Annotated in this window: 49 protein-coding genes (1 of these 49 cut by a window edge); 24 read left to right on the forward strand and 25 right to left on the reverse strand. The window is 58.2% G+C overall.

From position 1 onward, the window contains the following. Together AACS24_RS22050 and icd are read left to right on the forward strand one after the other, a co-directional pair. On the forward strand, window positions 1-128 hold a 128-nt coding region (locus AACS24_RS22050), incomplete at its 5' end, for a helix-turn-helix domain-containing protein (protein WP_258223021.1). A 170-nt stretch (window positions 129-298) separates the two neighbouring features. Next, on the forward strand, window positions 299-1552 hold the full coding sequence (gene icd, locus AACS24_RS21125) for an NADP-dependent isocitrate dehydrogenase (protein ID WP_108571908.1): 1254 nt from the start codon (window positions 299-301) through the stop codon (window positions 1550-1552). A 75-nt stretch (window positions 1553-1627) separates the two neighbouring features. Here the strand turns inward: icd and AACS24_RS21130 are convergent, their stop codons facing one another. Together AACS24_RS21130 and dsdX are read right to left on the reverse strand one after the other, a co-directional pair. After that, window positions 1628-2959 (reverse strand): D-serine ammonia-lyase, encoded by a 1332-nt coding sequence (locus AACS24_RS21130; RefSeq protein WP_108571909.1) that lies wholly within the window; start codon window positions 2957-2959, stop codon window positions 1628-1630. Window positions 2960-2975: 16 nt separating this feature from the next. Beyond that, window positions 2976-4313, reverse strand: a complete 1338-nt coding sequence (gene dsdX, locus AACS24_RS21135) for a D-serine transporter DsdX (RefSeq protein WP_108571910.1) — start codon at window positions 4311-4313, stop codon at window positions 2976-2978. Window positions 4314-4535: 222 nt separating this feature from the next. Here dsdX and dsdC point away from each other — a divergent pair, with 222 nt between their 5' ends. Then, window positions 4536-5486, forward strand: coding sequence for a DNA-binding transcriptional regulator DsdC (gene dsdC, locus AACS24_RS21140; protein WP_108571911.1), 951 nt, complete (start codon window positions 4536-4538; stop codon window positions 5484-5486). 96 nt (window positions 5487-5582) lie between these two features. Here the strand turns inward: dsdC and AACS24_RS21145 are convergent, their stop codons facing one another. From AACS24_RS21145 to AACS24_RS21155, 3 genes are all read right to left on the reverse strand, one after another. Further along, complete coding sequence (locus AACS24_RS21145; protein WP_108571912.1) at window positions 5583-5759, reverse strand: hypothetical protein; 177 nt, start codon at window positions 5757-5759, stop codon at window positions 5583-5585. Between the two features lie 325 nt (window positions 5760-6084). Beyond that, on the reverse strand, window positions 6085-6534 hold the full coding sequence (locus AACS24_RS21150) for a C40 family peptidase (RefSeq protein WP_041208586.1): 450 nt from the start codon (window positions 6532-6534) through the stop codon (window positions 6085-6087). Between the two features lie 174 nt (window positions 6535-6708). Beyond that, window positions 6709-7623 (reverse strand): hydrogen peroxide-inducible genes activator, encoded by a 915-nt coding sequence (locus tag AACS24_RS21155; RefSeq protein ID WP_108571913.1) that lies wholly within the window; start codon window positions 7621-7623, stop codon window positions 6709-6711. 145 nt (window positions 7624-7768) lie between these two features. Between AACS24_RS21155 and AACS24_RS21160 the strand changes: the two genes are divergently transcribed. Continuing rightward, the gene (locus tag AACS24_RS21160) at window positions 7769-8371 is read left to right on the forward strand and encodes a peroxiredoxin C (protein ID WP_033114317.1); all 603 of its coding nucleotides are present in this window, start codon (window positions 7769-7771) and stop codon (window positions 8369-8371) included. 463 nt (window positions 8372-8834) lie between these two features. On the opposite strand, the gene AACS24_RS21165 is transcribed toward AACS24_RS21160, so the two are convergent. The 6 genes from AACS24_RS21165 to AACS24_RS21190 form a co-directional block, all read right to left on the reverse strand. After that, window positions 8835-9800, reverse strand: a complete 966-nt coding sequence (locus tag AACS24_RS21165) for an alpha-L-glutamate ligase-like protein (RefSeq protein ID WP_033114318.1) — start codon at window positions 9798-9800, stop codon at window positions 8835-8837. 3 nt (window positions 9801-9803) lie between these two features. After that, entirely contained in the window at window positions 9804-11342 is a 1539-nt protein-coding gene (locus tag AACS24_RS21170) for an inactive transglutaminase family protein (protein ID WP_033114319.1), read from the reverse strand. Between the two features lie 3 nt (window positions 11343-11345). Beyond that, window positions 11346-12134: an ATP-dependent zinc protease family protein gene (locus AACS24_RS21175; RefSeq protein WP_033114320.1), complete on the reverse strand. Its 789-nt coding sequence runs from the start codon at window positions 12132-12134 to the stop codon at window positions 11346-11348. A 52-nt stretch (window positions 12135-12186) separates the two neighbouring features. Next, window positions 12187-13164, reverse strand: a complete 978-nt coding sequence (gene cmoB / locus AACS24_RS21180; protein ID WP_181364258.1) for a tRNA 5-methoxyuridine(34)/uridine 5-oxyacetic acid(34) synthase CmoB — start codon at window positions 13162-13164, stop codon at window positions 12187-12189. After that, window positions 13161-13907: a carboxy-S-adenosyl-L-methionine synthase CmoA gene (cmoA, locus tag AACS24_RS21185; RefSeq protein ID WP_033114322.1), complete on the reverse strand. Its 747-nt coding sequence runs from the start codon at window positions 13905-13907 to the stop codon at window positions 13161-13163. The genes cmoB and cmoA overlap by 4 nt, the downstream gene beginning before the upstream one ends. A 344-nt stretch (window positions 13908-14251) precedes the next feature. Beyond that, window positions 14252-15100: a DUF72 domain-containing protein gene (locus tag AACS24_RS21190; RefSeq protein WP_108571915.1), complete on the reverse strand. Its 849-nt coding sequence runs from the start codon at window positions 15098-15100 to the stop codon at window positions 14252-14254. Window positions 15101-15262: 162 nt separating this feature from the next. On the opposite strand from AACS24_RS21190, the gene AACS24_RS21195 reads away from it, so the two are divergent. From AACS24_RS21195 to AACS24_RS21205, 3 genes are all read left to right on the forward strand, one after another. Further along, window positions 15263-15514: an FmdB family zinc ribbon protein gene (locus tag AACS24_RS21195; RefSeq protein WP_005337686.1), complete on the forward strand. Its 252-nt coding sequence runs from the start codon at window positions 15263-15265 to the stop codon at window positions 15512-15514. Between the two features lie 32 nt (window positions 15515-15546). Continuing rightward, window positions 15547-17313: an aspartate--tRNA ligase gene (gene aspS, locus AACS24_RS21200; RefSeq protein WP_005361614.1), complete on the forward strand. Its 1767-nt coding sequence runs from the start codon at window positions 15547-15549 to the stop codon at window positions 17311-17313. A 102-nt stretch (window positions 17314-17415) separates the two neighbouring features. Then, window positions 17416-18156, forward strand: a complete 741-nt coding sequence (locus AACS24_RS21205) for a YebC/PmpR family DNA-binding transcriptional regulator (RefSeq protein WP_005337681.1) — start codon at window positions 17416-17418, stop codon at window positions 18154-18156. A gap of 575 nt (window positions 18157-18731) precedes the next feature. Here the strand turns inward: AACS24_RS21205 and adhE are convergent. Next, a complete protein-coding gene (adhE, locus tag AACS24_RS21210; protein WP_005337680.1) occupies window positions 18732-21398 on the reverse strand; it encodes a bifunctional acetaldehyde-CoA/alcohol dehydrogenase in 2667 nt (888 codons plus the stop codon). A gap of 754 nt (window positions 21399-22152) precedes the next feature. On the opposite strand from adhE, the gene AACS24_RS21215 reads away from it, so the two are divergent. From AACS24_RS21215 to AACS24_RS21245, 7 genes are all read left to right on the forward strand, one after another. Continuing rightward, the gene (locus AACS24_RS21215; protein WP_033114327.1) at window positions 22153-22788 is read left to right on the forward strand and encodes a YchE family NAAT transporter; all 636 of its coding nucleotides are present in this window, start codon (window positions 22153-22155) and stop codon (window positions 22786-22788) included. 279 nt (window positions 22789-23067) lie between these two features. Continuing rightward, on the forward strand, window positions 23068-24687 hold the full coding sequence (locus tag AACS24_RS21220) for an ABC transporter substrate-binding protein (RefSeq protein ID WP_108571916.1): 1620 nt from the start codon (window positions 23068-23070) through the stop codon (window positions 24685-24687). Window positions 24688-24783: 96 nt separating this feature from the next. Further along, window positions 24784-25704 carry an oligopeptide ABC transporter permease OppB gene (oppB, locus tag AACS24_RS21225; protein WP_033114329.1) on the forward strand — a complete coding sequence of 307 codons (921 nt, stop codon included), beginning with the start codon at window positions 24784-24786 and terminating at the stop codon, window positions 25702-25704. A 14-nt stretch (window positions 25705-25718) separates the two neighbouring features. Further along, window positions 25719-26630: an oligopeptide ABC transporter permease OppC gene (oppC, locus tag AACS24_RS21230; RefSeq protein WP_041208573.1), complete on the forward strand. Its 912-nt coding sequence runs from the start codon at window positions 25719-25721 to the stop codon at window positions 26628-26630. 100 nt (window positions 26631-26730) lie between these two features. Beyond that, a complete protein-coding gene (locus tag AACS24_RS21235) occupies window positions 26731-27711 on the forward strand; it encodes an ABC transporter ATP-binding protein (RefSeq protein WP_041208572.1) in 981 nt (326 codons plus the stop codon). Beyond that, the gene (gene oppF, locus AACS24_RS21240) at window positions 27712-28707 is read left to right on the forward strand and encodes a murein tripeptide/oligopeptide ABC transporter ATP binding protein OppF (RefSeq protein WP_033114332.1); all 996 of its coding nucleotides are present in this window, start codon (window positions 27712-27714) and stop codon (window positions 28705-28707) included. It begins immediately after the preceding gene. Between the two features lie 298 nt (window positions 28708-29005). Further along, a complete protein-coding gene (locus AACS24_RS21245; protein WP_108571917.1) occupies window positions 29006-29950 on the forward strand; it encodes a TerC family protein in 945 nt (314 codons plus the stop codon). A 56-nt stretch (window positions 29951-30006) separates the two neighbouring features. Here AACS24_RS21245 and alr read toward each other — a convergent pair whose 3' ends face one another. Further along, complete coding sequence (gene alr / locus AACS24_RS21250; RefSeq protein WP_108571918.1) at window positions 30007-31233, reverse strand: alanine racemase; 1227 nt, start codon at window positions 31231-31233, stop codon at window positions 30007-30009. Window positions 31234-31408: 175 nt separating this feature from the next. On the opposite strand from alr, the gene AACS24_RS21255 reads away from it, so the two are divergent. Continuing rightward, window positions 31409-31858: a methyltransferase family protein gene (locus AACS24_RS21255; protein ID WP_108571919.1), complete on the forward strand. Its 450-nt coding sequence runs from the start codon at window positions 31409-31411 to the stop codon at window positions 31856-31858. Window positions 31859-31923: 65 nt separating this feature from the next. Here AACS24_RS21255 and tapW read toward each other — a convergent pair whose 3' ends face one another. Together tapW and AACS24_RS21265 are read right to left on the reverse strand one after the other, a co-directional pair. Continuing rightward, on the reverse strand, window positions 31924-33063 hold the full coding sequence (tapW, locus tag AACS24_RS21260; RefSeq protein WP_041208567.1) for a type IVa pilus ATPase TapW: 1140 nt from the start codon (window positions 33061-33063) through the stop codon (window positions 31924-31926). Window positions 33064-33122: 59 nt separating this feature from the next. Next, the gene (locus AACS24_RS21265) at window positions 33123-33479 is read right to left on the reverse strand and encodes a DMT family protein (RefSeq protein ID WP_005302630.1); all 357 of its coding nucleotides are present in this window, start codon (window positions 33477-33479) and stop codon (window positions 33123-33125) included. Window positions 33480-33591: 112 nt separating this feature from the next. On the opposite strand from AACS24_RS21265, the gene AACS24_RS21270 reads away from it, so the two are divergent. The 3 genes from AACS24_RS21270 to AACS24_RS21280 all read left to right on the forward strand — a co-directional run bounded on the left by AACS24_RS21270 (window position 33592) and on the right by AACS24_RS21280 (window position 36208). After that, window positions 33592-34326, forward strand: coding sequence for a substrate-binding periplasmic protein (locus AACS24_RS21270; RefSeq protein ID WP_108571920.1), 735 nt, complete (start codon window positions 33592-33594; stop codon window positions 34324-34326). Between the two features lie 102 nt (window positions 34327-34428). Then, window positions 34429-35436: a vitamin B12 ABC transporter permease BtuC gene (gene btuC / locus AACS24_RS21275; protein ID WP_108571921.1), complete on the forward strand. Its 1008-nt coding sequence runs from the start codon at window positions 34429-34431 to the stop codon at window positions 35434-35436. Then, window positions 35423-36208, forward strand: a complete 786-nt coding sequence (locus AACS24_RS21280; protein WP_181364259.1) for an ATP-binding cassette domain-containing protein — start codon at window positions 35423-35425, stop codon at window positions 36206-36208. The genes btuC and AACS24_RS21280 overlap by 14 nt, the downstream gene beginning before the upstream one ends. 392 nt (window positions 36209-36600) lie before the next feature. Here AACS24_RS21280 and AACS24_RS21285 read toward each other — a convergent pair whose 3' ends face one another. Then, window positions 36601-37665, reverse strand: a complete 1065-nt coding sequence (locus tag AACS24_RS21285) for a 3-deoxy-7-phosphoheptulonate synthase (protein WP_041208564.1) — start codon at window positions 37663-37665, stop codon at window positions 36601-36603. 144 nt (window positions 37666-37809) lie between these two features. Between AACS24_RS21285 and AACS24_RS21290 the strand changes: the two genes are divergently transcribed. Continuing rightward, a complete protein-coding gene (locus tag AACS24_RS21290; RefSeq protein ID WP_033114340.1) occupies window positions 37810-38190 on the forward strand; it encodes a diacylglycerol kinase in 381 nt (126 codons plus the stop codon). Window positions 38191-38309: 119 nt separating this feature from the next. On the opposite strand, the gene serA is transcribed toward AACS24_RS21290, so the two are convergent. The 4 genes from serA to AACS24_RS21310 all read right to left on the reverse strand — a co-directional run bounded on the left by serA (window position 38310) and on the right by AACS24_RS21310 (window position 42606). Beyond that, window positions 38310-39542 (reverse strand): phosphoglycerate dehydrogenase, encoded by a 1233-nt coding sequence (serA, locus tag AACS24_RS21295; RefSeq protein ID WP_181364260.1) that lies wholly within the window; start codon window positions 39540-39542, stop codon window positions 38310-38312. 208 nt (window positions 39543-39750) lie between these two features. Continuing rightward, window positions 39751-40404 (reverse strand): ribose-5-phosphate isomerase RpiA, encoded by a 654-nt coding sequence (gene rpiA / locus AACS24_RS21300; RefSeq protein WP_108571923.1) that lies wholly within the window; start codon window positions 40402-40404, stop codon window positions 39751-39753. Window positions 40405-40565: 161 nt separating this feature from the next. Beyond that, window positions 40566-41162 (reverse strand): 5-formyltetrahydrofolate cyclo-ligase, encoded by a 597-nt coding sequence (locus AACS24_RS21305; RefSeq protein ID WP_043849489.1) that lies wholly within the window; start codon window positions 41160-41162, stop codon window positions 40566-40568. A 118-nt stretch (window positions 41163-41280) separates the two neighbouring features. Beyond that, complete coding sequence (locus tag AACS24_RS21310; RefSeq protein WP_041208560.1) at window positions 41281-42606, reverse strand: Na+/H+ antiporter NhaC family protein; 1326 nt, start codon at window positions 42604-42606, stop codon at window positions 41281-41283. Window positions 42607-42936: 330 nt separating this feature from the next. Here AACS24_RS21310 and dapB point away from each other — a divergent pair, with 330 nt between their 5' ends. The 3 genes from dapB (at window position 42937) to carB (ending at window position 48798) form a co-directional block, all read left to right on the forward strand. Then, entirely contained in the window at window positions 42937-43749 is an 813-nt protein-coding gene (dapB, locus tag AACS24_RS21315; protein ID WP_041208985.1) for a 4-hydroxy-tetrahydrodipicolinate reductase, read from the forward strand. 667 nt (window positions 43750-44416) lie between these two features. Beyond that, window positions 44417-45553, forward strand: a complete 1137-nt coding sequence (gene carA, locus AACS24_RS21320) for a glutamine-hydrolyzing carbamoyl-phosphate synthase small subunit (RefSeq protein ID WP_108571924.1) — start codon at window positions 44417-44419, stop codon at window positions 45551-45553. 20 nt (window positions 45554-45573) lie between these two features. After that, window positions 45574-48798 (forward strand): carbamoyl-phosphate synthase large subunit, encoded by a 3225-nt coding sequence (carB, locus tag AACS24_RS21325; protein ID WP_108571925.1) that lies wholly within the window; start codon window positions 45574-45576, stop codon window positions 48796-48798. Between the two features lie 124 nt (window positions 48799-48922). Here carB and AACS24_RS21330 read toward each other — a convergent pair whose 3' ends face one another. Beyond that, window positions 48923-49957: a sterol desaturase family protein gene (locus AACS24_RS21330; RefSeq protein ID WP_108571943.1), complete on the reverse strand. Its 1035-nt coding sequence runs from the start codon at window positions 49955-49957 to the stop codon at window positions 48923-48925. Between the two features lie 257 nt (window positions 49958-50214). Here AACS24_RS21330 and AACS24_RS21335 point away from each other — a divergent pair, with 257 nt between their 5' ends. Beyond that, window positions 50215-51396, forward strand: coding sequence for a DUF1615 domain-containing protein (locus AACS24_RS21335; RefSeq protein WP_258223019.1), 1182 nt, complete (start codon window positions 50215-50217; stop codon window positions 51394-51396). Between the two features lie 94 nt (window positions 51397-51490). On the opposite strand, the gene AACS24_RS21340 is transcribed toward AACS24_RS21335, so the two are convergent. The 3 genes from AACS24_RS21340 to AACS24_RS21350 are packed head-to-tail and all read right to left on the reverse strand — an operon-like array spanning window position 51491 to window position 54077. After that, on the reverse strand, window positions 51491-52426 hold the full coding sequence (locus AACS24_RS21340; protein WP_375124404.1) for a P-loop ATPase, Sll1717 family: 936 nt from the start codon (window positions 52424-52426) through the stop codon (window positions 51491-51493). After that, on the reverse strand, window positions 52417-53169 hold the full coding sequence (locus AACS24_RS21345) for a hypothetical protein (protein WP_219927744.1): 753 nt from the start codon (window positions 53167-53169) through the stop codon (window positions 52417-52419). Before AACS24_RS21345 ends, AACS24_RS21340 begins: the two co-directional genes overlap by 10 nt. 44 nt (window positions 53170-53213) lie before the next feature. Beyond that, window positions 53214-54077 (reverse strand): nuclease-related domain-containing protein, encoded by an 864-nt coding sequence (locus AACS24_RS21350; RefSeq protein ID WP_108571926.1) that lies wholly within the window; start codon window positions 54075-54077, stop codon window positions 53214-53216. Between the two features lie 256 nt (window positions 54078-54333). Here AACS24_RS21350 and katG point away from each other — a divergent pair, with 256 nt between their 5' ends. After that, complete coding sequence (gene katG, locus AACS24_RS21355; protein WP_108571927.1) at window positions 54334-56520, forward strand: catalase/peroxidase HPI; 2187 nt, start codon at window positions 54334-54336, stop codon at window positions 56518-56520. A 340-nt stretch (window positions 56521-56860) separates the two neighbouring features. Here the strand turns inward: katG and AACS24_RS21360 are convergent, their stop codons facing one another. Beyond that, a protein-coding gene (locus AACS24_RS21360) for a hypothetical protein (RefSeq protein WP_258223022.1) crosses the window boundary here: on the reverse strand, window positions 56861-57444 show its 3' portion. It continues 337 nt past the right edge of the window; 584 of the gene's 921 nt are visible here — the last part of the coding sequence; its start codon lies beyond the right edge, outside the window; its stop codon occupies window positions 56861-56863.

A 57444-nucleotide genomic window follows, 5' to 3' on the forward strand; every position in this document is an offset into this window, starting at 1 on the left:
TGGCGAGCCGTTGCGGTTACAGCGACGTGAACTACTTCTGCCGGGTGTTCAAGCAGAAGACGGGATTGACCCCGACCCAGTACCGCTCCCTGAGCCAGCCCCAGAGCCTGAGTCATGAGTTGGCGTGATAATTTGGGAGGCGAAACAGGGTCGTTGCCGGGATGCAATCGCCACTGCCAACGGGGCTCTACCTCTTTGGTCTGACATGCGAGCTCGCCATTTTATTATGAAAATGAATGGGCTAAGATGGCCGCGCGCAACAAACAAGTTGATAACAAACGGAAGTTAGGAGATGCCGATGGAAAGCAAAGTAGTTATCCCGACCCAGGGCCAGAAAATCACAGTCGATGCCAGCGGCAAGCTGCAGGTTCCCAACCATCCGATCATTCCGTTTATCGAAGGGGATGGCATCGGCGTGGACGTAACCCCGGCCATGTTGAATGTGGTGAATGCTGCGGTCGAGAAAGCTTACAAGGGCGAACGCAAGATCGCCTGGATGGAGATCTACACCGGCGAGAAGTCGACTCATGTCTATGGCGAAGGTGCCTGGCTGCCGGCCGAAACCCTGGATTTCATTCGCGAATACTGCGTGGCCATCAAGGGCCCGCTGACTACTCCGGTCGGTGGCGGTATCCGCTCTCTCAACGTGGCCCTGCGTCAGGAGCTGGATCTCTATATCTGCCTGCGCCCGGTGCGTTACTACGATGGCACCCCGAGCCCGGTGAAACGTCCTGATCTGACCGACATGGTGATCTTCCGCGAAAACGCCGAAGACATCTACGCCGGTATCGAGTGGAAGGCCGACAGCGCCGAAGCGAACAAGGTGATCGCCTTCCTGCAAAACGAGATGGGCGTGAAGAAAATTCGCTTCCCCGAGTCCTGCGGGATCGGCATCAAGCCGATGTCCAAGGCCGGTACCGAGCGTCTGGTGCGTGCCGCCATCGAGTATGCCATCGACAACGATCGCGACTCCGTGACTCTGGTGCACAAGGGCAACATCATGAAGTTCACCGAAGGTGCCTTCAAGGATTGGGGTTATGCTCTGGCCCAAAGCGAGTACGGTGCCCAGCTGATCGACGGCGGCCCATGGTGCTCCTTCAAGAACCCGAAAACCGGCAAGACCATCGTCATCAAGGATGTCATCGCTGATGCCTTCCTGCAGCAGATCCTGCTGCGTCCGGCCGAGTACGATGTCATCGCCTGTATGAACCTCAACGGTGACTACATCTCCGATGCGCTGGCCGCGCAGGTTGGCGGTATCGGTATCGCACCGGGTGCCAACATTGGTGACGGTGTGGCTCTGTTCGAAGCGACCCACGGTACTGCGCCGAAATATGCCGGTCAGGACAAGGTCAACCCGGGCTCCCTGATCCTCTCCGCCGAGATGATGCTGCGTCACATGGGCTGGGTCGAAGCGGCTGATCTCATCATCAAGGGGATGGAAGCGGCGATCCGCAACAAGACCGTCACCTATGACTTCGAGCGTCTGATGGAAGGGGCGACTCTGCGCTCCTGTTCCCAGTTTGCTCAGGACATGATCGACCAGATGTAATGTCTTCTGCTTGCCAGAAAAGACAAAACCGGCGCCATGAGCGCCGGTTTTTTTATCTCGAATGAGTGGAGAGGATCAGATGTTGGCCGCAGCCAGATACTTGGCCATCTCCTCGGCCGGTACCATGCCGCCGCCGGTGGCCCACACCAGATGGGTGGCGCGGGCCATGGTTGCCGCGTCCAGTCCCTGTGCAGTTTGCCATGCCGGATCGGCCGCTACGCGCCAAGGGCCAGCCATACCGGCCAGCGCCGAGGGTTCCAGTTTGATCTGCTCATCGCGCGCCAGCAGTCCCAGCAGGTCATACATCTCCTGATCGCTCAGGGTGTAGAAGCCCGCCAGCAGCCGCTCCATGGCGCGGCCGACGAAACCCGAGGCGCGCCCCACCGCGAGGCCGTCGGCCGCGGTGAGGTTGTCGATGCCCAGATCCTGCACCGCAATGGCGTCGTGCAGCCCGGTGTGGACCCCCAGCAGCATGCAGGGGGAGTGGGTCGGTTCGGCAAACAGGCAGTGAACATGGTCACCGAACGCGAGCTTGAGACCAAAGGCCACCCCACCCGGGCCGCCGCCGACGCCGCAGGGCAGGTAGACGAACAGCGGGTGGTCGGCATCCACCTTGATGCCCATCTGGTCGAACTGCTTTTTCACCCGCTCGCCCGCCACCGAGTAGCCGAGGAACAGGGTGCGGGAGTTCTCGTCATCGATAAAGAAACAGTTGGGGTCGCGTTCAGCCTCTTTGCGCCCCTGTTCCACAGCAACCCCGTAATCTTCTGCGTATTCGACTACGATGGCGCCATGTTCGCGCAATTTGCGTTTCTTCCACTCCCGCGCATCGGCCGACATGTGGACGGTGACGGTAAAGCCCAGCTTGGCGCTCATGATGCCGATGGACATACCAAGGTTGCCGGTGGAGCCTACCGCGATGCTGTACTGGCTGAAGAACTGGCGGAACTCGTCGCTAAAGAGCTTGCGGTAGTCATCCTCTTCGCAGAGCAGACCGGCTTTGATGGCCAGCTGCTCGGCATGGGCCAGCACCTCGTAGATGCCGCCACGGGCCTTGATGGAGCCGGAGATTGGCAGGTGGCTATCTTTTTTCAGCAGCAGCTTGCCGGTGACTTCGACACCGTAACGCTCATTGAGGGTGCGCTGCATCGCCGGAATAGCTGCTATGTCGGACTCAAGAATGCCGTTGCTGGCGCGGGTTTCGGGGAAGGCTTCGCACATGTAGGGAGCAAAGCGGGTCAGGCGGGCGGAAGCATCCGCCACATTGCTGTTATCGAGCCCCACATAGGGCAGACCGGCAGCCAGAGTGGTGGTGCTGGGGTTGAACCAGGTGACTGGCTCAAGCGCGATCAGGGATTGCACCAGTGGAAATTGCGCTGTGAGCTGTTGTACATCGATGTTTTTCATAGTGTTCTCGGTCTTGTTACACGATAAAGGAGAGCAGGAAGGTACCGGCCAGCGCCATCAGGGAGGCGACAAAGGTGGCGGTGGTGTAGTACTTGAGCGTTTCGTTCAGGGTGGCGCCGCAATACTGTTTGACCAGCCAGAACAGAGAGTCAGTCACCATGGTGCAGCCGATGGCACCGGAGCCGATGGCCAGGGTCATGATCTCCGGGCTGATGTTCGGGTAGTGCACCATGATGGGGGAGACAATGGCGGTGGCGCCCATCATGGCGACGGTAGCCGAGCCCACGGCGGCGTGCAGTACGATGGCAACCAGCCAAGCCAACAGGATGGGATGCATATCCAGCTGGGAGAGGATGGTGGCCAGGCTATCGCCCAGCCCGCTCGCCTTGAGTACGCCGTTGAAGGCGCCACCCGCACCGATGATGAGCAGGATATTGGCGATGGAGGAGAAGCACTCCTCGGTCTTGCTAAGCAACTCTTCCATCTTCATCTGCTGGCGGATCCCCAGTATGTAGTAGGCGGTGAAGGCGGCGATAAACATGGCAGTGATAGGGTTGCCGATAAACTCCAGCACAACATAGAGGTGGCTTGCGTGATCCATATTGAGCTCGGCGACCGTCTTGGCCAGCATCAGCAGGATGGGCAGCAGCACGGTAAAGAGCGAGGCGCTCAAGGTCGGGAGAGTGGCCTCATCGCGCGCCTTGATGTCGGCAAAGGCATCGGGTACCCCCTTGAACGGGAGCCGGTTACCCAGCAGTTTGAGGAACAAGGGGCCGCCGATAAGGGAGGCAAAGAGGCCGACCGCCAGACCATAGACGATGACGGAACCCACATCGGCGCCCAGCTGATTGGTGACATAGAGGGCTGCAGGGTGGGGCGGTACGATGCAGTGCACGGCCATCAGGGCGGTGCAGAGCGGAATGGCCAGCTTGAGCAGCGAGGTGTTGGTCTTGCGGGCGATGGAGAAGGCCAGCGGAATCAACAGCACCACGCCGACTTCGACAAACAGGGTGATGCCACATACCAGACCAACCAGTACCATGATGACATCCGGCGAGAGCCAGCGGCATCTCTGCAGGGCGAGGCCGATGCGCTCCGCCGCGCCCGACACCTCCATCATCTTGCCGAGTATGGTGCCAAGGCCGATGACTGCGGCGAGAAAGCCGAGCGTGCCACCAATCCCCTCTTCCATGGCGCTGACCATCTTGAGGGGCTCCATCCCCATCAGGGTGCCCACATAGAAGCTGGCCAGCAGCAGGGCAAGAAAGGGGTGGATCTTGCCCTTCACTATGGTGACCACGATAAGAACGATGCTACTTAGCAAGGTAGCGATGACCCATACCTCTGAACTCATACTGCGCCTCGACATCTATTGTGTGTGATTGTTTATGCGCTATTGAATGAAAATGAGGCGGGGCTGACAAATGATGAAATCGACCACTTGGGTGAGCTGAGGTGATGCAAAATAGCCTTATTGGTCACATTTTCTGCAAATGATGTTTATTGGGTCTTTTCATTGCATCTGGAAAGGGGGGCTGCGCGGTATGATGTACGTGAACCGGTGAGAGGAGTTTGCATGTATATCGCGGATCACTACATATCGCGCAACAAGCTGCTGAATGGCTACCAGCTGGCCAAGCTGCACACCTTCGAGGCGGCAGCGCGCCACGGCTCTTTTGCCATGGCAGCCGATGAACTGTCGCTAAGCCCGAGTGCCGTCAGCCACCGGATCAGCGCGCTGGAAGAGGAGCTGGGCTTTCAGCTCTTTGAGCGTTTCCATCGCAAGGTGGTGTTGACCGCGGAAGGGCAGCGGGTGTTCTGGGCGCTCAAGTCATCGCTGGAGTTCATCAATCAGGAGATCCTGGAGATCAGGAATCAGGAGCTCTCGGGCACCCTCACCATCTACTCGCGCCCCTCCATCGCCCAGTGCTGGCTGGTACCCAGACTGGCCGACTTCTCAAGGCTGCATCCCCAGATAGAGCTGAACATTGTGACCGGCAACGAGAACATCAATCTGCACGGTTATGGCATCGATCTGACCCTCTACTTCGACGAGAAGGTGCCGGAGCGGCTCGCCATCCACCATCTGATGGATGAGTACATAGTGCCGGTTTGCAGCCCCGAATATGCCATGCAACACAATCTGCTGGAGCATCCCGGCAACTTGCAGCACTGTCGGCTGCTACACGATCGGCAGGCCTGGGGGTATGACTCCGATGGCGATGAGTGGGAGAGCTGGGCACGCCACCACGGAGTGAGCCTCGCTGAATGCCGGCTCAATATGGGTTTTGATCGCTCCGATCTCGCCATCATCGCCGCCATGAACCACGGTGGCGTCGCCATGGGACGCAAGAATCTGGTGAGCAAGCGGTTGGCGCGCAACGAGCTGGTGACCCCGTTTTCGGGTCGTGAGGTGAAGTGCGAGCAGCGTTACTACATTGCGACCCTGCCCAATCGCCAGTGTCCCAAGATCCAGGCGTTTATCGAGTGGGCGCAGCAAATGGCGCAAGAGACCGCATCGGCCTGATGGGGCCGGTTGCTGGAAAAACAAAATAGGGGTTATTGGGGGAGGGGATAAACAAGCGCCTTGCAGCGTGGTGCTGCAAGGCGAATAGTCGAAGGATCAGGTGGTTCTTTCCAGATGGTGTTGGTAAATCTGCTGCCACTTGTCCAGCTCGTTTTCATCCCCCTGCTGCTGCCAGAACTCGCAGATGGAGCTGGCAAGCTCGGATGCCATGGCGTGGTCGCCATCGCGGCGGCTCATCAGATATTGTCCAAGCCAGCTTTGGTACTGTTTCATTGCACGATCTCCTTATCAATTTGACGATTGATACTGCGGCTGCGACGGCTCCACACCCTGAACGGGCACGGTCGCAGGCACCTTGCGCCTTGTCTGCGGATCTCCCTGTTTTTCGCCGTTATAAGTGTCAATTCAGACAGATAGCGGTCGAGAAAAGAGCGAAGGTGTCAAAAATTGGCCACCAGCTTATCACAAAAAGATGTGAAGATCAGATTTTGGGGTCAATTGGGTTATAAATCGGGCGAAAATTGAGCCTGATAGCGACAGAGGGGGCCAGAAAGCTTGCGCCCCTCTCTTGTCTGTTGCGGGCTGTATGGCTGGAAAATTACTGAGTGAGGCGGCGTGCCTGCCAGTAGCGGCTGTTCCAGTAGACATTGTCGAGCCGCGAGCGGATCACCCCCTTGCTGGTGGAGGCGTGGATAAACTCCCCGGCACCGGTGTAGACACCCACGTGATACTGCTGCCAGCCGGTCTTGAAGAAGACCAGATCGCCATGCTGCAGCCGGTAGCGATCGACGGGTTGGCCGATATTGGCCTGGGATTCGGTGGTTCTTGGCAGGTTGACCCCCAGCACCTGGTTGTAGGCGAGCTGGGTGAAGGCAGAGCAGTCGAGCCCGGCGCGGCTGGTGCCGCCCATCCGGTAGGGCACCCCTCGCCACTGCTGATAGAAGCCGTCGAAGGCGCTGCTCTGGCGCGGGGCCGGCGGTGGCTCAGGCGTGCTGGAACAGGCGGCCAGCAGCAGGGTCAGCAGGATGAGCAGCAACGGACGGTACATCGGGGCACATTCTCCAGAACAAACGTGGCAAAACAGGTGCGACAGGACACGTTCGGCACGACAACTTTTCCATCATAAACAAGGTATTGGTCAGATACCTAGCTAGATGTGACAAAAATAGTCGCTTTGTTGCAAAAAAACGCCAGCACGGTGGCTGGCGTCTGGCGTCTGGCGTCACAGGTCAGGAGGCGGGCTGATCAGCGGCTTGAGCAGCTCGGCCAGCTTGTAGAAGGTCTGCACCCGGGTGGTGCTGGGGCGCCACACCAGCCCGATCTCGCGGTAGGGGTGTTCGCCGGGCAGCGGGATGGCCACCAGATCGGAGTTATCGAGAATACCGGCGTCGATGGCCATTTGTGGCAGGAAGGTGGTGCCAAGACCGGCTTCCACCATCTGCACCAGGGTGTGCAGGCTGGTGGCGGCGAACGGGTTGATCTTGCTCTTGTCCCGCAGCCGGCAGGCGCTCACCGCATGCTCGGTGAGGCAGTGCTCCCGCTCCAGCAGGAAGATGCTCTGGTTGGGCAGCTCCTTGTAGTCGAACGGGGTGTGCAGGCCGGCCGCCATGCTGGCAGGCATCACCATGTGGAACGGATCCTGACCGACCGTCTTGCAGTGAAAACCGCCAATCTCGATGGGCAGGGCGAGGATCAGCAGGTCGAGCTGACCCTGCTCAAGTTGCTTGAGCAGATTGCTGGTGGTGTCTTCCCGCAGCAACAATTCGAGGTCAGGATAGGCCTTGCTGCACTCTTTGAGCAGCTTGCTCAGGAGGAAGGGGGCAATGGTGGGGATGCAGCCCAGACGCACCGTTCCCTGCATCACCCCACCCTGATTGAGGCCAAGTTCCATCAGATCCCGCGCATCGGAGAGCAAATTGCGAGCTCGCTCGACGATTTCCATGCCGACCGGGGTCATAATGAAGCTCTTGTGGTCACGCTCCACCAGTTGCAGGTTCATCATGTCCTCCAGCGTCTGGATCCCGGTACTCAGGGTCGATTGACTGACATGACAGGCCTTGGCGGCGCGATTGAAGTTTTTGTGCTCGTCGAGAGCAACCAGATATTGCAGCTGTTTGAGGCTGGGCCAACGTTGCATAGAAAAACCCGATTAATGCTATCTATTTAATTTGATTTACTAATCTACCACCGGGTATATAGTTTGTCGCTTGAATTAGACGGACTTGGCTCTAGGTAGCCCAATCCTGACTGGATTGTTCACTTCACATAAAGAGGAATTGAATATGGTATTGGTAGGCCGTCCCGCACCCGATTTTACCGCTGCAGCTGTTCTGGGTAATGGTGAGATTGTTGATACTTTCACCCTGTCATCCCACATCAAAGGCAAAGCTGCCGTTGTCTTCTTCTATCCGCTCGATTTCACCTTCGTTTGCCCGTCCGAGCTGATTGCCTTCGACCACCGCTATGAAGAGTTCCAGAAGCGTGGCGTGGAAGTGATCGGTGTTTCCATCGATTCCCAGTTCTCCCACAACGCATGGCGCAACACCAAAGTGGAAGATGGTGGTATCGGTCAGGTCAAGTACCCGCTGATCGCCGACGTCAAGCACGAAATCTGCAAAGCCTACGACGTTGAGCATCCGGAAGCCGGTGTTGCTTTCCGTGGCTCCTTTCTGATCGACAAGAACGGTGTTGTTCGTCACCAGGTTGTCAACGATCTGCCGCTGGGCCGCAACATCGACGAAATGCTGCGCATGGTCGACGCCCTGCAGTTCCACGAAGAGCACGGCGAAGTGTGCCCGGCTCAGTGGGAAAAAGGCAAAAAAGGTATGCAAGCCTCTCCGGACGGCGTTGCCAAGTACCTGTCCGAGAACGCTGACTCCCTGTAATCGGGTCCGCTCTCAGCTTGAAAAACCGGTGCCAAGGCACCGGTTTTTTTATATCTGCAATTCATTGCTCCGATGTTCATAGCGCAAGGTCAAGCGGGTCTTGCTCATTGCCCATGGCAGGAGCCCGGGATGATTGGGTCGGGCAAGAGATCGGGCGCAGTTTGCCAGCATGCTATGGCGCGTCGGGCCACTATCTGGCGCTGAGATTGTCTCACTGGTGCAACCCCGTTCAAGATTGCCCATCTTTATTTGCAACAATATGAGCCCAAGAGGGTACAGAAGAGTCGCCGGGATAGGCGATAGTGAAGCGCCGTGTTGGCCCATATCAGCAAAAGGATGGGTAGAGGTAATGTGCAAGCGGCATGGCTGCGAGAGTTGGGCGGTGAGCAGTGGCTTGCCCGCAGAGAAATGCGAAGGATAAAAAAAGCGCGCCATGGGCGCGCTTTTTTGCGGGCATCAGCGGCTATTCGTCAAAGACGCCGAAGTGCTCCTTGGCGAAGTTGACCCGCTGCTCCACGTTCATCTTCACCTGACCCAGCTTCTCGATGGTCTTGAGGTTGGGCACCAGACCACGGCCGTTGGCGATTTGAATGGCCAGACCCGGGCGTGCGTTGAGCTCCAGCAGCATGGGGCCGCGGAACTTGTCGAGTACCATGTCGGTACCGATATAGCCCAGACCCGACATCTCGTAGCAGGAGGCGGCCAGCGTCAGCAGGGTATCCCAGTGGGGCACCTTGAGCTCATAAAGGTCGAGGCCGGTATCCGGATGGTGGCGCAGCGGATTGCCAAACTGCACCGCCCGCAGGGCGCGGCCGGTACGCAGGCAGAGGCCCACGCCCACAGCACCCTGGTGCAGGTTTGCCTTGCCATCGGAGGCGGAGGTGGAGAGGCGCATCATCGCCATCACCGGGAAGCCCTTGAAGATGATCACCCGGGCATCGGGCACCCCTTCAAACGAGTAGCCATCGAACACGTCATCGAAGTTGATGAGGCCTTCGACCAGCGCCACGTCGGGCTTGCCGCCCAGCGAATAGAGCCCCGCCAGAATGTTGGAGACATGGCGCTCCAGATCCTGACCGTTGCTGGCACTGCCGTTGGGTTTGTAGAAGAGGCCATCTTCCTGACGCAGGATCACCAGGATCCCCTTGCCGCCGGAGCCGCGCGCCGGCTTGATGCAGAAGCCCGGCCAATCCTTGACCAGCTCGGTGATGCGACCCACATCGTGCTGGGCGCGGATGGTGCCGATCAGTTCCGGCACCGTTACGCCCGCATCCAGCGCGATACGCTTGGTCTGCAGCTTGTCATCCACCAGCGGATAGAGGCTGCGCGGATTGTAGCGACTGATGTAGGAGTGGTTGCGCTTGTTCATGCCGAGGATGCCTGCCTGCGACAGGCTCCACGGGGTGGTGTACTTTTCCCAGAACCACATCTGTTACTTGTCCTTACCCGGGGTGGCACCAGATTTCATCTCGTCCACCAGCGGCTTGAAGCGCTTGAGTTCGCTCAGCTTGTAGCCGGTGTAGTTACCCATCAACAGCACGGTCGCCATCAGCACCAGCTGCAGGCCGAGGAAGTTGAAGGTGAGGTGACGAATGAGCTCGTTATCCATGGCCAGATAGGCGATGACAGCCACCAGCAGGGAGCCGCCACCCTGGCGGAATACCTCTTTCGGGCCCTCTTCTTCCCACAGGATGGACATCCGTTCGATGGTCCAGGAGAGGATGATCATCGGGAAGAAGGTGATCTTCATGCCGTCGGTCAGCCCCAGCTTGAAGGCGAACGCCGAGAAGACCCCGATCAACGAGATAACCATGATGATGATGGCCGATATCCGCGCGACCAGCAGCAGGTTGAGCCGCGACAGGTAGGAGCGGATCACCAGACCCGTACCGACGATAAGCAGGAAGCCTACCAGACCGGTGATCAGCTGGGTCTGGATAAAGGCCACCGCGATCAGCACCGGCATAAAGGTACCTGAGGTCTTGATCCCGACGATAACCCGCAGGAACACCACCATCAGCACGCCGATGGGGATCAACAGCAAGCCCTTGAACAGGGTCTGCTCTTCCAGCGGCAGGCTGTGGATGGAGAAGTTCATCATCTCCGATTTTTCAAACTTCTGGGCCAGCGCCACGCTCACCGGTTGCTCCTGCTCGATCATCGAGAAGCTTACCTTGGAGTTGTGGCCGCCAGTCACGTCCAGCAACGAGCCGGAGTTGTACTCCCACAGCAGCAGGTTGCCAGGGCGGCCCTGTTCGCCGGTCTGCGGGTTGAACAGCTTGTAGTCGGTCGGGCTGTTGAACACCTGCAGGTAATCGACCAGCTCCTGACGACGGCGACCATCTTCCAGGCTCAGGGCGTGGACGACGCGGGCCGGTACGTCAGCATTGTTGAGCAGCTCGGCGATCAGGTTGGCGCGGCTCTTGTGCTTTTTCAGCAGCTCGGCGTTCTGCTCCTGCTTCTCGATCTCCTTGATGATCTCGCGAGTCAGGGTGTAGCCGTCAGCAGAGCGCTCCTGGGCGCGCTCCAGGATCTGCTTCATGGCGGTGGCGTAGGGCTCGCTCTCGATCTGCTTCTCGATGGCGGGCGGCTGCGGGTTGGCAGCAGGCTTGGCGTGGGCATCCGCCATCATGTCGACGCGGTAGTAGAGCTCCTGACGGCCGGAGGCGGTGCGGATCGACCACTCGGCGCGCGCATCGCCATCCTTCTCGACGAAGGAGAGGCCGTAGCCGGGGCTGGCGGCGTTTTCGTTCATCAGGGTAAAGCCGGGCTGGGTACCCGGAATGGCCAGGGAGGCGATCACCGGCTCACCGGTGGCTTCAAACTCCAGCTTGGCTTCGATAGACCAGATCTGGCGCTTTTCACCGGGCGTGAGCGGAACGTCCAACGCAATGTGGTGATAGATCGTCATCCCCAGGCCGACAATGTACAGCAGGGCTACCAGCAAATAGAACGGCTTACGGGAAACCATGGATTATTTCACATCCTTGAGCTTGGGTTTGGGTTGGATATATTCGCGGGCCACATCGACCACGGCGATATCTTTCAGGAATTCACGACCCAGCAGCACGGGGAAGGCCATGTCGCTACGATCTTTCAGGGTAAATTCGGCCTTCTCGGTCATGTCGCCGATGCGCACGGTCAGACGTACCACGGGACGGCGGTCGAGATCGTCGGCAGAGGCCTGACGCACCCGCACGTGGCGTACCAGCGGCGCTTCGATCTGGATCTTGTCGTCGGCGTCCTGATGGCTCAGCAGGAAGCGAACCCAGTTTTTGCCGTTGCGCTCGAAAATGGTGATCTCTTGGGCGCTGATGGAGGAGGTGGTCGCACCGGTATCGACCCGGGCCTGGAAGGCGTCATTGGCGGCATCCACCCAGATCCACTCCGCTTCACCCACCATCAGCTTGCCATCGATAGTGTGACCCTGATTGGGCACCGGACACTTCTCGGCTGGTACAGCCATCGGCTTGGGCGGCTCGGAGGGGAGGGCGGCGATCTTGTGATCTACTTGTTTGACGGACTCTTTCATATTGGTGACATCTGTATTGAGCTGAACCAGCAGGTGCTGTTGCTGCACATACTGCTTCTGTTGCTGCTCCATGGATGTTTGCAGGCGCTGCTCGCTCTGGCTCAGCTCGCTACGCAACTCGGCCAGTGTCAGTGCAGGAACCTGGGGCGCTTTTTCCATATTGACACACCCGCCGAGACTGAGCAGGGAGAGCAGGGTCATTCCTTTTAATTTGCTTTTCATGTCATTCATTTAACTGTGCTTCCTGGAATTGGGTCAGTGTAACTTCCACAGCCGCCATCGGCTAGTCTTTGGCCTTTCTGGCAATCAGTACGGCACGTTTCGGTGCCGGATGTCCTTCTACCGTGAGTGCCGGATTGTCCGGGTCCAGATAATCACTCAGGGATTCATTAATCATCCAGTCGGTACGACGCTGTTCGTCCGTGCTGGTCATATTTTCATCGACAATTCGCACATCGGTGAAGCCACAGCGCTCGACCCATAGCTTGAGGGCGGCGCTGGATGGAATAAACCAGACGTTGCGCATCTTGCCGTAGCGGTCGGTGGGCATCAGCACATCATTGACACCGCCGTCAATCACCAGCGTCTCCAGCACCAGCTCGCCATCATCCTTGAGCTGGTTGCGCAGCTGCTCGATGTGCTCGATGGGGGATTTGCGGTGATAGAGCACCCCCATGGAGAAGACGGTGTCAAACGCCCGCAGCTCAGGCAGCTCCTGAATTCCGAGCGGCAGCAGGTGGGCACGCTGGTCGTTGCCGGCGAAGTGGCGAATCGCCTCGAACTGGCAGAGGAACAGCGGGCTCGGATCGATGCCGACCGCGAGCCTGGCCCCTTCACCCACCATGCGCCAGAGGTGATAGCCGCTGCCGCAGCCCACATCCAGCACATAGCGGCCTTCGAGCGGGCTGATATGGGGCAAGACCCGATCCCACTTCCAGTCGGAGCGCCACTCGGTGTCGATATGGATGCCGTGCACGGTGAACGGCCCCTTGCGCCAGGGCATGAAGTGGCGCAGCAGGCTCTCGACCTTCTTGCGCTCCCCTTCGCCAAGGCTGTCGGCCGAGCCAATCTCGACCCGGCTTTTCAGCTCGACGTGGTCGGGGGCGACTGCCGGCAGCTTGTTGAGGGCGCGGTTCCAGCGCGGCAGATCGCCGTGCTGGTTGTCATGTTGCCAGGCGTGCAGCTGTGCGGGCAGGGTATGCAGCCAGTGGCTCAGCCGGTTCTTGGCGATCAGTTGATAGAAGTTGGCAAAGTCGATCATGGCTGGGCGTCGCTGGATTTGATGGCAATCATGGAGCCGAAGTTGAAGCACTGGAACCAGAGATCCTGATGGACGAAACCGGCGTCCCGCAGGCGCGCCTGATGCACCGGCAAGCTGTCGGTGCGCATCACGTTCTCGAGGGCGGTGCGCTTCTGGCTGATCTCCAGCTCGCTATAACCGTTGGCGCGCTTGAAGTCGAGGTGCAGGTCGATGAGCAGCTCGTTGACCGGCTCATCCTCGAAGCGGAACTTCTCGCTCAGGATCAGGATTCCGCCCGGGCGCAGACCGTCGTGAATGCGCTGGATCAGGGCAGCCCGCTTCTCGGGCTCGACAAACTGCAGGGTGAAGTTGAGCACCACCACGGAGGCGTTCTCAATCTCGATGTCGCAGATATCCGCTTCCACCAGCTCCACCGGCACCTCGGATTTGAAACCGGAGAGGTGGGCACGGGCGCGCTCAATCATGGGGTGGGAGAGATCCACCGCCGTGATGCGGCAACCGGGCTGGCTGATATGGCGGCGCATCGCCTGAGTGGCGGCACCCAGCGAACAGCCGAGGTCATAGAGTCGACTCTCGGGTTGGGCGTAGCGGGCGGCCATCATGCCGATGGCAGAGATAATGTTGCTGTAACCCGGCACCGAGCGCTGGATCATGTCGGGAAAGACATCGACGACCTGTTCGTCAAAGCAGAAATCACCCAAACGGGCGATGGGGGCGGCAAAAATCTGATCTTTGGTATGCATGCTGGCGCAACCTGACAGCCGGCATCTCGGCCGACTGCTTTGTTCAATTGAATCGTTGGGTGGCACCCATCTGGGGGTGGCTCATCACCTGTTTACGAACGGGGTGGCCGGTCATGAGCTCCTGGTGACCGGTCCTGTTCGTAGGGGTCATCTCCGGACCCTTATCCGGAGCCGAGTCATTTGTTACCACTGATTAACAGTAACGGTGACAGGGCTCCTTGCATGGGGCGCTAGTGTAGAGGATTGACGGCCATTTGTCTTGACGCCGGGCCCCGCCAAACCACAAAAATCGCCCTTTTTTTACCGCGTTTTCGGGGCTCTGCGAGGGTTGCTTGTGCCACTGGTTAAAAGGGCAGCACTCCCTGCCGCGCGCGATCGTTTTCCCCCGGCCAGGGGGCCATCTCTTGCCCCAGCAGACGACTTACCTGACGGGCCAGTTCGGGGGCTTGGGCGTTGTCGGCGGTGTGGATGTAGAGGTAAAGATCCTTCCCTTCGGCCAGCCATTGGCGCCAATGGGGTATCCAGCTCGGTAAAAAGGGGTGGTTGGCCGCCGGATCCGGCAAGCCAATCAGGCGCACCATGGGGGCGTTGGCGGTCGCCAGCAGATGTACCGGCAGACGCGGCTTTTTACCCTGGGCATCGACAAGGGCTGCGGTAGTGGCTGGTACCGAGAAGAGCGGGCGACTGTCGAGCATCACCCGGTTGACCCCTTGTTCCATCAGCAGCCGGTTCAATGCCCGTTCAGCCTCCCCCTTGGCGAAGAAGTCGGGGTGGCGCACCTCGAGGGCGTAGCGAAACGCCCGCGGCAGTCGTTCGATAAAGGCCGCAAGCCGGGGCAGCCCCTCCGGGCCGAAGCGGGCAGGCAGTTGCAGGGTGAGCAGTCCCAGCTTGTCGTGCAGCGGGGCGAGCAGGCGGATAAAGTCGGCTACCTGTTTGTCTGCGCTCACCAGATCGCTCTGGTGACTGATGGTTTGCGGAAACTTGAAGTTGAAGCGAAAGCGATCAGGCACCGCATCGGCCCAGCGTTGCACCGTATCGGGGGTCGGCAGGGCGTAGAAGGTGGTATTGCCCTCCACCGAGTTGAAGACGGTCGCGTAGTGGGCGAGGTGCTCGGCGGGCTTGGCGCCCAGACCCAGTAGCTGGCCGGGCCAGGCGGGGTGGGACCACTGCGGCAGGCCCAAATAGAGGCTCATGGCGACGTCTCTCTCTGCTCTTGGTGAATTCGGGCCCCTTTTTTTGCCACTTTTTGCCATCAAGAGCAAAAAACTGGTGAAAGGAGGCTGCTGGCCATTTTACCCAAAAGGGGGTTTTCCTCTATAATGCCAGCCCTTTTGTTTTTCAATTTCTTGTGACCCATGCCTATCTACGAATATCGTTGCGACGTCTGTGGCCATGAATTGGCAAAACTGCAAAAGCTTTCCGATGCCCCCCTGACCGACTGTCCGGCCTGTAGCAAGCCGAATCTGGTCAAGCTGATATCGGCGGCAGGCTTCCGGCTCAAGGGAACCGGATGGTACGAGACTGATTTCAAACCGGGTAAGAAAAAGAATCTGGCCAGCTGTGAGACAGACGGTGCTTGCCAGTCGTGCCCGGCGGCCCAAGGTTAACCGTCTCTCTACAATTTCGAAGGAAGAAGTCCATGCGCTCTATCTATTGCGGACAGGTCAATGAGGCCCATGCAGGGCAGACCATTACATTGTGCGGTTGGGTTCATCGTCGTCGTGATCTCGGCGGTCTGATCTTTATCGATATGCGCGACCGGGAAGGGATCGTTCAGGTGTTCTTCGATCCGGACAAGCCGGAGGCGTTCGCCCTGGCCTCCGAGCTGCGCGGCGAGTTCTGCATCCAGGTGACCGGCGTGGTGCGCACCCGTCCCGAGTCCCAGCGCAACAGCGACATGGCCACTGGCGCCATCGAAGTGTTCGCTCACGAACTCAACATCATCAACCGTGCCGAGCCGCTGCCGCTGGACTTCAATCAGGTCAACAGCGAAGAGATCAGCCTCAAGTATCGCTACCTGGATCTGCGTCGTCCCGAGATGGCCAAGTACCTGAAGACCCGTGCCAAGGCCAGCGCCTTCGTACGCCGCTTCATGGACGAGCACGGCTTCCTCGATATCGAGACCCCGATGCTGACCAAGGCCACCCCGGAAGGTGCCCGTGACTATCTGGTGCCGAGCCGCGTGCACAAGGGCAAGTTCTACGCCCTGCCGCAATCACCCCAGCTGTTCAAGCAGTTGCTGATGATGTCCGGCTTCGATCGCTACTACCAGATCGTCAAGTGCTTCCGTGACGAAGACCTGCGTGCCGACCGCCAGCCGGAATTCACCCAGATCGACGTGGAGACCTCCTTCATGACCGCGCCGCAGGTGCGTGAAGTGATGGAAGAGATGATCCGCAAACTGTGGCTGCACATCCTGAACGTGGATCTGGGCGACTTCCCGATCATGACCTTCGACGAAGCCATGCGTCGCTACGGCTCCGACAAGCCGGACCTGCGTCTGCCAATGGAGCTGGTCGATGTGGCAGATCTGCTGACTGCTGTCGAGTTCGCCGTGTTCGCTGGCCCCGCCAACGATCCGAAAGGTCGTGTGGCTGCCCTGAAAGTCCCGGGCGGTGCCGAGCTCTCTCGCAAGCAGATCGACGAATACACCAAGTTTGTCGGTATCTACGGTGCCAAGGGCCTGGCCTGGATGAAGGTCAACGAAGCGGCCAACGGTATCGAAGGCGTGCAGTCTCCGGTTGCCAAGTTCCTCTCTGACGCCATCGTGCGCGAGATCCTGGCCCGTACCGGCGCAGCCGACGGCGACATCATCTTCTTTGGCGCTGACAGCAAGAAAGTGGTCTGCGATGCCATGGGCGCCCTGCGTCTGAAAGTGGGTCGCGATCTGGGCCTGCTGGAGAACAGCTGGAAACCGCTGTGGGTTATCGACTTCCCGATGTTCGAGGAAGATGGTGAAGGTGGTCTGGCCGCCATGCACCACCCGTTCACCGCGCCGAGCAACATGAGCCCGGCCGAGCTGAAAGCCAACCCTGTGGGTGCTTACGCCAACGCCTACGACATGGTGATCAACGGCTACGAAGTGGGTGGCGGCTCTGTCCGTATCCACAACAGCGAGATGCAATCCACCGTGTTCGATATCCTGGGTATCACCCCGGCCGAGCAGCGCCTGAAGTTCGGCTTCCTGCTGGATGCCCTGAAGTACGGCACCCCGCCGCACGCCGGTCTGGCCTTCGGTCTGGACCGTCTCAGCATGCTGCTGACCGGCACCGAAAACATTCGGGACGTCATCGCCTTCCCGAAAACGACCGCGGCCGCCTGTCTGATGACAGACGCCCCCAGCCTTGCCAACGCCGCCCAACTGGGTGAGCTGGCGATTGCAACCACCGTCAAGGGCGACGAGTAAGCCGATACCGGCACCGGAGGCCGCCGCCGTGCGGCCTCTGTGTTTCCCTTGAGTTAGTCATGATCAGTGTTACTGACATTTAAAAAATAACGGAGAGTCTCTATGGCAGGTCACAGTAAATGGGCCAACATCAAACACCGCAAGGCCGCTCAGGACGCCAAGCGTGGCAAGATCTTCACCAAACTGATCCGCGAAATCACTACCTCCGCGCGTCTGGGTGATGCCGATCCGGCCAACAACCCGCGTCTGCGTGCTGCGGTGACTGCCGCCCTGACCAACAACATGACCCGCGACACCATCAACCGTGCCATTCAGCGTGGCGCCGGTGGTGGCGATGGCGAACAGCTCGAGACCATCGTGTACGAAGGTTACGGCCCGGCTGGCTCTGCGGTGATGGTAGAGTGCCTGACCGACAATCGTAACCGTACCGTAGCCGAAGTGCGTCACGCCTTCAGCAAGTGCGGTGGCAACCTGGGCACCGACGGCTCCGTTGCCTATCTGTTCAGCAAGAAAGGTCTGCTGACTTTCGTGGGCGTAGACGAAGATGCCTTGATGGATGCCGCGCTGGAAGCGGGCGCCGATGACGTGGTCACCGAAGAGGATGGCACCATTGAGGTGTACACCACCCCGAACGACTTCGGTACCGTGCTGGATGGTCTTGAAGCTGCCGGCTTCAAGGCCCAGAGCGCCGAAGTGACCATGATCCCCTCCACCGAAGCTGAGCTGGATGCAGAAACTGCACCCAAGCTGATGCGTCTGATCGACATGCTGGAAGATCTGGACGACGTGCAAGAGGTTTACCACAACGGCTCCATCTCCGATGAAGTCGCTGCGACCCTCTGATCGCTGAATTGTGCTCTCCCGATGGCAGCCTGATGGCTGCCATTTTTTTATCTTTGCATCGTGGCAACTGCTGATGTGTCGGTTGCGCAACTGGTGCTGCAACTCTCTTCACTGACAGTCTTTCCCGCTTTCTCTGCGCATTATCATTGCTCTATTCATGCCAGTCGGTTGGCCCTGTACGTACGCCAGTCGGCAGTTCTGCTGCGTTGCGTTAGCGAGGCTCCGCTTATCCTGTTTATCACACCTTTAGCTCTTGAGATGGCGTTGACTGCTCCATCTGCCCGTCAGGGTAATTGCGTTGCGTTGCGTTGCGTTGCGTTGTGCTGCGTTGTGCTGCGTTGAGTTGAGTTGAGTTGCGGGTAGGGGAGAGGAGGTGATGGAGTGTGCTCTTGTTATCACAGGTGGCCCATCAATACAGAGTCACAGGTTGGGATGTCGATAACGGATTGGCTGGGGCGGGTTGGTTGGGAAGTTAGGGGCTGCACTTGCGCAATCGTCAGGGAGATGATGGCTGTGATTAGTAGCAGATAAAAAAGCCCGCGCAGTGCGCGGGCTTGTTATCTCAGGACTGGTTATCAGGCCTTGGATTTCTTCTTGCCTTCAACCTTGGCTTCAACCGGGGCAGCAGTTACCGGAGCGGCTTCGGTGAACGGACGACCGTAGTAGGAGTCAAGCAGAACCTGCTTCAGCTCGCTGATCAGCGGGTAGCGCGGGTTGGCGCCGGTGCACTGGTCATCGAAAGCTTCGATAGCCAGCTGGTCAACCTTGGCCAGGAAGTCAGCTTCAGTCACGCCAGCTTCGCGGATAGAGGCCGGGATACCCAAGGTAGCCTTCAGCTCGTCCAGCCAGGTCAGCAGCTTCTCGATCTTGGCTGCGGTGCGGTCACCGGCAGCAGTCAGACCCAGGTGGTCAGCGACTTCGGCGTAACGACGACGAGCCTGCGGGCGGTCGTACTGGGAGAACGCAGTCTGCTTGGTCGGGTTGTCGTTCGCGTTGTAGCGGATGACGTTGCTGATCAGCAGGGCGTTAGCCAGACCGTGCGGAATGTGGAACTCGGCACCCAGTTTGTGAGCCATGGAGTGGCACACACCCAGGAAGGCGTTGGCGAACGCGATACCGGCGATGGTGGCAGCATTGTGCACCTTCTCACGAGCAACCGGGTCGTTGGCACCGTTCTGGTAGCTGGACGGCAGGTACTCTTTCAGCATTTTCAGGGCTTGCAGCGCCTGGCCGTCGGAGTACTCGTTAGCCAGTACGGAAACATAGGCTTCCATGGCGTGAGTCACGGCATCGATACCACCGAAGGCACACAGGGACTTCGGCATGCCCATGACCAGGTTGGCATCAACGATGGCCATGTTCGGGGTCAGCTCGTAGTCAGCCAGCGGATACTTCTGACCAGACACTTCATCGGTTACTACTGCAAACGGAGTGACTTCAGAGCCGGTACCGGAAGTGGTGGTGATACAGACCAGTTCGGCCTTCACGCCCATTTTCGGGAACTTGTAGATACGCTTGCGGATATCCATGAAGCGCATGGCCAGATCTTCGAACGCAGTGTTCGGGTGCTCGTACATCACCCACATGATCTTGGCTGCATCCATCGGTGAACCACCGCCCAGCGCCAGGATAACGTCCGGTTTGAAGGAGTTGGCCATCTCGGCACCCTTGCGAACCACAGCCAGGGTCGGGTCAGCTTCTACTTCGTAGAACACTTCCACTTCCATATTCTGTGCTTTCAGCAGGCTGACCAGTTCATCGGCGTAGCCGTTGTTGAACAGGAAGCGGTCAGTTACGACCATGGCACGCTTTTTACCTTCCAGGTCGCTCAGAGCGATCGGCAGGGAACCACGACGGAAGTAGATGGATTTCGGAAGTTTGTGCCACAGCATGTTTTCTGCCCGTTTTGCGACTGTCTTCTTGTTGATCAGGTGCTTCGGACCCACGTTTTCGGAGATGGAGTTACCGCTCCAGGAGCCGCAACCCAGGGTCAGGGACGGTGCCATTGCGAAGTTGTACAGGTCACCGATACCGCCTTGGGTAGACGGAGTGTTGATCAGGATACGCGCTGTCTTCATCTTGTCGCCGAAGTACTTGATGCGGTCAGCGTTGCGGTCCTGGTCGGTGTACAGACCTGAGGTGTGGCCGATACCACCGATGTTGACCATGTCACAGGCCATATCAACGGCGTTTTCGAAGCTGCTTGCACGGAACATACCGAGCAGCGGGGACAATTTCTCGTGAGCAAACTCATCCTCTGCACACAGCTTGACGCCTTCACCAATCAGGATCTTGGTATCAGCCGGTACAGTCACGCCTGCCATCTCGGCAATCTTGGTGGCTGGCTGGCCAACGATGTTGGCGTTCAGGGCACCGTTGATCAGGATGACTTTACGTACCTTGTCAGCATCTTCTTTGGAGAGCACATGGCCCTTGTGGGATGCAAAGCGCTCTTTAACCTGGTCGTAGATGGCATCAACAACGATGACTGCCTGCTCGGAAGCACAGACCACGCCGTTATCGAAAGTCTTGGACATCAGGATGGAGGCAACGGCACGCTTCACGTCGGCGGTTTCGTCGATAACGATAGGTACGTTACCGGCACCCACACCAATAGCAGGCTTACCGGAGGAGTAGGCTGCTTTCACCATGCCCGGGCCACCGGTGGCCAGGATCAGGTTGATGTCTTCGTGCTTCATCAGAGCGTTGGAGAGCTCAACAGACGGTTGGTCGATCCAGCCGATGATGTCTTTCGGCGCACCAGCGGCAACAGCGGCATCCAGTACCAGCTTGGCAGCGGTATTGGTGGAGTTCTTGGCGCGGGGGTGCGGGGAGAAGATGATGGCGTTGCGGGTCTTGAGCGCGATCATGGATTTGAAGATCGCAGTGGAGGTCGGGTTGGTGGTCGGAACGATACCACAGATGATACCTACCGGCTCGGCGATGGTGATGGTACCCATCTGATCATCTTCGCTCAGAATGCCGCAGGTCTTCTCGTCTTTGTACTTGTTGTAGATGTATTCGGAGGCGAAGTGGTTCTTGATAACCTTGTCTTCGATGATACCCATACCGGATTCTTCCACGGCCATCTGGGCCAGGGGGATACGGGCGTTGTTGGCGGCCAGGGCGGCGGCACGGAAGATCTTGTCTACCTGCTCTTGAGAGAAGCTGGCGAATTCACGCTGGGCTTCCTTAACGCGGGCGACCAGTGCATCCAGTTCAGCCAAATTGGTTACTGCCATGTTTATCTCCTGATTATTTGAAAACTGTTTAGTAAGACGTTGGCAATGCCCGGCAATTATAGTCGCCCTGTCAAGGCGGTATCGTTGCAACAGCTTTTTCACATGCCTTACTAAATTGCTTTCTGAGTCGATTATAGAGCGGGGCTGACTCAGAAAAACTTGATCTGGATCATGTGTAACAAAAGAACAAAAGAAATTTTATTTCATGATCCATGTTTGATGGATGTTATCGGAATGTGCATCCTGAAGGAAGCAAAGAGGATTGTAAATAGACGGTAATAATCGCTTTGTATCAAATGGTTAAATAAGCTTTAGCCAGTTTGCTGGAAGTGGAACAGGCTCTTCAGGTTATAAAATATGAATGTTGTGGTTACAAAGTCACCATTCAACCTGTCCTAAAACCCCATTTGTTACGAAATTGCATGTTGTTTTAATCCATGACTAATCCAATTGATGGCTGTGACAGCGATCTTTGGGGCGTGGCAGTTAGCCGTTCAATGCCATCTTTGCCATCGCAGCAAAGGCGATAAGCCAGGATATGGGCACATAGACAAGTGTTGGGTGGCAATTGAGCCCTTTTGTGCTGATTAGCACCGGTTTATGCCACGTTGAGGCCATGCATTAGCGAAACTAACTAAAAAACCCTGTAAATGGTGAGATTATTTGATTGGTGCCCGCCCTGGGGATGATGTAAATTTACGCGCGAAATTAATGGACTGGCCCGATGGGCCCTGCACACGTTAGGAAGGCGCCTATGGCAGCAATTGACGTCTCTTTGTACCTGAAGTTTTTTGTCGGTTTGTTCGCAATCATCAACCCCCTGGGTCTGCTGCCAGTTTTTGTCAGCCTGACCAGTCACTACACCCAGGCTGAGCGGATGAAGACCAACACCACCGCCAATATTGCGGTGATGATCATCCTGCTGGTCTCCATGTATATGGGGCAGCTGATCCTGGATGGTTTCGGCATCTCGCTGGCATCGTTCCGTATTGCCGGTGGTTCGCTGATTACCTTGATCGCCTGGTCGATGCTGCAGGGCAAGCTGGGTGAGGTGAAGCACAACAAACAGGAGAAGGGCGAACTGGCGGTGCGTGAATCGATCGCCGTGGTACCGCTGGCACTGCCATTGATGGCAGGCCCGGGCGCCATCTCCTCGGTCATCGTCTATGCCAGCCAGAGCCACTGGCAGCAGCTGCTCGGCATGTCGGTTGTTGTCGTTGTCTTCTCCTTCTGCTCCTGGCTAATTTTCCGCGCCGCGCCGCTGCTCTTCAAAATCATGGGCAATACCGGTATCAACGTGGTGACCCGTATTATGGGTCTTATCATGATGTCGCTCGGTATCGAGATCATGGTGGCGGGTATCAAGGGTGTCTTCCCCAGCCTGATGTGAGCCAGGTCTGTTTTATGAAAGCCGGTCCTCGTGACCGGCTTTTTATTGGTTGCTTTTTGGTCACCGTTTTTTAGAATCGGACGCTTGTTTAAAAAATGAACATGCCGGTGGCATTTTCATTCTGAAAAACAGGCTGGCAGCTGATTTTTTGACCGCAAAGTGATGATTGTCCTGACAATATCTATTGCAATATCGGAATTGGCAGGGAATTATGCTGGGAGCGGGGTCAATGCCCGCCACTTAAATGAACGCATGGAATGTTCTTGTTGGAGTATGGAAATGACTCATAAAAAAACAATTATTAACACATTGCTGATGGCTGCACTGTTTGGTGGCATCAATATGGCACAGGCTGCCGATGTCCCGGCGGGAACCAAGCTGGCTGATGTTCAGCAGCTGGTAAAAGGCAACGGCTCCGAGCCTGCGACCCTTGACCCGCACAAGACCGAAGGAACGGTCGAATCCAATATCCTGCGCGACCTGTTTGAAGGTCTCGTTGCCTCCGGTCCCAAAGGCGAGATCCTGCCTGCGGTAGCTGAATCCTGGGAAACCAAGGACAACAAACACTACATCTTCCACCTGCGTAAAGATGCCAAGTGGTCCAACGGTGATCCGGTCACTGCCCACGACTTCGAATTTGCATTCAAACGCGCAGTCGATCCGAAAACCGCCTCTCCTTACTCCTGGTATCTGGAGATCCCGACCATCATCAACGCTTCCGAGATCATTGCCGGCAAGAAACCAGCCGACACTCTGGGCGTAAAAGCGGTGGACGACTACACCTTCGAGGTGCAGCTCGAGAAAGCCATCCCTTACTTTGTCAGCATGCTCTCCCACACCACCACCTACCCGGTACCCAAGAAGGTGATCGAGAAGTTTGGTGACAAGTGGACCCAGCCCGGCAACATGGTATCCAACGGTGCCTATCAGCTGAAAGATTGGGTCGTGAACGAGCGGGTTGATGTGGTTCGCAACCCCAACTACTGGAACAACGGCAAGACAGTGATCGACAAGGTGACCTACCTGCCGATCCAGTCCACCAACTCCGATCTGAACCGCTATCTGGCCGGCGAAGTGGACATGACTTACCAGATGCCCATCGAGCGCTTCAAGCAGATGAAGAAAGAGAAGCCGGATGAGCTGAAGGTGACTGGCTACGTTGGTACCTACTACTACCAGTACAACTTCAAGAAGAAGCCGTTTGATGACGTACGTGTGCGTACTGCGCTCTCCTATGCCATCGATCGTAACGTGATTGCCGACAAGGTGATGGGTCAGGGCCAGACACCGGGTTACACCCTGGTGCCGGACTTTGTGGATGGCTTCAAGCCGGTGGCTCCGGAATGGTCGAAGATGACCCAGGCCGAGCGCGATGCCAAGGCAAAAGAGCTGCTGAAAGAGGCCGGTTTCGATGCCAGCAAGCCGCTGAAGTTCGAGCTGCTCTACAACACCGACGACAACCACAAGAAAGTAGCGGTCGCCGTTGCTTCCATGTGGAAGAAGCTGGGCGTGCAGGTGAGCCTGGTCAACCAGGAGTGGAAAACCTATCTGGAGACCAAGAAGCAGGGTCAGTTTGATGTAGGTCGTGCCGGCTGGATTGCCGACTACAACGAAGCCTCTTCCATGCTGGATCTGATGCAGACCACCCACGGCAATAACGACGGCAAATACTCCAATCCGGAGTTTGACAAGCTGATGGACTCGTCTCGCGATCAGGTTGATGTGGCTGCCCGCAACAAGCTCTATGTTCAGGCCGAAGAGATCCTGGCCAAGGACATGCCGATTGCCCCCATCTACCAGTACGTGACTGCCCGTATGGTGAAACCCTATGTAGGCGGCTACCCGGCCAACCCGCTGGATAACCTCTACAGCAAAGACATGTACATCATCGCTCACTGATTTTCGTTACAAGTCGCATAACAAGCAGGCCCGCCGGACGGCGGGCCTTTATTACAACCGCGACCCTTTGGAAGCAGTACAGGACAGGAATTGTCTATGTTGAAATTCATTTTTAAACGTCTACTGGAAGCGATCCCGACTCTGCTGGTCTTGATCACCGTCTCCTTCTTCATGATGCGTTTCGCCCCGGGTAACCCCTTTAGCAGCGAGCGCTCGCTCCCCCCCGAAGTAATGGCCAACATCGAAGCCAAATATGGCCTCGACAAGCCGATCGGGATGCAATATCTCACCTATCTGGGCAACCTTGTGCAGGGTGATCTCGGCCCCTCCTTCAAGTACAAGGACTTTACCGTCAACGATCTGGTGAGCCAGGCTCTGCCGGTTTCCGCCAAGATCGGTACCTTCGCCTTTATTTTTGCCGTAACGCTGGGGGTCACTTTCGGCACCATAGCGGCGCTGAAACAGAACACGATCATCGACTATTTGTTGATGTCGTCGGCCATGGCCGGGGTGGTGATCCCGGGCTTTGTGCTGGCGCCCTTGCTGGTGCTTATCTTCAGTATCCATCTTGGCTGGTTGCCGGCCGGAGGCTGGCAGGGTGGTGGCGTACAGTTCATGGTGCTGCCGGTGTTCGGCATGATGATGTACTACATCTCCGCCATCTCGCGGATCATGCGTGGCAGCATGATCGAGACCATGAACTCCAACTTCATCCGCACCGCCCGCGCCAAGGGGCTGCCGCTGCGCCATATCATCCTGAAGCACGCGCTGCGTCCGGCCATGCTGCCGGTGGTCTCCTATCTTGGCCCGGCCTTTGTCGGCATCATCACCGGCTCCGTGGTGATCGAAACCATCTTCGGTCTGCCGGGGATCGGTCAGCTGTTCGTCAACGGTGCCCTTAACCGTGATTACTCCATGGTACTGGGTCTGACCATTCTGGTCGGCGCCCTCACCATCACCTTTAACGCTGTGGTCGATATTCTCTATGCCTTTATCGATCCCAAGATCCGTTACTAATTCGGGAGTGCATCATGGTTGTTTCAACAGAAAAACGCGAAGCCGTCGAGGCGTTCGCGCAGAAAGTGGAAGTGGTGGAGGGGCGCTCCCTGTGGAAGGATGCCCGTCGCCGTTTCCTGCGCAACAAGGCGGCGCTCACCAGCCTGATCATCCTGACCATCATCGGTCTGGCGGTCATTGTTGGGCCGCACCTCTCCCAGTACACCTTTGACGATCCCGACTGGGGTGCCATGCAGAGTGCGCCGGACATCGAAGCGGGTCACTACTTCGGTACCGACAGTCTGGGCCGCGATCTGTTTGTGCGAACCCTGCTGGGTGGCCGCATCTCGCTGATGGTCGGCATCATGGGGGCCATGGTGGCCGTCATTATCGGCACCCTCTATGGCGCCGCCTCCGGCTTTATCGGCGGGCGGGTCGACAGCCTGATGATGCGGGTACTGGAGATCCTCAACGCCTTCCCCTTCATGTTCTTTGTCATCATGCTGGTCACCTTCTTTGGCCGCAATCTGGCGCTCATCTTTATCGCCATCGGGGCGGTGAGCTGGCTCGACATGGCGCGGATCGTGCGTGGCCAGACTTTGAGCCTCAAGAGCAAGGAGTTCATCGAGGCGGCCCACGTCTGCGGTGTCTCCAAGTGGAAGATCATCACCCGTCACATCGTACCCAACGTACTGGGGATCGTGGCGGTCTACGCCACCCTGCTGGTGCCCGGGATGATCATGTTCGAATCCTTCCTGAGCTTCCTTGGCCTGGGCGTGCAAGAGCCCATGACCAGCTGGGGCGCTCTGCTGGATGAAGGCTCCAAGTCGATGGAAGTGGCCATCTGGCAACTCCTGTTCCCCGCCGGTTTCATGGTGGTGACCCTGTTCTGTTTCAACTTCCTCGGGGATGGTCTGCGTGACGCCCTCGATCCGAAGGATCGCTAATCAAGGCGGCAAGTGGCTGCCCGCAAGAGCGCGGCCACGCATCGCTGACAGCGAATCGGATCGACAGGAAAACGTCACGAAAGATCGATAAGGAGTTTTTATGAAATTACTGGATGTAAAAGATCTGCGGGTCGAGTTCAAGACCCCGGATGGCAATGTGGTGGCGGTCAACGACCTCAACTTTTCTCTCTCCGCCGGTGAAACTCTGGGGATCGTCGGCGAGTCCGGTTCCGGCAAATCCCAAACCGCGTTTGCCATCATGGGATTGCTGGCCAAGAACGGCGTGATCACCGGTTCCGCCAAATTTCAGGGCGAAGAGATCCTCAATCTCCCTGAGTCCAAGCTCAACAAGATCCGCTCCGAGAAGATCGCCATGATCTTCCAGGACCCCATGACCTCGCTCAACCCCTACATGAAGGTGCAGGATCAGCTGATGGAAGTGCTGATGCTGCACAAGGGGATGAACAAGGCTGCGGCGTTCGAGGAGTCGGTGCGTATGCTCGATGCGGTGAAGATCCCTGAAGCGCGCAAGCGGATGGGGATGTACCCCCACGAGTTCTCCGGCGGTATGCGCCAGCGGGTGATGATCGCCATGGCACTGCTCTGCCGGCCGCAACTGCTGATCGCTGATGAGCCGACCACCGCGCTCGACGTGACCGTACAGGCCCAGATCATGACCCTGATGAACGAGCTCAAGCGCGAGTTCAACACCGCCATCATCATGATCACCCATGACCTTGGCGTGGTCGCCGGTATCTGCAACAAGGTGCTGGTGATGTATGCCGGTCGTACCATGGAGTACGGCAAGGTGGACGATATCTTCTATCGCCCGAGCCACCCCTATACCGAAGGTTTGCTGCGCGCCATTCCCCGTCTCGATACCGAAGGGGAAGTGCTGCCCACCATCCCGGGCAATCCGCCCAACCTGCTGCGTCTGCCCACCGGCTGCCCTTTCCAGGAGCGTTGCCACCGGGTGAGCGAGATTTGCGGCCAGCAGTCGCCAATCCTGACGCCGTTCAACGACGGCCGAGAGCGTGCCTGCCACTGGGTATCGGATGCCATGAATAAGGGGGCCAACTAAATGGGTGCCGAGAAGAAATTGCTGTTGGAAGTGTCTGACCTCAAGGTGCACTTCAGTATCAAGAGTGGCAAGGCGTGGCCATGGGCCAAGCCGTCCGATTTGAAGGCGGTCGATGGTGTTACCCTGCGTCTCTACGAAGGGGAAACCCTCGGGGTGGTGGGTGAATCCGGTTGCGGCAAATCTACCTTTGCCCGCGCCATCATCGGCCTGGTGCCGGCGACAGCGGGCAAGGTGGTGTGGCTGGGTGATGATCTTACCAAGCTCGACCAGAATGCCCTGCGCGAGAAGCGTAAAGAGATCCAGATGATTTTCCAGGATCCGCTGGCCTCCCTCAACCCGCGTATGACCATAGGTGACATCATTGCCGAGCCGCTCATCACCTTCTATCCCAACCTGCCGCGGGAAGAGGTGAAGGAGAAGGTGCGGGCCATGATGAGCAAGGTGGGGCTGTTGCCCAACCTGGTCAACCGTTACCCGCACGAGTTCTCTGGCGGCCAGTGCCAGCGGATCGGTATCGCCCGGGCGCTGATCCTCGAGCCCAAGATGATCATCTGCGATGAGCCGGTGTCGGCGCTCGACGTCTCTATCCAGGCTCAGGTGGTCAACCTGCTCAAGTCGCTGCAAAAGGAGATGGGGCTGTCGCTCATCTTCATCGCCCACGACCTGTCGGTGGTCAAACACATCTCCGATCGGGTGCTGGTGATGTATCTGGGCAATGCCGTTGAGCTGGGGACCCGCAAGGAGATCTTTGCCAATCCGTTGCATCCCTATACCAAGGCGTTGATGTCGGCGGTGCCGATCCCTGATCCGGAGCTGGAGCGCAACAAGGTGATCCAGATCCTGGAAGGGGACTTGCCATCGCCGATGAATCCGCCATCAGGTTGCGTGTTCCGCACCCGCTGCCCGGTGGCTGGCCCCGAGTGTGCCAAGACCCGCCCTGTGCTGGAGGGAAACTTCGATCACGCCGTCTCTTGCCTCAAGGTCGACCCGCTCTGATGGCGATGTGTTGAACCTGTTTACGGGGCACCTTGGTGGTGCCCCGATTAATTTTGGCCACAGATGAAGATGTCTCTTGGCGTTATATTTTTCCGCTGTTAATATCCGCGCAACAAGGGGAGTAACTTCTCGCCGGTTTGTCGTCATTACGGTGCATCCATTGAGGTGTACCCGGCAGCCGGGCAGTCGATGAAAATGGGCTGTAAGTGAGACCTTGCCGAGAGGCAAGGTGTATCTGCTCTAAACGCAAACCCACGCCTCTCGGACGTGGGTTTTGTCGTTTTTGGGAGAGGTGAACATGGGTGAATGGTGGATGTGGACCGGTTTCTTCAGCATAGTGCTGGTCCTGTTGTGGATAGACATACGCTTTGTCGGTGGCGGCAAGTCACACAAGGTGTCTCTCAAAGAAGCGGGTGTCTGGTCCCTTATCTGGATCAGTGTGGCCCTGCTCTTCAACCTGGCTATCTGGCTCTGGCTGGATCACAGCGCTGGCCGTGAAATTGCCAACCAGAAGGGGCTGGAGTTCCTCACCGGCTATCTCATCGAGAAAGCGCTGGCGGTGGACAACGTCTTCGTCTGGCTGATGCTGTTCGGTTACTTTGCCATTCCGGCCGAGCTGCAGCGCCGGGTGCTGCTCTACGGGGTACTGGGTGCCATCGTGATGCGGGCCGGTATGGTGTTTGCGGGTAGCTGGCTTATCGAGCAGTTCCACTGGATCCTCTACCTGTTCGGCGCCTTCCTGCTGCTGACCGGTGCCAAGATGCTGTGGGCGGCCGACAAGGAGCCTGACTTGGCCAACAACCCGCTGCTGGGCTGGATGCGTCGTCGCTTCAAGGTGACCGAGACCCTGGAGGGGGAGAACTTCTTCGTCTGGCGTGACGGTGTGCGCTATGCCACCCCCTTGCTGCTGATCCTGGTGCTGGTAGAGGTGAGCGACCTTATCTTTGCGGTAGACAGCATCCCGGCCATCTTCGCGGTGACCACGGATCCCTTTATCGTGCTCACCTCCAACATCTTCGCCATCATGGGTCTGCGTGCCATGTACTTCCTGCTGGCGGGGGTTGCCGAGCGTTTTGCCCTGCTCAAGTACGGTCTGGCGCTGATCCTGATGTTTATCGGGGTCAAGATGCTGCTGCTGGATATCTTCAAGATCCCGACCGGCATCGCATTGGGCGTGGTCGCGCTGATCCTGCTGGCTTCCATGGGGTTGAGCCTCTGGGTGACCCGCAAGAAAACGGCATAATTGGCAAACAAGCAAAAGGGCTCCCGCGGGAGCCCTTTTTTATAGCAAAGATCTGCTTAGCGCTTGATCTTCTTGGGGTTGGTGTAGCCCCAGATGGTGTACATGTCCGCCAGCAGGGCGCCGTTGTACTCCTCCAGATCCGCCTGCTTCACCTCGGCATTTCCCTGGTGGCCAAACAGCACCACCTCGTCACCGGGTTTCACCCCTTTCAGGTCGGTCACATCCACCATGATGGTGTTCATGGAGGTCTTGCCGACCACCGGCATCTTCTGGCCCTGGATCAGCACATAGGCTTTGTTGCTCAGTGACCGGCGATAGCCATCGGAGTAACCGAGTGGCAGGTTGGCGAGCCAGGAGTCGCGCTTGAGGGTGAAGGTGCGGTCATAACCGACGGTGTTACCGGCCGGGTAGTGGTTGACGGAGGCAACCTGGGTTTTGAACGCCATCACCCGCTTGTACTCGGTGTAGGAGGGGATGGAATCACCGTAGAGCAGGCCGCCCGGGCGCACCATGTCGAAGTAGGCGTCCGGTACTTCAAGTGTCGCGAAGGAGTTGGCGGCGTGGATGGTGATCTTGTTGCGATCCAGCTTGCCCGCTTCCAGCAGCCACTGGGAGTCCAGCTTGAACTGGGCCAGACCCATTTTGACGTCCTCTTTCTCCTCCACCGGGAAGTGGGTCATGATGCCGACCGGGGTGATCCCCTTGAGCTTGAGCATGGCCAGCGCATCCTGCTTGGAGTCGGCCAGCCGCAGATCGATGCCGTTGCGGCTCATGCCGGCGGAGTTGAGGGCGATATGCACCGGAATGGTGGTGTGGTGGCGCTGGGCGATATCGGCAATGCCCTGGGCACTGACCAGACTGCCGATAAGCTCCTCCATCTTGTAGGGCAACGCTTGCTCGACCTCATCCGGTGTGGCAGCTCGCACCCGCATCAGACGGCCGGTGAAGCCCTTCTCGCGGGCGACACGGGCCTCCTCATTGCTGGCGATGCCGATGCAGGGGATGCCGGCTTTGACCACCGAGGGGACCAGCAGGTCGATGCCGTGGCCGTAGGCGTCCGCCTTCATGATGGCGCAGATCTTCGGCCCCTTGTCACCGAGGCGATCCTTGAGGGTCTGGATATTGTGCTCGAAGGCGCCGAGATCGACTTCCAGCCAGGCATTGCTGGCGGTCTGGACTTCGCCGTTGCGGTGATCGCTGGCCAGCGGCAGGTAAGGGGCCGCGATGGCCTGACCGGCCAGCAGGCCCAGGATCAGAGTGGCCAGCAGTGTCTTCTTGTGCATGGTGGTTCCTTTTTGTTGTTCGCGTGAGGATAGTGTGGGTCGAGTTGGTCACATTGGCTGTAGTTCAACGTCAACTTGTTGTTATTATTATGATCTTTGTCACTCTCGGCAGACTTGGACAAGCGATTGAGTCTACCGCAGGCGTGGTTGTTCCGACACTTTTCAGGGGAAAAAAATGGTCAATATGGAGTTGCGCCTGCCACCGCCACTGGTGTTTGTCTGTTGTGCTGCAGCCATGTGGTGGGTAAGGGGAGAGGCACACCCCGGGATGGGAATGTGGGGCCTCATCGCCCTTTTGTTTGTTGCGGGGGCCATCATGGGCTTTGGCGCCCTGTTTCGCTTTAGGCATCACAAGACCACCGTCAGCCCCACCCGGCCGCATGAAACCCGTCATCTGGTTACCGGCGGCGTCTATCGCATCAGCCGCAATCCCATGTATCTGGGGCTGTTCTGCTGGCTGGCCGCCTGGGGCTGCTATCTCGGGGGCGTCTGGGTCTGGGCTGGTCCGGCACTGCTGGCGCTCTGGCTGACCCGTTTCCAGATCATGCCGGAGGAGCGGCTGCTCCGTGCCCGATTCGGCGAAGAGTATGCTCGCTATTGCCAGCAGGTGCGGCGCTGGTGTTAAGGCGGTGAGTGGAGCAGGGGAGAGGTTGCCGGCACAACAGAAGCTGTGCCGGCAGATAAACGGGGTTAGAAATGGTCGCCCTTCTCGTCCTTGGTCGGCTCCAGACTCCAGCCGGTGGCATCGCTGCTGCTGGCGATCTGTCCCTTCTCTTTCCATAGCTTGATCTTGAGGCGCAGGTTGTTGGCCGAGTCGGCGTTCTTGACCGCCTCCTCCTCGTCGATCACCCCTTCCACCACCAGATCGAACAGGGCGCTGTCGAAGGTGACCATGCCGAGTGCCTTGGATTTCTCCATCACCTCCTTGAGGCCGCCAAACTCGCCGCGTTTGATCATGTCGCGGATGGTGTGGGTGCCCAGCATGATCTCCACCGCCGCGCGGCGGCCGCCATCGGTAGTTTTCACCAGCCGCTGGGAGACAAAGGCCTTGAGGTTGTTGCCAAGGTCGTTGAGCAGCTGGGGGCGGCGTTCTTCCGGGAAGAAGTTGATGATGCGGTCCAACGCCTGGTTGGCGTTGTTGGCGTGCAGGGTGGAGATGGCGAGGTGGCCGGTTTCGGAGAAGGCCAGCGCATGCTCCATGGTCTCGCGGTCGCGAATTTCCCCGATAAGGATGACGTCCGGCGCCTGACGCAGGGTGTTTTTCAGGGCGGCGTGGAAGCTGCGGGTATCCACGCCAACCTCCCGCTGATTGATGATGCTCTTGCGATGGCGATGGACGAACTCCACCGGATCTTCGATGGTGATGATGTGGCCGCCGCTGTTGCGGTTGCGATGGTCGATAAGGGCCGCCAGCGAGGTCGATTTACCCGAGCCGGTGCCGCCAACGAACAGTACCAGGCCGCGCTTCTCCATGATGGTGTCGAGCAGCACGGGGGGCAGTTTCAGATCTTCGAAGCGGGGGATCTCGGTCTTGATGTTGCGTGCCACCAGCGACACTTCGTTGCGCTGCTTGAAGATGTTGATCCGGAAACGGCCGATCTGCGGCAGCGAGATGGCGAGGTTCATCTCCAGCTCGCGCTCGAACTGCTCCTTCTGCTCCTTGTCCATGATGGCCTCGGCAATGGCCGCCACATCGCCCGGGTTGAGCGGCGTCTCATTCAGGGGGCGCAGTACCCCGTTGAATTTGGCGCAGGGCGGAGCGCCGGTCGACAGATAGAGGTCTGAGCCATCCTGTTTGGCCAGGGTCTGTAACATGTCTCGCAATTCCATGGTTTTGCCTCGTCTATCAAGCAGATGCCATTACTTCGAATGTCATTGAGTGTACAGCGTCAGGCGCCGGTCAGTTTCTCGCGGAAGACAAAAAAGACGGCGCCCAGAATGCAGAGCCCGGCCCACAGGTAGTCCCATTTCAGATCTTCTTTCAGATAGAAGATGGAGAAGGGGACGAACACGGTGAGGGTGATCACCTCCTGCAGGATCTTGAGCTGCCCTACGGAGAGCACGGTGTGGCCGATGCGGTTGGCGGGTACCTGCAGCAGGTATTCGAACAGGGCGATGCCCCAACTCACCAGAGCGGCGATGATCCAGGGTTTGTGATTCATGCTTTTGAGGTGGGCGTACCAGGCGAAGGTCATGAAGACGTTGCTGCACAGCAGCAGACCGATACTGGTGAAAATCGGGTTCATTGGGTTCTCCTCGCAAATTCGGCGCATTTTATCCCTGAACCGGTTGTTTTCATACGCGGTAGGGCAGGGTATTTTTAAGCTATCAGGATGAGCCGTGCGAGGTTGGTGCGGAATGGGCAAGTTACACAGGATTGTGCTGTTACTGTTGTTTGCTGCCGGGTGGGTCAATGCGATGCCGACGCTGACGGTCGCGACCGATGTCTGGCCCCCTTTTCGCATTTTGCAGCCGGATGGTCAGCTGCAGGGGATTGATATCGAGATCCTGCACCGGCTGGAGCAAGAGAGCGGCATCCGGCTGCAGGTGAAACGGATGCCCTGGGGGCGGGCGCTCAAACAGATGCAGACCGGACAGGTTGACCTGATGATTGGGCTGGCCCATACCCCGGAGCGGGCACAATTTATCGATTATCTGCAACCGGCCTACTACCAGTGTTGGCCCGCCTTCTATGGCAAGCGGGAGCAGGTGGCCCGGCTCGAGCAATACAGCCATCTGCTGGGAGTCAAGGTGGGATTCGTGCTTAACTCCGCCTACTTTGAACCGTTTGACAGCGATACCCGACTCGACAAGCACGGGGTCGCTACCGAGGATCAGCTGCTGCGGATGGTGCAGCGCGGCCACCTGCCGCTGATGATTGGCACCGACTGTCAGGTTGATTACGCCCTGAGCCGCGAGCCGGCCCTTGCCTTGGCCAAAGCCCCTTACCGGCCAGCTCGTCCCATCACCCTGTATCTCGGGATGAGCAAGCGCTCACCCTATCAGGATCTCAAGGTGCCGTTGGCGAAGGCGCTGCAAAAGCTGGTGGTAAACGGCGAGATCCAGCAAATCGCCAGACCCTATCAGCCTTGACCTCGGGTAGCACGGCGCTGTTATCATTCCCCCTCTCGATTCTCCTCTGCGGCCAAAGTGGCCAGCCGGGGGAGAAACCCTCTTTCGTTGCGGGGAACCGGCTTGTATCTCTCACTTGTTGCGCGCCAGCAGCGCTGGCAGCGGCGTTGGCTGCTTGGCCTCTTGCTGCTGACCCTGCTGCTTTTTCTCTTCTCACTCGCGTGGGGGGAATTCGTGCTGCTCCCCTGGCAGCCGCTGGGGGAGCTTGAGCAGCGCATTTTGCTGGAGCTGCGCTTGCCGCGCGCTTTACTGGCCCTTTTGGCTGGCGCTGCGCTCGCCTGTGGTGGCGCCGTGCTGCAGGTGATGCTGCACAATCCGGTAGCCGAACCCGGACTGCTTGGCGTCTCGAGCGGAGCAGGGCTGGCCGCCATGGTGGCGATGGCGGTGGCCAAATCCCTCGGGCTCTATCTGCCCGGCTGGGGGCTGTCGCTGGCAGCCTTTGGTGGCGCCCTGCTGGTGACCATGCTGCTCATTCGATTGGCGCGGCGCGCTCGGCTCGGCCATGCCAGATTGCTGCTGTTTGGCGTCGCTATCGGCATTCTCACCAATGCCGCCATGACCTGGCTGCTCTATTTCGCCGACGACAGCTCGCTGCGTGAGTTCATGTTCTGGATGATGGGTAGCCTCTCTTATGGCAGCCAGCAGCTTGGCTGGTGGTGGCTGCTGTTGCCGCTCACCCTGCTCTGGCTCTGCCGCCAGGGCAAGGTGTTGCAACAGCTGCTGCTGGGGGAGACCCAGGCCCGCCTGATGGGGATGGATGTTGACAAGATGCGGGTGCGGCTGGTGCTGGCGGTCTGCCTGCTCACCGGGTTGGCGGTGTCGCTGTGCGGGGTTATCGGTTTTGTCGGGCTGGTGGTGCCCCATCTGCTGCGGCTCTGTGGCGGTAGCGATCAGCGTTTCCTGCTGCCAGCCTCGGCGCTCGGCGGTGGGGCCCTGCTGCTGGCCGCCGATCTGGTGGCACGCTCTGCCTTGAATGCCGGCGAGCTGCCCATCGGCGTTATCACCGCCTCGGTCGGTGCGCCGCTCTTTATCTATCTGCTGCTGAGACAAGATGCCCATGCCGCCTCGTGATGAACTGCGCCCAAGCCTTCCCCTGCTGGCCGCGCAGGGGCTCACCGTCGCCAACCGACTCGCCCCCCTCGATATCGTCTGGCAGGACGGCCAGCTGGTGGCCCTGCTCGGCCCCAACGGCAGTGGCAAATCGACCCTGCTTGGTGCCCTGGCCGGCATCTTGCCGGCTGGCGGGAGTGTGCAGATCGGTGGCGAGCCGATCGCGGCGCTGAGCTGGCCGGAGCTGGCGCAGCGGCGCGCCATGTTGCCCCAGCGCCAACCCCAGCTGTTTCATATCCCGGTGTTTCAGGTGCTGAGTCTGGGGCTCGATCAGGGGGTTGCGCCTGCCAAACAGAACGAGGCGATCAAGGCGCTGTGCGAGGCGCTGGAGCTGGAAGCGCTGCTTGCCCGCGACTTCAGTCGGCTGTCGGGGGGCGAGCAGCAGCGGGTGCTGATTGCCCGCACCCTGCTGCAGGTGTGGCCGAGCCTCAACCCGACCGGCAAGGCGCTACTGCTGGATGAGCCGCTGGCAGGGCTCGACCTGCATCATCAGCTGGCGCTGTTGCGCTTGCTGAAGAAGCTGGCCGGGCAGGGACTGCTGGTGGTGCTCGCCATCCACGATATCAATCTGGCCATCGACTGGGCAGACCGCATTCTCTGCCTGCAACAGGGCAGCGTGGTGCGTGAGGGGGGCGTCGAGCTGGTGGATGAGGCGCTGCTGGAGCAGGTGTTCCAGATCCGCACCGACCGCATCGAAGCGGCGGGGCGGGTCTGGTTTATGCCCACGCTGTAAGTGACGGAGGCGCCGACACCGGCGCCTCGGTGCCTGTATTGCCCGCTGCAGGGGCTCCCTGCTTCACGATTTGCCACCTTATACCGGTTGCTAACCCATCTCCCTGATCGGAGGGTGCTCTCTGGGTGCCCGTTGCGACCAATCGTGAGCAGCCTGAGCGGTCAATGGCTCGGTATAAGTAAAAGTTTGGTCATCTAGGGAAAATCCATAAATTCAATTTATGCCCATCGTGTTGGTAGCGAGTCGGCCGTTTGCAGGCGGTGGCGGGCCCTGTGAGTGGGTTGCCCGATCTGACGGGAGGGATTGTGCGAATGGATAAGGGTGGCCAGGCAAAAAAAGAAGGGCCGGATATCACGGATATCCGGCCCTTTGTGTATCTCGGGTAACGCGGGTTAGCGCGCCAGCTTGCTCAGGCGTACCTGCGCGGCTTCTGCCAGCATGGTCAGCAGGGTTTCCGTGTCGCTCCACGACAGGCAGGCATCGGTGATGCTCTGGCCAAAGGTCGCGGCGCAGCCGTTCTCCACATCCTGCCGCCCTTCCACCAGGAAGCTCTCGGCCATGATACCGGCGATGCCGGTGCGGCCGCGGCGCAGCTGATCGCAGATATCCTGTGCCACCAGCAGCTGACGGCGGTGATCCTTCATGCTGTTGCCGTGGCTGAAATCGACTACCAGCCGCTCCGGCAGGCCCACATCGGCCAGCGCTTCGCACGCTTCGTCGATGCTGGCGGTGTCGTAGTTGGGGCGGTGGCCGCCACGTAGGATCACATGACCAAAGGGGTTGCCGGCGGTGCGGTAGATGGTCATCTTGCCGTCCTTGTCCGGGGAGTAAAAGATGTGGCTGTGGCGGGCTGCGCGCACCGCATCGATGGCGATGCGGGTGTTGCCGTCGGTGCCGTTCTTGAAGCCGACCGGGCAGGAGAGGGCTGAGGCCATCTCGCGGTGTACCTGGGATTCGGTGGTACGCGCGCCGATGGCGCCCCAGGTGATGAGGTCGGCAATATACTGGCCGGTCACCATGTCGAGGAACTCGGTGGCGGTGGGCATGCCGAGCTCATTGATATCGACCAGCAGCTTGCGCGCCAGTTTCAGCCCTTCGTTGACATCGAAGCTGCCATCGAGGCGCGGATCGTTGATGAGCCCTTTCCAGCCGACGATGGTGCGCGGCTTTTCGAAATAGGTGCGCATCACGATGCAGAGGCTCTCTTTATACTGCTCGCGCAGGGCGTTGAGGCGCTGGGCATATTCGCGGGCGGCCGCAGGATCGTGTATGGAGCAGGGGCCGACAATGACCAGCAGGCGCTGATCTTCTCCGGCCAGAATGGCCTCCACTTCGCGACGGGCATCCAGCAGATTCTGGGCAACGGTGTCGGTGATCGGAAACGCGTGGGCAAGCTCGCTCGGAGTGATCAGTGACTCCAGGCGACGGGTGCGCAATTCATCTGTGTGAATGGACATACAACTCAAGTCTCGAGTGGGTGGTGTCAGCCGCAGGGGGCGAAAATGCAAAGGGATAAAATAAAGCAAAAGTCCACCGATTGAAACCTTGGGGGGCTCTGATAGGATGTGAAGCCAAAATCGATTCCAAATGAGGTAGATAGCGTGGCAAAGCCAGGGGCAACCGGGGTCACCCGCATCATCAATGCAGCCGGTTACAGCATGAAAGGACTCAGGTCAGCCTGGATCAACGAGGCGGCGTTTCGGCAGGAGCTGATGCTGATCCTGCTGTTGATGCCGCTGGCCTTCTGGATTGGCGACTCCCTCAACCAGATCCTGCTGCTCATCATCATCAGCTGGCTGGTGGTGATCGTCGAGGTGCTCAACTCCGCCGTCGAGGCGGTGGTCGATCGCATCGGCCCCGAGCATCACGAGCTCTCCGGCCGCGCCAAAGATCTCGGCTCTGCCGCCGTCTTTATCGCGCTGGCTCTCAATGCGCTGGTGTGGGGGGCGCTGGTGGGGCGCAATCTGTTGGGATTGTGGTAGAGCACATATCTTGTCCCCCTTCTCCCGCGAGGGGAGAAGGGAGCGAACACGATTTAGGCTCTGCAACATAAAAAAGCCCGTCATCACGACGGGCTTTTTACTGCGCAGATAAGGGCTTATCAGTGGAGGATGCGGGCACGGATAGTGCCGTTGATCTCCTTGAGCTTGGCGAGCGCCTTCTCGCTGTGCTCGGTCTCCACGTCGATCACCACGTAGCCGATATGGCTGCTGGTCTGCAGGTATTGACCGGCGATGTTGATCCCCTCTTCGGCGAAGATCTGGTTGATCTGGTTCATCACGCCCGGCTGGTTGCGGTGAATGTGCAGCAGGCGGCTGGAGCCCTTGTGGCCCGGCAGCGACACTTCCGGGAAGTTGACTGCAGAGAGGGTGGAGCCGTTGTCGGAGTATTTGACCAGCTTGTTGGCCACTTCCAGCCCGATGTTCTCCTGCGCTTCATGGGTGGTGCCACCGATGTGCGGGGTCAGGATCACGTTCTCCAGGCCACGCAGCGGGCTTTGGAACTCCTCGTCATTGGACTTGGGCTCGACCGGGAAGACGTCGATGGCGGCGCCGGCAATATGGCCGCTCTTGATGACGTCAGCCAGCGCGTCGATATCCACCACGGTACCGCGGGCGGCGTTGATGAAGATGGCGCCCGGTTTCATCATCCGCAGCTGCTCGGCACCGATCATGTTCTTGGTGGAGGAGGTTTCCGGCACGTGCAGGCTGATGACGTCAGACATATTGAGCAGCTCGACCATGCTCGGCACCTGAATGGCGTTACCCAGCGAGAGCTTGTTCTCGATGTCGTAGTAGTAGACCTTCATGCCGATGCTCTCGGCGATGATGCCAAGCTGGGTGCCGATATGGCCGTAGCCGATGATGCCGAGCTTCTTGCCGCGCGCTTCCACCGAGCGGTTGGCCAGCTTCTCCCATACTCCGCGATGGCACTTGGCGTTCTTCTCGGGGATGCCGCGCAGCAGCAGCAGGATCTCGCCCAGAACCAGCTCGGCGACCGAGCGGGTGTTGGAGAAGGGGGCGTTGAAAACCGGAATGCCGCGGATCTGGGCCGCTTCCAGCTCGACCTGATTGGTACCGATGCAGAAGCAGCCGATGGCGACCAGCTTGCTGGCGGCGTCGAGCACCTTCTCGGTGATCTGGGTGCGCGAGCGCAGCCCGATGAAATGCACGTCACGGATCTGCTCGATCAGCTCCTCTTCGGAGAGCGAGGTCTTGAGATACTCCACACTGGTGTAACCTGCGGCACGAAAGGTCTCTACGGTGTTGGGGTGAACCCCCTCCAGCAGCAGTACCTTGATTTTATCCTTGTCCAATGAAAACTTGGCGGTCATGACGATCCCTCTGTATGTGCAAACGTAAGTGCAGATTTGGTGTGCGAAGAAAACCGTAAAGTAGCAAAAACGTTTGGGAGAGGGAATATTTGTGACGAAAGTCAAATTCTTTGAAGTTATCAACGATTGTTGTAAACGGAGCTTTGCAACTTGTTGAGGAATAAATAAAAACGGCGCCATGAGGCGCCGTCTTGCATCCACGGGGGGATTACTGGATAACCACGCCTTCCGGGGTGCCGATCACCACCACGTCTGCGCCACGGTGGGCGAACAGGCCGTTGGTGACCACGCCAACGATGGCGTTGAGCTGTACTTCCAGCCCTTTGGCGTCGGTAATGGCCATATCCTTCACATCCAGGATGTGGTTGCCGTTGTCGGTCACCACGCCTTCACGCCAGACCGGGTTGCCGCCCAGCTTCTTGATCTCGCGGGCGACGTATTCGCGGGCCATGGGGATCACCTCGACCGGCAGCGGGAACTGGCCCAGCACGTCGACGGTTTTGGTGTTGTCGATGATGCAGATGAACTTGTCGGCCACGGCGGCGACAATTTTCTCGCGGGTCAGGGCTGCGCCGCCGCCCTTGATCATGTCGCGGGTGCCGTTGATCTCGTCGGCGCCATCCACGTAGACGGAGAGGGCGTCGATCTCGTTGAGATCATACACGGTGATGCCGAAGCCCTTGAGGCGTTCGGTAGAGGCCACGGAGCTGGATACCGCCCCCTTGATCTCGTCCTTCATGGTCGCCAGCGCGTCGATAAAGTGGTTGACGGTAGAGCCGGTGCCCACCCCGACGATGGTGCCGGGAACCACATACTTGAGCGCAGCCCAACCGGCCGCCTTCTTCATTTCATCTTGAGTCATGATCGTTCCTTAAGAAAAAAGCGGGCGCATTATATCCAACCCCGTAGCCCGTCGCGACCATGTTGCTCACGTTCCGGGGCAAAAAGGGGCAGGAAGTAAATCGTTTGCCTGTTTATTCTGCGTTTGCGCGCACAAAGCCGGGTCAGCTGGCCCAAAACAGCCTATTCAAAGCGCCAGCAACGGCTCGGGGTGATGATCTGCGGCAGCGGCACATCCCACACTTCCTGCGGTACCGCATCCACCTGTTGACAGTCGTGGGCAATCCCCAACGGCTTGGGGCCCATCCTGTGCTCATGCCAGATGGCGAGGGTACGATCGTAGTAGCCGCCCCCCATGCCGAGGCGATTGCCGTCGCCATCGAAAGCGACCAGCGGGGTGCAGATGAGATCCAGCGTGCTATGGGGCACCACCTGCTGCATATCCAGCTCGGGCTCTTCGATGCCGTAGCGATTGCGCACCATGGGGCTGGTGGCGGTGTAGCGCAAGAAGAGCAGGTGACCGGGGGTAAAGGGGTGGAGCACCGGCAGATAGACCTCTTTCTGCTGGGCCCACAGCCAGTGGATGGCGGGTAGGGGGTTGATCTCCCCGTCATTGGCCAGATAGAGGGCAATGCGCTTGGCGGCGAGGATCTCGGGGTGCTGTTTGAACTGGCTCAGCAGCTGTTGGGCTGCCTGTTGCTGTTCGAGCGGGCTAAGGCTCTTTCTGCGTTGACGTACCAGTTGGCGAAGAGATTGACGTTCGGGCTGGGACTCTTGCATGGGGAACCTCCGGGCTGACTGCAATGGACGGCAGGGCGTACATGGCCCTTACCTTAACATATTCTCTCGTGGGGACGGGGTGAAAAGCGGGTACCGACGAGGGCCGGTACCCACAGGATCAACGCTGGCGCATCTGGTGTTTGACAAAGACGGCGACCAGCGCGGCCAGTGCCAGCGCCATCGGGTAGAAGCTCATGCTCACTACCGCCAGCGGTGACAGGGCGAAGATGGAGCCCAGCAGCAGCGCCTGTGCCCCCCAGGGGATGAGACCCTGGATCACGCAGGAGAAGATATCCAGCATGGAGGCGGCGCGGCGCGGGGTGACGCCGTGATGTTCGGCCAGATCGCGGGCGACCTTGCTCGCAACGATAATGGCGACGGTATTGTTGGCGGTGCAGAGGTTGGTGAGGCTCACAACTCCGGCGATGCCGAGCTCGGCCGCTTTCTCGTTCTGCTCGCCATGGTGGCTGCGGGTAAAGCGGGCAATCAGGGCGCCGATGCGATCGCTTATCCAGGCCAGTCCACCCTGACGCTCCATCAGGGCGCCGAGGCCACCGATGAGCATGGAGAGCAGGAAGATCTCCTGCATGCCGGTAAAGCCCTGATAGATATCCTTGCTGAACTGGCCGATGGCGTAGCCATTGATCATGCCGACGGCGCCAGCGGCGACAATGCCGATCCCCAGCACCACGAACACGTTCATGCCAGAGAGCGCCAGACCGAGGATCAGCAGGTAGGGCATCACCTTGAGCAGGTCAACTGCCCCGGCCTTGGCGGGCGCCGCGCCGACGGAGCCGAGCGCCAGATAGAGCAGGATCACCGCAATGGCGGCAGGGGCGGCAATCTTGAAGTTCTCGCGGAACTTGTCCTTCATCTCGCATCCCTGGCTGCGGGTCGCCGCGATGGTGGTGTCGGAGATGATGGAGAGGTTGTCGCCAAACATGGCGCCGGAGAGGATGGTGCCTGCCATCAGCACAGGATCAATACCGGCCGCCTGCGCCACGCCGAGGGCCACCGGCGCCACGGCACCTATGGTGCCCATGGAGGTACCCATGGCAGTGGCGATAAAGGCGGAGATGAGGAACAACCCGGGCAGCAGGGCCCAGCCGGGGATAAGCGACAGACCGAGCGCCACGGTGGCGTCAACGCCGCCGGTGGCCTTTGCCACGCTGGCAAAGGCGCCCGCCAGCAGATAGATAAGGCACATCGCCATGATGTTGCTGTGGCCGACCCCTTTGAAGAAGGTCTCCAGATTGCTGTTGAAGCCCTCTTTGCCCAGCAGCAGGGCCAGCATCACGGCAGGCAGGGCGGCAACAGGGGCGGGCAGTTGATAGAAGGCGAACTCGACCCCTTGCAGGGTCAGCCAGGTACCGGTACCGATGAAGAGTGCGAGAAAGACCAGTAGCGGCAGCAAGGCCCTGGCACTGGGTTGGGTCTGGATCATGTGTTCCTCTGAAATTGAACAATGACCTCCTGTCGTGAACTGCTTTGTGCCTTTATCGGGTCGGGATAGGGGAAAACAGCGCAGGCATCCTGCCGCATCGGGGGGCCCACAGTAGTGAGTCAACCCTGCCCGGTCAAGATAGACGTCCAGATGGATAAGGTTTTTTATCGGTCGATTTGGTTGTTCTGATTAAATCCGTTAAATATTCGGATTTAAAAGAAAAGTCTGTCTATTTGTCGGTGCCGTCAGCTGGCGCACGGCGGGCTTTTCAAAGCAGACGCAGGCTGGTAAAACGGTCTCTTTCCATAATAAAGAGATGAGAGGGTGGAGATGGACAATCCGATCCGTGTGGCCGTGATGGGCTGTAATGGTCGTATGGGCAAGGTGCTGCTGGAGGCTGTCACCAACACCGAAGGGGTGGTGGTTGGCGCGGCGCTGGAGCGGCCGGGGTCGGCGGTGATCGGTCTGGATGCTGGCGATCTCAACGGGCTGGGTCATCTGGGTGTGGCCATCAGCGACAGCCTCGACAAGGTGCGCGACCAGTTTGACCTTATCATCGACTTCACCCGCCCCGAGGTGACCCTGGCCAATCTGGCCTTTGCGCTGGCCCATAACAAGCAGATGGTGATTGGCACCACCGGCTTTGACGAGGCAGGTAAAGCCGCCCTTAAAGAGGCGGGCAAGCAGATCGGTATCGTGTTCGCCTCCAACTACTCGGTCGGGGTCAATCTGGTGTTCAAACTGCTGGAGCAGGCCGCCAAGGTAATGGGCGACTATACCGATATCGAGATCATCGAAGGGCACCACAGACACAAGGTGGATGCGCCGTCCGGCACTGCCCTCTCCATGGGCGAGGTAGTGGCCAAGACGCTGGGCCGGGATCTGAAAGAGTGCGCTGTTTATGGCCGCGAGGGGATCACCGGCGAGCGGGATCGCAACACCATCGGCTTTGCCACCATCCGCGCCGGCGATCTGGTGGGTGAGCACACCGTCATGTTTGCCGACATCGGCGAGCGGGTGGAGATCAGTCACAAGGCCTCCAGCCGTCTTACCTTTGCCAACGGTGCAGTGCGCGCCGGCAAGTGGCTGCGCCAGCAGGGCGCCGGTCTTTATGACATGCAGGATGTGCTCAATCTGAAGTGATTACTCCACTTTAGTCTGTCTGATCATCCTGTCTGACCAAACCCCGGCTTGCCGGGGTTTTTGCTGTTTGCTGAACAGAAAGTTACACAAATGCTGGTTAGTACGCTTCTTTTGATTCAGTCAGGCAAAAACAATCATTTCATTTTGTTCACTCCTTTTATCGCCGTGAAATGTCATTGCGAGGTAACAATCTTTGATGCATTTACGGCATCTGTAGCCATTTTTTCACATCACTCAAAATGGACTAAAAATTCAAACATGGAAAAACGTTTGCTGTTTTGTGTGTCAACAAAACCACACGTAAAAGGCACCTTTCTTCACTTGGATTATTCTTTGCGTTGATTTTAATTTGTTGTTTTAAAATGATTTAAAGTTACCTTTTGTCTATTTTGTTGTGGTTTGTGAAGGTTTTTGGTCTGATTTCAAATTTTCTTTTACCGTAGGGGCTTGAAAAGCAATTGAGTGCATAGATAATGGGTAATGTTGCCTTTTTATTGAATTTAGATGCATTTCATCTAAGAAAAGACGTTGAAATGCCACTTTTTTTAAGTAGAATGCGCCCAATTTGCCAGAAATCTGCCGGGTTCGAGTCCTGTCCAAGGCCGGAACCGAGCCCGCAACACCCAGGTAAATTGCTGAATTTAAAGCTAAATAACTGGAGGTTGTCTTGAATCACACTGCATTGCTAGTGCTGGAAGATGGAACTGTATTCAAAGGCGTGTCGATAGGCGCCGAGGGATGTTCCGTTGGTGAAGTGGTTTTCAATACGTCGATGACGGGCTATCAGGAAATCCTCACCGATCCCTCTTATTCCCGTCAGATAGTCACCCTCACTTACCCCCATATAGGCAACACCGGCACCAACAGCGAAGATGAAGAGTCCAGTCAAATCCATGCTCAGGGATTGATCATCCGGGACCTTCCGATACTTGCCTCCAATTTCCGCAATCAGCAATCCCTCTCCGAATACCTCAAGTCTCACAACATCGTTGGCATCGCCGACATCGACACCCGCAAACTGACCCGCATCCTGCGCGAAAAAGGCGCCCAGGCTGGCTGCATTCTGGCGGGCAAACAGGTTGATGAAGCCTATGCACTCGAACAGGCCCGCGCCTTCCCCGGTCTGAAGGGGATGGATCTGGCCAAAGAGGTGACGGTTGGTGAAGCGTACAACTGGACCGAAGGGAGCTGGCAGCTTGGCAAGGGGCACGTCACCCCGGATGCCGACCAGCTGAAATACCACGTGGTGGCCTACGATTTCGGCGTCAAGCGCAACATTCTGCGGATGCTGGTTGACCGTGGTTGCCGCCTGACCGTAGTTCCGGCCAAGACACCGGCTGCCGAGGTACTGGCGCTGAACCCGGATGGCATCTTCCTCTCCAACGGCCCCGGCGACCCCGAGCCGTGCGACTATGCCATCGAAGCCATCGAGACCTTCCTCGGCACCAATACCCCGGTGTTTGGCATCTGTCTGGGTCACCAGCTGCTGGGTCTGGCCTCCGGTGCCAAGACCGTCAAGATGAAGTTTGGCCACCACGGTGCCAACCACCCGGTGAAGAGCCTCGACGACAACACAGTGATGATCACCGCCCAGAACCACGGCTTTGCGGTGGATGAGAACAGCCTGCCGGATTGCCTGCGCGCCACCCACGTCTCCCTGTTCGACGGGTCGCTGCAAGGCATCCATCGCACCGACCGTCCGGCCTTCAGCTTTCAGGGTCACCCCGAAGCGAGCCCGGGCCCGCACGATTGTGCCGGTCTCTTTGACCACTTTATTGAATTGATTAAGCAGTATCGCGCCTAAGGAATAGAGGAAAGAGTTTCATGCCAAAACGTAACGACCTTCAGAGCATCCTGATCCTCGGCGCCGGCCCCATCGTCATCGGCCAGGCCTGCGAATTTGACTACTCCGGCGCCCAGGCGTGCAAAGCCCTGCGCGAGGAGGGCTACCGCGTCATTCTGGTCAACTCCAACCCGGCCACCATCATGACCGATCCGGAGATGGCGGACGCCACCTACATCGAGCCCATCACCTGGGAAGTGGTACGCGAAATCATCAAGAAAGAGCGCCCGGACGCCATTCTGCCCACCATGGGCGGCCAGACTGCGCTCAACTGCGCTCTGGCACTGGAGAAGCATGGCGTGCTGGCCGAGTTCGGTGTCGAGATGATCGGTGCCACCGCCGATGCCATCGACAAGGCCGAAGACCGCTCCCGTTTTGACAAGGCGATGCGCAGCATTGGCCTGGAGTGCCCGCGTGCCGGCATCGCCCACAACATGGAAGAGGCGTGGGGCGTGCAGCAGATGGTCGGCTTCCCCTGCATCATCCGTCCCTCCTTTACCATGGGCGGCTCAGGTGGCGGCATCGCCTACAACACCGAAGAGTTCGTCGAGATCTGCGAGCGCGGTCTGGACTTGTCGCCGACCAAAGAGCTGCTCATCGATGAGTCGCTGATTGGCTGGAAAGAGTATGAGATGGAGGTGGTGCGGGATCGCAACGACAACTGCATCATCGTCTGCGCCATCGAAAACTTCGACCCCATGGGTATCCACACCGGTGACTCCATCACGGTCGCGCCAGCCCAGACGCTGACCGACAAGGAGTACCAGCTGATGCGCAACGCCTCCATGGCGGTGCTGCGCGAAATCGGCGTCGAGACCGGCGGCTCCAACGTCCAGTTCGGTATCAACCCGAAAGATGGCCGCATGGTCATCATCGAGATGAACCCGCGGGTGTCGCGCTCCTCCGCGCTGGCCTCCAAGGCGACCGGTTTCCCCATCGCCAAGATCGCAGCCAAGCTCGCCATCGGTTACACCCTCGACGAGCTGATGAACGACATCACCGGTGGCCGCACCCCGGCCTCCTTCGAGCCGGCCATCGACTACGTGGTCACCAAGGTCCCGCGCTTCAACTTCGAAAAATTCGCTGGTGCCAATGACCGCCTGACGACCCAGATGAAGTCGGTCGGTGAAGTGATGGCCATCGGTCGCAACTTCCAGGAGTCCCTGCACAAGGCGCTGCGTGGTCTCGAGACCGGCAAGGCGGGCTTCGACCCCATGGTGGATCTGAACGCCCCGGACTCCCTGACCCGCATCCGTCACGAGCTGCAGGATGCTGGTGCCGAGCGTATCTTCTACATCGCCGATGCCTTCCGTGCCGGCCTCTCCATGGACGGCATCTTCAAGCTGACCAAGATTGACCCCTGGTTCCTGGTGCAGATTGAAGAGCTGGTGAAACTGGAAGAAGAGGTGAAAGAGCGCGGCATGGCCGGTCTCGATGCGGACTTCCTGCGCGCCCTCAAGCGCAAGGGCTTTGCCGATGCGCGTCTGGCCAAGATCCTCGGAGTGGCCGAAGGCGAAGTGCGCAAGCTGCGTGCCCGCCACAATATCTTCCCGGTCTACAAGCGGGTCGATACCTGCGCCGCCGAGTTCGCCACCAACACCGCCTACATGTATTCGAGCTATGACGAGGAGTGCGAAGCGGCCCCGAGCAACCGTGACAAGATCATGGTCATCGGTGGCGGCCCGAACCGTATCGGTCAGGGCATCGAGTTTGACTACTGCTGCGTGCACGCGGCGCTGGCCCTGCGCGAAGACGGTTACGAGACCATCATGGTCAACTGCAACCCGGAGACCGTATCTACCGATTACGACACCTCGGATCGCCTCTACTTCGAGCCGGTGACCCTGGAAGATGTGCTGGAAATCGTGCGCATCGAAAAACCCAAGGGCGTCATCGTCCAGTACGGTGGTCAGACCCCGCTGAAACTGGCCCGTGCGCTCGAAGCCAACGGCGTGCCGATTATCGGTACCAGCCCGGATGCCATCGACCGCGCCGAAGACCGCGAACGCTTCCAGTCCGCGGTTGAGCGCCTCGGCCTCAAGCAGCCGGAAAACGGCACTGTCACCGCGCTGGAGCAGGCGGTTGTGGTGGCCGAGCGCATCACCTACCCGCTGGTGGTTCGCCCCTCCTACGTGCTGGGTGGCCGCGCCATGGAGATCGTCTACGACGAGACCGACCTGCGTCGCTACTTCGCCGAGGCGGTGAGCGTCTCCAACGAATCGCCGGTACTGCTGGACCGCTTCCTGGACGATGCCACCGAGCTGGACGTGGATGCCATCTGCGACGGTACCGATGTAGTCATCGGCGGCATCATGGAGCACATCGAGCAGGCCGGTATCCACTCCGGTGACTCCGGTTGCTCCCTGCCGCCCTACACCCTGTCCAAGAAGATTCAGGATGAGATCCGCGAGCAGGTGCGCAAACTGGCACTGGAGCTCGGCGTTATCGGCCTGATGAACGTGCAGTTCGCGGTCAAGGGCAATGACATCTACCTCATCGAGGTGAACCCGCGTGCCGCCCGTACCGTGCCGTTCGTCTCCAAGGCGACCGGTGCGCCGCTAGCCAAGATTGCCGCCCGCGTGATGGCTGGTCAGAGCCTGAAAGAGCAGGGCTTTACCAAAGAGATCATCCCGCCCTACTACTCGGTGAAAGAGGTGGTGCTGCCGTTCGCCAAGTTCCCGGGTGTTGACCCGCTGCTGGGGCCGGAGATGCGCTCTACCGGTGAGGTGATGGGTGTAGGCAGCAGCTTTGCCGAGGCCTATGCCAAGGCGCAGCTGGGTGCCAACCACGCCGTACCGAAAGAGGGTCGTGCCCTCTTGTCTGTGCGTCACAGTGACAAGGCGCAAGTGGTCGATTTGGCCGCCAAGCTGCTGGAGCTGGGTTACGAGCTCGACGCCACCCACGGCACCGCAGTGGCGCTTGGCGAGGCGAGCATCAACCCGCGTCTGGTCAACAAGGTGCACGAAGGTCGCCCGCACATTCTCGACCGCATCAAGAATGGCGAGTACACCTACATCGTCAACACCGCCGAAGGGCGGGTGGCCATCGAGGACTCCAAGCAGCTGCGCCGCGCCGCCCTGCAGAACAAGGTGGCGTATACCACCACCATGAACGAGGCATTCGCGACCTGCATGGCCATCAGCGTGGATGCCACTGCCAGCGTCAACTCGGTGCAGGAGTTGCACGAGCGGGTGAACAACCGCTAACGCTCTGCGAGCGAGCCAGACTCGCTCCGCATAGATAACAAGCCCCCGCCAGCAATGGCGGGGGCTTTTTTATGACGACGGGTTGGGTGCTGCGAGGCGCGGACTTATGGGGCGAAGAGCGTAACTACCGTAAATCAGGCTGCGGTTTGCGGCTGCGAGGACGGGGCAGGGCATGCCACAGCTTGCGGGCCGTGACCAGAAAGGGGCGCAGGATCAGCGCGCCCAGGCGGCTGTAGCGCACATTGTCTTTTGGGCCCACTCCGAAGGTGAGGGGCTCTGGCTGGTGGTTGGTGACGTAAAGAGTGCCGTACCACCAGTCCCACAGCGACAGGTTGATACCAAAGTTGTGGTTAAAGTGGCGGGGATCCCGGCTGTGGTGGATCTGGTGCTGGGCCGGGCTGTTGAAGATATGCTCCAGCCGCGGGCCAAACGACAGCCAGATATGGCTATGGCGCAAATTGGCGGCCAGCGAGTTGAAGATCAGCACCAGATAGCTCACCCCAAACAGGGTGTAGGGACGCACGGAGCTGCCGCACAGCCAGTAGAATGCGCCGGAGTAGAGGGCGAGAGCGCACCCCTTGAGCAGGATTTCAGAGAGCTTTTCCACCAGATGAATGCGACTGGCGGTCGGCGGCACCAGCACGGTGGCGCTGTGGTGCACCTTGTGAAACTCCCACAGCCAGCGGCTGTGAAATACACGGTGCAGCCAGTAGTGGACGAAATCGCTGACCAGAAATACCCCGAGGCCATAAAGCATCATCAGCCAGCTCGCCTCGGCCAGACGGGGACGCTCACCCCACAGACGGGTGAGCGCGGAGGTAATATCTGTTGCCTGCAAAAGCCAGGGGTTGAGCAGAGTCAGGATCGGCACGATCAGGGCCACATGGAGCAGGGCGCGCACCAGATAGTACTGGTAATCGAGCAGGGCGGAGGGATGCAGCCAGATGGCCCGGCCGCCGAGAAAACCGGCGAAACTGCCAGCTGCAGGGCCCTGCTGGCGCCGGCGCATACGGTAGAGGAGGTAGGCAATAAGGCCGGATATCAGCAGGAAGGGGAGTCCAAGCCGCCCGTTGAAGTCAAACAATCCGGTCAGGCAGTGCCAGAGCGGAGTGAGCAGCCACTGCTGCACGTAAGCAAAGAGAGGGGCGAGCGTATCCATAGGGTCCATACCGTGAGCATCCTGGCGGCGGCATTCTAAATGTAAACAACTCTCGATAAAAGCCCATGTCTTTGGTCGGGTCATACCTGTTGTCGGGTCATATCTGGGGGCGCTCCTGTTGCGGCAACCCCTTTCTGGTCAGGGAGAGGGGCGAGGCGATGGGACTTTAGCCTTGTGGATCAATTCTCTACAATGAGCCATCATGTGTGCGCCCGCCGCCTAGCGGGTTTGCCTCCAGCCTCAGTACCGGATATTCGATGACGCTCTCTCTCTTTTCTGTTTCCCCTGCCATGCGCACGCTGGCGCTGTTGATCCCCTTGCTGCTGGCCGGCTGTGCCAGCGATCCCGCTTCTGCCCCGGCGCCTGGCGACACAACAGGCGCGACTACGCCTGCCAAAAAAGCGACCCCGCCAGCCATGCAGCCGCGCAAGCCGGCGGACATGAAGAGCCGCATCGTGAGGTTTCTGCCCCGCCATGTGGTCGACAAGCAGGGGTGGGCCAACGATGTGGTGACGGCGCTCACTACCCAGGGGGTGACAGTCAACGATCACAACGTCTGTACCGTGCTGGCGGTGGCGGAGCAGGAGGCGACCTATCAGGCCGACCCTGTGGTGCCGGGCCTTGGCAAGATCGCCTGGAAGGAGATCAACTCGCGGGCGGCCAAGCTGCTGATCCCCGAGTTTATGGTGCGGGCCGCGCTCTCCATCAACTCGCCGACCGGCAAGAGCTATGCCGAGCGCATCGATGCGCTTCGCACCGAGCGGGAGATGAGCGAAATTTTCGAGGACATGATCAGCATGCTGCCGATGGGCAAGACCCTGTTTGGCAACATGAACCCGGTGCATACCGGCGGCCCGATGCAGGTGAGCATCGCCTTTGCCGAGGCCAATACCCGCGGGTACCCCTATCCGGTCAAGGAGTCCATCCGCCACGAAGTCTTTACCCGCCGTGGCGGTATCTGGTTTGGTACCAAACATATCTTCGGCTATGAGGCGGAGTACCCCGATACCCTCTACCGTTTCGCCGACTTCAACGCCGGCTGGTATGCAAGTCGCAACGCCGCTTTTCAGGCCGCCGTCAGCCGTTTGAGCGGTACCCCGCTGGCTCTGGATGGCGATCTGATCCGCTACGACTCCGAACTGCCGGGCAAGACGGAACTTGCGGTCTATACCATCGCCAGCCGGATCAATATGAGCCAGCAGGCGATCCACCAGAGCCTGAAACTCGGCGATACCGCCGAATTTGGCCAGAGCGACCTCTATCATCGCGTGTTTACGCTGGCAGACCAGAAAGCGGGCAAGCGGCTACCCCGCGCCATCCTGCCGGGTATTCAGCTTAAAAGCCCCAAGATCACCCGCAACCTCACCACCGCCTGGTTTGCCAAGCGGGTGGATGACAGGGAGCAACGCTGCGTGCGGCAGATGGCGACCATTCGCTAAGAAACACAACAAGGGCGGCCAATTGGCCGCCAAGGCTATAAATAGGGAGGAAATTAAGTTTGTATGGGATACGTTCTCCAAAATGAATTACATGTTAGTTTACGTCATCATCAATAGGGTCAAATCTTGTATGCCCATCAACATCAACATCTAGAGATCGGTATAGCATCTTATGTATTTTTAGTTGTTGTGCTCTTTTAACCTCACCTCTTGATACGGAGGTTTGATCTAGGAAAGACCATATAAATGTACTAAGTGAACTCATTTTTATGCCAATTGCCCCAACATGATAAAGACAAATTAACATTCTGTTGAGTACTTCAGTTAATTTCGTTTCACCAGTAGTTTCTAAATACTCCTTAGAAGAAATAACACATGGATCATTATTGTTTTGTGCGCATAAATCTGAAATTACATTGTCTAAACGAGGGCCGCTTAGTACAGACCGAGTAAATGTATGTGGTAGACCTCTCAATATTTCTACTGTGTCATCGAATGATGGGTATATTTCCCCCCATTCTTCTTTAAGTGATTTGAGTCGTTTTTCTGAGTATTGAGCCTCTGCGGCATAGATAGCTCGCCAAGAAACGCAATCTCTACCGTATGCGGATTTAAAACATTCATTTATAAATTGTAAAACATCCCTTGGTCTATAGAGAGTTCTTTCGAGAATGAAGTCTGCAGATGTTTGATCTTTCCCCTTCTTTGCTGTTGGAAATATATCATCAAATGATATTTGCTCTTTAGTATATTGCTTACGGAAAACCTCATTAATTCTTCTTTCAATTAACTCTCGCAGCTCACCCTTATCCCAGTGAATTTGCAGGATATAAGATTCATATTTTTCCTCTTGGAATCCAGGGCTTCTCGTCATATCAAAGACTAAATCAAGAAGATCTTTCCGCATAGCTGCGATAATTTTTACATTCTCTAATTTTCTAAAAGTTTTAATTTCCTCAATAAGAGCCCTTATGAATCTGCATCGTGTCTCAGTGTTTGCCCAGTGCTCATCAAGCTGATCTATAAGGATGTAGAAGCGTTTTTGGGGTCATTGAATGAATGAACAGATAAAAGCTCTAACATTTCATTGAGTTTTTTTATCTGTAACCCGCTAACTATCTGACTTGCTCTTTGTTTTACTTCAACTTTTTCTTCATCGCTTAATTTCTTAGCTCCTTGTAGACTTAAATTTACATTGTTGTACTTTGCGCCTAGTGTTGCCTTTGTATCATGCTCAAGTTTTTTGGTGATGACTTTTAAATGCTCATCAGTATCTAACCAAAATTTATCCCCCCATTCTCTAAAATATTCAATTGCTTTATTTTTAACCTCATCTTTTCTGAAGAAATTTGTTATGCTGTCAAGAAAATTTCGATTGTCCAAGTCATTCTTTATGTCATATCGAATTTTCAAGACCTCAACAATAAGAATGTGTCGCCATAGTAATCTATAAAAAAGGTCTAGATTTACACCAATTGCATTCATAAACTGGATAATGTCGGAGTATTCTAAAAATCTTACTGAAATATCATTTGGGTCTATTTTTACATGTTTCTCTGTGGCTTGAGATATTTTATAAAGAATCGCGCTTTTACCGGCCCCAGTTCTACCTAATATTATGGATTTTGGACTGTGCACATCGCATAATTGTTCAATATATCCTTTGTCTATAAAGCAAGAATCGAGAAGGTCTGTATCTGTTTCTGCATCTAAATCTCCGATCTGTAAATTTTGCCTGATGATTATTTTATTGTGTATTTTCGCTGAGTTCATTATTTATGCCTTGTATTAATAAACAAAAATCACATGTTATAAATTTACTGAATGTTTTTTGGTAAAATTTTTCTGCATTTAGGGTATCCACTGCATCCCCAAAATTGATGGCCTCTGTTATCCCCACGTTTGGCGGTGCGTAATACCATCAGGTTGCCGCATCTGGGGCATAGCGGAGTTGGCTTGGTGAGCGATTCGGTAATGGTGGGCGCGGCGTTGACGACTTGATTGGCAACCGGCTTAGCAGTCATGGACAAAGGTGGGTGGGGAGCATCGCTGTGACGTGCCTTTAGCTGCGCCACATGCTGTTTATGGGTCTGCCAATTGGCGGTCAGTCGTCCCTGCTGGATGGTATCGATCACCCGGGTGACCTCGGCTGGGGTCAAGACGGGCGTGGTCTTGCCCTTGATATAGCGAATAAGTCCACGATTCATCACGTTTTCCGGCATCGGGGTTTTAAAGGTGCAGTCGCCAATAAAGTAGATGATCGAGTGGAGCTGATGATCCGCCAGCCCCAGCAGGGATTTGAGCGTCATCAGGTGCAGATAGTTCTGGCGCAGCGGATTTTGAAAGCTGTGTCTGCGGCGAAAGAGCTGTTGCGTCCAGCTCTTGTGGGCCGGATTGCCAAATATCCACCCCTTGATGTTTTTGGTCTCGATGACAAACACCCCGAAGCGCGAAACGAGCACATGGTCGATTTGGGTGCTCCCCTCAGGGGTCGGCAGGGTCACGTTCTTGAGCAGATGGTACTCCCGCTGGTCGAGAAACAGCCGGATACCGAGATTGATAAATGCCTCCCCGATCATCCCCTTGAACCAGGGCGTTTTGATCAGGGTGACAATCAGCAGCAGGGGCAGCAGATACCAGAGCTGGCCCAGCAAAACCGCAATAACAGGTGTGAAGTCCATTTCAACGCTGTCGGATGGTGTGCAATGGCCACATGTTAACAGTGTGTTCAACAAGCTTGTGTGATCTATGCCACTACTACTCTGCCAGCGCCTACATTGTTCTGTTTGTTACCCGGTGACGAGATAGTTCAATCGCAAAACCAGATTGAATTGAACTTTTTTATTCGGTTTTTTAAGTGAGTGGTGGGGGGTAGGCTAGTCTCAACTGCGAAGCGAAGGGTTTCGCCGTCATTATGACCACAATGAGGATCTGAAGATGGACAAACACGCTAGCGGGGCCGGTCAGTGCCCCTTTGCCCACGGTGCCAATACCTCTGCCAGCCAGGAGCATCAAGTCTGGTGGCCCAATGCCCTCAACCTCGACATCCTGCATCAGCATGACCGCAAGACCAATCCGATGGATGAGACTTTCGATTATGCCGACGCCTTCAACAGTCTCGATTACGATGCCCTCAAGGCTGACCTCCATGCCCTGATGACCGACAGCCAGCCCTGGTGGCCGGCCGATTGGGGCCACTACGGCGGCCTGATGATCCGCATGGCCTGGCACTCCGCTGGCAGCTATCGCGCCACCGACGGCCGCGGCGGTGCCAACACCGGCAACCAGCGTTTCGCCCCCCTCAACAGCTGGCCCGACAACGGCAACCTCGACAAGGCGCGCCGTCTGCTGTGGCCGATCAAGCAGAAGTACGGCAGCAAGATCTCCTGGGCTGACCTGATGATCCTGGCGGGCAACGTCGCCTATGAATCCATGGGACTCAAGACCTTCGGCTTTGCCGGTGGTCGCGAGGACATCTGGCATCCGGAAAAAGATGTCTACTGGGGTTCCGAGAAGGAGTGGCTGGCGCCGAGCGGCAGTGAAGGGAGCCGTTACAGCGGTGAACGGGATCTGGAGAACCCGCTGGCGGCGGTGATGATGGGGCTGATTTACGTCAACCCGGAAGGGGTGGATGGCAACCCGGATCCTCTGAAAACCGCCCACGACATGCGCGTCACCTTTGCCCGCATGGGGATGAATGACGAAGAGACCGTGGCGCTCACCGCCGGTGGCCACACCGTCGGCAAGGCCCACGGCAACGGCAGCGCAGCCAAACTGGGGCCAGCTCCCGAAGGGGCGGATGTGCACGAGCAGGGGCTGGGCTGGATCAACCACGAGAGCCGCGGTATCGGCCGTGATACGGTGACCAGCGGCCTTGAAGGGGCCTGGACCAGCAACCCGACCCGCTGGGACAACGGCTACTTCAAGATGCTGCTGGGCCACGACTGGTGGCTGAAGAAGAGCCCGGCCGGTGCCTGGCAGTGGGAGCCAGTCGCCATCAAGGAGGAAGATCGCCCGGTGGACGTGGAAGACCCCTCTATCCGCTGCAATCCCATCATGACCGATGCGGACATGGCGCTGCGCTTTGACCCTGTCTACCGGGAGATCTCCGAGCGCTTCGCTGCGGATCAAGACCTCTTCTCCGACGCCTTTGCCCGCGCCTGGTTCAAGCTGACCCACCGCGACATGGGGCCGCGCAGCCGCTATCTGGGGCCGGAAGTGCCGGGCGAAGTCATGGTGTGGCAGGATCCGGTACCGGCGGTGGATTACCAGCTCTCCGATAAGGAGGTGAGCGAGCTCAAGGCCAAGCTGCTGGCCTGCGGCGTAGCACCAGCCGATTTGATCGCTACCGCGTGGGACAGTGCCCGCACCTTCCGCGGCTCCGATTATCGCGGCGGGGCCAACGGTGCCCGCATCCGCCTCGCGCCGATGAAAGCGTGGGAAGGCAACGAGCCCGCTCGCCTCGAGAAGGTGCTCAACGCCCTGATCGCCCTGCAGGCCACCCTGAGCAAGCCGGTCAGCATCGCCGACCTGATTGTGCTGGGCGGCAGCGCAGCGGTGGAGCAGGCGGCCAAGCTGGCTGGCGTTGATATCGTCGTCCCCTTTGCGCCGGGCCGCGGCGATGCCAGCGCCGGGCAGACCGATGCCGAGTCGTTCGCTTTCCTTGAGCCGGTGCACGATGGTTTCCGCAACTGGCAGAAGGGGCACTACAAGGTGCAGCCGGAGGAGATGCTGCTCGACCGTGCCCAGCTGCTGGGGCTTACTGCCCGCGAGATGACCGTGCTGGTCGGCGGTATGCGGGTGCTTGGCTCCAACCACGGCGGTTCGGCCCACGGCGTCTTTACCGACCGGGTCGGGGTGCTTAGCAACGACTTCTTCGTCAACCTGACCGACATGGCCTATAGCTGGCAGCCGACCGGCCGCAACAGCTACCAGATCGTGGATCGCCAGAGCGGCGCGGTGAAGTGGACCGCCACCCGGGTTGATCTGGTGTTTGGATCCAACTCGGTGCTGCGTGCCTACGCCGAGGTCTATGCCCAGCAAGATGGCAAGGAGAAGTTCGTCCGTGACTTCGTCAAGGCCTGGGTCAAGGTGATGAACAACGACCGCTTCGACCTGAAATAAAAGCAGTCAGCTCTGCAAAAACGCCAGCCGCAAGGCTGGCGTTTTTATTGGCGGCAACAGAGAGAGTGAAAAAGGGCATTTTGTGGCCCGATCACCCATTGCCATCAGATCGGAGGGGCGGTTTGTCGGCCCTTTCGAGTGGATGGAAGCTACTTTGCTCCTTGAGTCGCTCCCTTGCAGGCTGGATAGAACGGTAATTAATAAACATTTTACTTTATTAATTCAGAGCTATCTGGGCTGTTACCGCCTCCAGAATCGAGTCACGACAGGGCTGGTGGCCGGGAACCAGCCCGGAAAAGGCCGCCCGATCTCTCTTTATCCCGCGCATATCCCGCTCAGATCAGAAGCTCATGGCCAGTCCGACCGAATAACCGCGGGTGTTGTTGCTGAACATATAGCGGGCGACCAGACGGGTGCGGCTGACGATGATGTCGTACTTGCTGCTGTCGATCTCAAGGCCGAGCCCCAGCGAGTTGAGGGCATTGAAGCCGAGCAGGCCACGCTGCTCGCCGAGGTATTCGGTGCGCGCCCCCTCCATCACATAGCGCAGCGGGCGATCAAGCAGGGTCCAGTCAAACACCGGCGCCCGGCGGCGCAGATAGAGGCCGAGGTTCTCCGCCTCGGCGCTGCCACGCACGCTCTCCGAGGTATTGCCAAAACTCTGCAGGTGCTGGTAGGAGTAGCGCAGCTCGGCATCGATATCCTGGGTTTTGGAGAAGAGCTCGTAGTCGACCATCAGCGAGCCACCCAGCCCGTACATATTGAGCTGGCCATTCTCGAGAAAGTCGAGGGAGTAGCCCTTGGCACGATCGAGCAGCCAGTTGCCGATGCGAATATCGCTGGCCATGGTGCCCAGCGAGATATTGGCGATGGGGCGCAGCACCCAGTGGCCGCCCTGCTTATCCCTGTGCAGGGAGATATCCC

It is taken from the genome of Aeromonas sp. HMWF016 (assembly GCF_963878195.1).
In the GTDB taxonomy this organism is placed as follows: Bacteria; Pseudomonadota; Gammaproteobacteria; order Enterobacterales; family Aeromonadaceae; genus Aeromonas; species Aeromonas lacus.

What these genes read in the sequence shown, in the direction of transcription:
- icd (WP_108571908.1), top strand. Translation starts at nt 299, where the DNA reads ATGGAAAGCAAAGTAGTTATCCCGACCCAGGGCCAGAAAATCACAGTC.
- AACS24_RS21130 (WP_108571909.1), bottom strand. Translation starts at nt 2,959, where the DNA reads ATGAAAAACATCGATGTACAACAGCTCACAGCGCAATTTCCACTGGTG.
- dsdX (WP_108571910.1), bottom strand. Translation starts at nt 4,313, where the DNA reads ATGAGTTCAGAGGTATGGGTCATCGCTACCTTGCTAAGTAGCATCGTT.
- dsdC (WP_108571911.1), top strand. Translation starts at nt 4,536, where the DNA reads ATGTATATCGCGGATCACTACATATCGCGCAACAAGCTGCTGAATGGC.
- AACS24_RS21145 (WP_108571912.1), bottom strand. Translation starts at nt 5,759, where the DNA reads ATGAAACAGTACCAAAGCTGGCTTGGACAATATCTGATGAGCCGCCGC.
- AACS24_RS21150 (WP_041208586.1), bottom strand. Translation starts at nt 6,534, where the DNA reads ATGTACCGTCCGTTGCTGCTCATCCTGCTGACCCTGCTGCTGGCCGCC.
- AACS24_RS21155 (WP_108571913.1), bottom strand. Translation starts at nt 7,623, where the DNA reads ATGCAACGTTGGCCCAGCCTCAAACAGCTGCAATATCTGGTTGCTCTC.
- AACS24_RS21160 (WP_033114317.1), top strand. Translation starts at nt 7,769, where the DNA reads ATGGTATTGGTAGGCCGTCCCGCACCCGATTTTACCGCTGCAGCTGTT.
- AACS24_RS21165 (WP_033114318.1), bottom strand. Translation starts at nt 9,800, where the DNA reads ATGTGGTTCTGGGAAAAGTACACCACCCCGTGGAGCCTGTCGCAGGCA.
- AACS24_RS21170 (WP_033114319.1), bottom strand. Translation starts at nt 11,342, where the DNA reads ATGGTTTCCCGTAAGCCGTTCTATTTGCTGGTAGCCCTGCTGTACATT.
- AACS24_RS21175 (WP_033114320.1), bottom strand. Translation starts at nt 12,134, where the DNA reads ATGAATGACATGAAAAGCAAATTAAAAGGAATGACCCTGCTCTCCCTG.
- cmoB (WP_181364258.1), bottom strand. Translation starts at nt 13,164, where the DNA reads ATGATCGACTTTGCCAACTTCTATCAACTGATCGCCAAGAACCGGCTG.
- cmoA (WP_033114322.1), bottom strand. Translation starts at nt 13,907, where the DNA reads ATGCATACCAAAGATCAGATTTTTGCCGCCCCCATCGCCCGTTTGGGT.
- AACS24_RS21190 (WP_108571915.1), bottom strand. Translation starts at nt 15,100, where the DNA reads ATGAGCCTCTATTTGGGCCTGCCGCAGTGGTCCCACCCCGCCTGGCCC.
- AACS24_RS21195 (WP_005337686.1), top strand. Translation starts at nt 15,263, where the DNA reads ATGCCTATCTACGAATATCGTTGCGACGTCTGTGGCCATGAATTGGCA.
- aspS (WP_005361614.1), top strand. Translation starts at nt 15,547, where the DNA reads ATGCGCTCTATCTATTGCGGACAGGTCAATGAGGCCCATGCAGGGCAG.
- AACS24_RS21205 (WP_005337681.1), top strand. Translation starts at nt 17,416, where the DNA reads ATGGCAGGTCACAGTAAATGGGCCAACATCAAACACCGCAAGGCCGCT.
- adhE (WP_005337680.1), bottom strand. Translation starts at nt 21,398, where the DNA reads ATGGCAGTAACCAATTTGGCTGAACTGGATGCACTGGTCGCCCGCGTT.
- AACS24_RS21215 (WP_033114327.1), top strand. Translation starts at nt 22,153, where the DNA reads ATGGCAGCAATTGACGTCTCTTTGTACCTGAAGTTTTTTGTCGGTTTG.
- AACS24_RS21220 (WP_108571916.1), top strand. Translation starts at nt 23,068, where the DNA reads ATGACTCATAAAAAAACAATTATTAACACATTGCTGATGGCTGCACTG.
- oppB (WP_033114329.1), top strand. Translation starts at nt 24,784, where the DNA reads ATGTTGAAATTCATTTTTAAACGTCTACTGGAAGCGATCCCGACTCTG.
- oppC (WP_041208573.1), top strand. Translation starts at nt 25,719, where the DNA reads ATGGTTGTTTCAACAGAAAAACGCGAAGCCGTCGAGGCGTTCGCGCAG.
- AACS24_RS21235 (WP_041208572.1), top strand. Translation starts at nt 26,731, where the DNA reads ATGAAATTACTGGATGTAAAAGATCTGCGGGTCGAGTTCAAGACCCCG.
- oppF (WP_033114332.1), top strand. Translation starts at nt 27,712, where the DNA reads ATGGGTGCCGAGAAGAAATTGCTGTTGGAAGTGTCTGACCTCAAGGTG.
- AACS24_RS21245 (WP_108571917.1), top strand. Translation starts at nt 29,006, where the DNA reads ATGGGTGAATGGTGGATGTGGACCGGTTTCTTCAGCATAGTGCTGGTC.
- alr (WP_108571918.1), bottom strand. Translation starts at nt 31,233, where the DNA reads ATGCACAAGAAGACACTGCTGGCCACTCTGATCCTGGGCCTGCTGGCC.
- AACS24_RS21255 (WP_108571919.1), top strand. Translation starts at nt 31,409, where the DNA reads ATGGTCAATATGGAGTTGCGCCTGCCACCGCCACTGGTGTTTGTCTGT.
- tapW (WP_041208567.1), bottom strand. Translation starts at nt 33,063, where the DNA reads ATGGAATTGCGAGACATGTTACAGACCCTGGCCAAACAGGATGGCTCA.
- AACS24_RS21265 (WP_005302630.1), bottom strand. Translation starts at nt 33,479, where the DNA reads ATGAACCCGATTTTCACCAGTATCGGTCTGCTGCTGTGCAGCAACGTC.
- AACS24_RS21270 (WP_108571920.1), top strand. Translation starts at nt 33,592, where the DNA reads ATGGGCAAGTTACACAGGATTGTGCTGTTACTGTTGTTTGCTGCCGGG.
- AACS24_RS21280 (WP_181364259.1), top strand. Translation starts at nt 35,423, where the DNA reads ATGCCGCCTCGTGATGAACTGCGCCCAAGCCTTCCCCTGCTGGCCGCG.
- AACS24_RS21285 (WP_041208564.1), bottom strand. Translation starts at nt 37,665, where the DNA reads ATGTCCATTCACACAGATGAATTGCGCACCCGTCGCCTGGAGTCACTG.
- serA (WP_181364260.1), bottom strand. Translation starts at nt 39,542, where the DNA reads ATGACCGCCAAGTTTTCATTGGACAAGGATAAAATCAAGGTACTGCTG.
- rpiA (WP_108571923.1), bottom strand. Translation starts at nt 40,404, where the DNA reads ATGACTCAAGATGAAATGAAGAAGGCGGCCGGTTGGGCTGCGCTCAAG.
- AACS24_RS21305 (WP_043849489.1), bottom strand. Translation starts at nt 41,162, where the DNA reads ATGCAAGAGTCCCAGCCCGAACGTCAATCTCTTCGCCAACTGGTACGT.
- AACS24_RS21310 (WP_041208560.1), bottom strand. Translation starts at nt 42,606, where the DNA reads ATGATCCAGACCCAACCCAGTGCCAGGGCCTTGCTGCCGCTACTGGTC.
- dapB (WP_041208985.1), top strand. Translation starts at nt 42,937, where the DNA reads ATGGACAATCCGATCCGTGTGGCCGTGATGGGCTGTAATGGTCGTATG.
- carB (WP_108571925.1), top strand. Translation starts at nt 45,574, where the DNA reads ATGCCAAAACGTAACGACCTTCAGAGCATCCTGATCCTCGGCGCCGGC.
- AACS24_RS21330 (WP_108571943.1), bottom strand. Translation starts at nt 49,957, where the DNA reads ATGGATACGCTCGCCCCTCTCTTTGCTTACGTGCAGCAGTGGCTGCTC.
- AACS24_RS21335 (WP_258223019.1), top strand. Translation starts at nt 50,215, where the DNA reads ATGACGCTCTCTCTCTTTTCTGTTTCCCCTGCCATGCGCACGCTGGCG.
- AACS24_RS21345 (WP_219927744.1), bottom strand. Translation starts at nt 53,169, where the DNA reads ATGAACTCAGCGAAAATACACAATAAAATAATCATCAGGCAAAATTTA.
- AACS24_RS21350 (WP_108571926.1), bottom strand. Translation starts at nt 54,077, where the DNA reads ATGGACTTCACACCTGTTATTGCGGTTTTGCTGGGCCAGCTCTGGTAT.
- katG (WP_108571927.1), top strand. Translation starts at nt 54,334, where the DNA reads ATGGACAAACACGCTAGCGGGGCCGGTCAGTGCCCCTTTGCCCACGGT.